The sequence below is a fragment of the Cryobacterium sp. AP27 genome, assembly GCF_056680495.1.
In genome coordinates this window covers 3,078,821-3,136,167 of sequence record NZ_CM155285.1, presented here as the reverse complement: position 1 = coordinate 3,136,167, position 57,347 = coordinate 3,078,821, and the positions used below count along the sequence as shown (strand labels likewise).

Here is a 57,347-nt window from a genome sequence, read left to right as displayed (position 1 = left end):
TCAAAGGGGAGACCACGTGAGGAAAACCATGGAACCGCGGAGCGTTACGGGTGCTCTCAGCGTCACGGTGAATGGGCACGTTCGGGACGTTGTCGGTGGCCGCGCGCACACCACTGCGCTGGAATGGCTGCGCGAAGGCGGCCTCTCCGGCAGCAAGGAGGGGTGTGCGGAAGGAGAATGCGGCGCCTGCGCGATCATGGTGGCGCAAGCGGACGGTGCCGGCGGCACCGCGTGGACGGCGGTCAATTCCTGCCTGCTCCCTCTGGCCGCCCTCGATGGACAGGAGATTGTGACGGCGGAAGGCCTGGCCGCGCCCGGCACCCTTCATCCGGTGCAGGTTGAACTCGCCGAGCGTGGGGGGTCACAATGCGGGTACTGCACGCCTGGTTTCGCCTGCAGCATGGCCGCCGAGTTCTATCGACGCGGCCGGGGAAGCGAGGCCCCCACCGACGCGACCGACCAGGGGGAGGCGTGCGGTGAACGTGGACCCAATGGCTTTGACCTGCACGCCCTGAGCGGCAATCTCTGCCGCTGCACCGGATACCGGCCCATCCGCGACGCCGCCTACGCACTCGGAGAACCGGAAGTCGGCGATGCCCTCGCCTCCCGCCGCGACCGGCCGTCGGCCGGCCCTGCCTCCACGGTCGTCAGGGCGCAAGATGGCACCTTCATCCGGCCGGCCACACTGACCGAGGCCGTTGACCTCCTCGCCGAGCACCCCGACGCCGTGATGGTCGCCGGGTCGACGGACTGGGGCGTCGACGTGAACCTGCGCGGGCTGCGCAGTCCCGTCGTCATCGCCATCGATGCCCTCACGGAACTGCGCGGGATCGACATCGGACCGGATTTCGTGCGGATCGGTGCTGCCGTACCCCTGTCGGAGGCGGAACGGACCCTGGCCGGCCGGGTGCCGCTGCTCGCCGGGATGTTCCCCCAATTCGCCTCTCGACTGATCCGCAACCGAGCAACGTTCGGTGGCAACCTCGGCACCGGCTCACCGATCGGCGACAGTCCCCCGGCGCTGCTCGCCCTGGACGCCCGTCTGGTGCTCGCGTCCAGCGCGGGTCAGCGCGAGGTCGCCCTGGAGGACTATTTCACCGGCTATCGCGAGACCGTGCTCCGGCCGGGCGAGCTCATCGTGGCGGTGCGCATCCCGCTGCCACTTGCCAGGCTGTGCGTCTTTCACAAGATCTCCAAGCGCCGCTTCGACGATATTTCGAGCGTTGCCGTTGCCGTCGCGATCGACGTGCAGAACGGCGTCGTTCGTGGCGCCCGCGTGGGCCTCGGTGGAGTGGCCGCCACCCCGCTGCGCGCGCGAAAGACGGAACGTGCCCTGATCGGCCGGCCGTGGATCAGCGAAACTGCGGCCGCGGCGGCCCGCGTTCTCGGCACGGAGGGCACGCCGATGGACGACCACCGGGCCACTGCCCGCTATCGCAGCGCCATGCTCGAGCAGGCCATGCTCAAGTTCTACTGCGATGTCGCTGAGGGCCAGGAGGTCGTCTCATGAGCAGTCTCTCTGCCCGCCCGGCGGCCGCGGCCGTCGGGCGCAGCATTGCGCACGAAAGTGCCGCGCAACACGCCACGGGCAAGGCCCTGTTCACCGATGATCTCACCGCGCACACGGTCGGCGTGCTGACCGCCTGGCCGGTGCAGGCGGGCCACGCGCACGCGCGCATCATCGGTGTGCGCACCGAGAATGCACTCCTGGTGCCGGGCGTCGTGCGGGTACTCACCGCGGCCGATGTGCCCGGAATCAACGATGCCGGCATCAAGTGCGACGAACCGCTGTTTCCGTCCGAGGTGATGTTCTTCGGGCAGGCCGTGTGTTGGGTTCTCGGTGAAACCGCGGAGGCCGCCCGGCTCGGCGCCGGCGCCGTCGAGGTCGACTACGCCGCACTGCCGTCCATCGTGACCGTGCCGGAGGCCATCCTGGCCGAATCCTTCCAGGGAATGAGCCGGACCGTGCACCGGGGTGACGCCGGTGCCGCCCTCGACGCCGCACCCCGGGTGTTCGAGGGCGTGACCGAGTTCGGCGGACAAGAACACTTCTACCTCGAGACACAGGCGTCCCTGGCCCAGATCGACGACGCCGGGCAGGTGTTCGTGCAGAGCAGCACGCAGCATCCGTCGGAAACCCAGGAGATCGTCGCGCACGTCCTGGGCCTGAGCAGCAACGCCGTGACGGTGCAGAACCTGCGCATGGGTGGGGCATTCGGCGGCAAGGAAATGCAGCCGCACGGCTTCGCCGCCGTCGCGGCCCTCGGCGCGCTCCTCACCGGCCGCCCCGTGCGCGTGCGCTTGAATCGCACGCAAGACCTGACCATGACCGGAAAGCGGCATCCGTTTCACGTCACGTGGCGGGTCGGCTTCAGCGACGACGGCCACATTCTGGGCCTGGAAGCGACCCTGACCGCAGATGGCGGCTGGAGCCTGGACCTGTCAGAACCTGTTCTCGGACGAGCGCTGTGCCATGTCGACAATGCCTATTGGATCCCCGACATTGACGTGCACGGCCGGATCGCGAAGACGAACAAGACCTCGCAGACCGCCTTTCGCGGCTTCGGGGGCCCGCAGGGCATGTTCGTGATCGAAGATATCCTGGGGCGCTGCGCCCCGGCCCTTGGCTTGCCCGCGGCGGTGCTGCGGCAGCGGAACTTCTACCGTCCCGGCCAGTCCACCCCCTACGGTCAGCCGGTTCGCCATGCGGAACGGCTGGAGACGGTGTGGGAGCAGGTGGCTACGACCAGCGATTTTGAGGCCCGCACCAACCAGATCGCGCTGTTCAACGCCGCGCACCCACATATGAAACGGGCGCTGGCCATGACCCCGGTCAAGTTTGGGATTTCCTTCAATTTTGCGGCGTTCAACCAGGCCGGCGCGCTCGTGCACGTCTACAAGGACGGGTCGGTGCTCATCAACCACGGCGGCACCGAAATGGGGCAGGGTCTGCACACCAAGATGCTCCAGGTCGCGGCGACCGCCCTCGGGATTCCCCTTGAGGCCGTTCGTCTGGCGCCCACCCGCACCGACAAGGTTCCCAACACGTCGGCGACTGCGGCGAGCTCCGGCACCGATCTCAACGGTGGCGCGGTGAAGGACGCGTGCGACCAGATTCGGTCACGCATGGCCGATGTCGCGGCCGGTCTGATCGGCGTGAACGCCCAGGACGTGCGTTTTGCACACGGTCAGGTCACGGGTCTGGGCAAACCGAACGCGGCGATTCTCAGCTTCGCCGAAGTGGCCGGCGCCGCCTACCTGCAGCGGGTGCAACTCTTCGCGGCCGGCTTCTACCGCACCGCCGGGCTGCACTGGGACCCGGAGTTGATGCAGGGTGAACCGTTCAAGTACTTCGCGTACGGCGCCGCCGCCACGGAGGTCGAGGTGGATGGCTTCACCGGGGCGTACACGATCCGTCGCGTCGACATCGTGCACGATGTGGGCGATTCCCTCTCGCCCATGATCGACATCGGCCAGATAGAAGGGGGCTTCGTGCAGGGAGCCGGGTGGCTCACGCTGGAAGACCTGCGGTGGGACGAAAGCGACGGCCCGGGCCGGGGGCGCCTCCTCACGCAGTCCGCCAGCACGTACAAACTGCCGAGCTTCTCGGAGATGCCGCAGGTCTTCAACGTCACCCTGCTGGAGCGTGCGACCGAGGACGGCGCGATCTACGGCTCGAAGGCGGTCGGCGAACCGCCGCTGATGCTCGCCTTCAGCGTGCGGGAAGCGCTCCGGCAGGCCGCAGCAAGCTTCGGGGCTCCCGGGCACAGCGTCGACCTGGCGTCACCAGCAACGCCGGAGGCCGTGTACTGGGCGCTGAACCGCGCACGTCAGGAGGCCGATCGCGACACCGTGCTCGCCCCGGCGCTGGCGGACGCCTGACATGGAGTGGCTGGACGCCCTCACGCGTCTGCGTGCGGCGCGCCAGGCCGGGGTGATTGTCACTGTCGCCGCGGTCCGCGGCCACGCTCCGCGCGCCGGCGGAGCGAAGATGGTGGTGTCGTCCGATGAGACCTGGGGCACCGTCGGCGGGGGCAACCTTGAGGTGACGGCCGTCGAACGCGCCCGCGACATGCTGGCGCGCAATGCTGACGAACCGGACATGCTGACCATGCAGCTCAGCGACAAGGCGCCGGCCATACACGGGGTTCAGTGCTGCGGCGGAGAGGTCACGATGTTGTTGGAGCCAGTCCCGGTGATGCCGGCCGTCGCGGTGTTCGGCCTCGGCCACGTCGGCCTCGAGCTCGCACGGATCCTCGCGCGTCACGACCTTGAGCTTTACCTCATTGACTCCCGGGCGAACATGGTCAGCGAGGACCGGTTGAGCGTTCTTCACGGCAACGTGGCCACGCTGCGCGTTCGCCACACCCCCGCTCCGGAGAGTGTGGTGAGCGAGCTGCCGCCCGGTACGCACGTGCTGATCATGACGCACGATCATGCCGAGGACATGATGCTGTGCGACACCGCCCTCCGCAGCCACATCCTGGGTTCGATCGGCCTGATCGGGTCGAGCGCGAAGTGGTCTCGGTTTGAGGTTCGCCTGCGGGCGGAGGGGCATACGGACACCGAACTGGGCCGCATCCACACGCCCATCGGGATGAGGGAGATCCAGTCGAAGGCGCCCGCAGCGATTGCCGTGAGCGTGGCGGCGGAGCTGCTGCGCCGATTCGAACGGCGCGAGGGGCCGACCGCTTCGGCGGGGTGAGGCCGGTGACGGCGCCTACGCCGTGCCGCGACGCAGCAGACTCCCTCGTGGTTCGCGCCCGTCGACGGCCACGCCGCGCAGGAAGGTGGTGCGCACGACGCCCGAGAGTGTCCGGCCGGCATATGGCGTGATCGGGTTGCGGTGATGCAGCCGACTCACGTCGACGACAAACGTGTCGTCGGGGGCGAAAACGACCAGATCGGCGTCGTACCCGACGGCGAGAGCCCCCTTGTGCGCGAGACCGGCGATTCGGGCCGGCGCCGCGGACATCCACCGCAGCACCTGTTCGAGGGCGATACCGCGCCGGCGCGCCTCGGTCCAGATCACGGGCAGCCCCAGCTGCAGTGACGAGACCCCGCCCCACGCCACAGCGAAGTCACCTCGGTCCGGGTTCTTCAACTCGACCGTGCTTGGGGAATGGTCCGAGACGATGCAGTCGATGGTCCCGTCGAGCAGTCCCTGCCAGAGCAGCTCGCGGTTCGCGGCTTCACGGATGGGCGGGCAGCACTTGAACACCGTGGCCCCGTTCGGAATCTCTTCCGCCGTGAGCGTCAGGTAGTGCGGACAGGTCTCCACGGTGAGTCGAACGTGGTCGCGCTTGGCAGCCGCGATACGCGGCAGAGCATCGGACGACGACACGTGCAGGATATGCGCCCGCGCCCCGGTCGTGCGGGCGTGTTCGATCACCTCGGCGATGGCCAGGTTCTCGGCGGCGCGGGGCCTCGACGCCAGGAATGTGTCGTAGTGGTCTCCTCGGGCCGGCGGCGCCTCGCTGATCGTGCCCGCATCCTCGGCGTGCACGATCAGCATCGAGTCGACGACTCCCAGCTCCATGAGTGCGGCATCCATCTCATCGACTGACAGGGGTGGAAACTCCTCCACGCCGGAATCCACCAGAAAGGCCTTGAACCCGAAGACTCCGGCATGGTGCAGCGGATGCAGGTCCGCGAGGTTGCCCGGCACTGCACCTCCCCAGAAACCCACGTCGCAGAACACCTGGCCGGCGGCGACGCCGCGCTTGAGCTCCAGCGCGTCCACGGTCACCGTCGGAGGAATGCTGTTGAGGGGCATGTCAATGATCGTCGTGATCCCGCCGGCACTGGCGGCGCGCGTGGCGGATGCGAATCCCTCCCACTCGGTTCGACCCGGTTCGTTGACGTGAACGTGGGTGTCGACGAGTCCCGGAATCAGGGTCTCGGCGTCGTCCAGCTCAATGACCGTGGTTGCGGTCAGGCCGACGCCGAGCGGTTCGACGGCCATGATCACGCCGCCGCGCACACCGACCTCATGCGGCCCGATGCCGGCCTCGGTCAGGATCCGCCGGCCACGCAGCACGAGGTCGTACCCGCCCGGGTGTGGGTGGAGGGTGTTCTCAGGGGTCATGGCCTTACTCTCGCAGGCTTGCGCCGGCCGGGCCACCCTCCGTCAGACGAGGGCGCCCGCAGCCGGTGCCTAACCGCCGGCGACCATGTCCGCGAACCGCGAGTAGTGGCCGTGGAAGGCCACGGTGACGGTGCGCGTCGGACCGTTGCGGTGCTTGGCGACGATGAGGTCGGCCTCGCCGGCGCGCGGGTTGTCTTTCTCGTAGGCGCTCTCGCGGTGCAGCAATATCACCATGTCGGCATCCTGCTCGAGCGAACCGGACTCGCGAAGGTCGGAGATGGCGGGCATCTTGTCGGCGCGCTGCTCAGGGCCACGGTTCAGCTGTGACAGCGCGATCACGGGAACCTGAAGTTCCTTGGCCATGAGCTTGAGCGCCCGCGAGAACTCGCTGACCTCCTGCTGGCGCGACTCGACCTTTTTACCGCTGGTCATCAGCTGGAGGTAGTCGATGACCACGAGCTTGAGTCCGATGCGCTGCTTGAGCCGGCGACATTTGGCCCGAATCTCGACGAGGGTCATGTTGGGGCTGTCGTCGATGTAGAGGGGCGCGTCGTTGATGCGGCCGCGCGTGGCGGCAATGGTGGTCCAGTCCCTGGCCTCCACGGTTCCCTTGCGCATGCTTTGCAGGGGCACGGATGCCTCGGCGGCGAGCAGACGCATCGCGATTTCGCTGCGACCCATTTCCAGGGAGAAGAAGATGCTGGGCATGTCGTGCTTGATCGATGCCGCGCGGGCGAAGTCGAGGGCGAGGGTGGACTTTCCCAGCGCGGGCCTCGCCGCCACAATGATCAGCTGACCCGGGTGGAAGCCGTTGGTGAGCTCATCCATGTCGGCGAAGCCGGTGGGAACACCGCTCATCTGACCGTCCTTGAGCTTGGCGGCCTCGATCTCTTCGATGGCGGCCGTGACGGCGTCGGTCAAGGGGACGTAGTCCTCGGTTTGAGTGCCGCCCGTCACGGCGTAGATCTCGGCCTGGGCGGTGTTGACGAGGTCGAGCACCTCGCCCTCGCCGGAGTAGCCCATTTGGGCGATGCGGGTACCGGCTTCGACCAGGCGGCGGAGCAGGGCGCGCTCGGCCACGATGGTGGAGTAGAAACCGGCGTTGGCTGCGGTGGGGACGAGGCTCGTAAGCGTATGCAGGTAGTCCGCGCCACCGGCCCGGGTCAGCTCGCCGAGCTTGGTGAGTTCGTCGGTGACCGTGATGACATCGGTCGGCTCCCCCTGCGCGTAGAGCGAGAGGATGGCGTCGAAGATAATCTCGTGCTTGGGAACGTAGAAGTCCCCGCCGCGCACGGTCTCGACAACGTCGGCCACGGCATCTTTGCTCAGCATCATGCCGCCGAGGGCGCTCTGCTCCGCCAGGAGGTCATGCGGCAGCATGCGTTCGGTCTGGCGTGGCTCCGCGGTCTTCGGCGTGGCCAGGCCCAACTGTGCAATTGACACTCGGCACCTCTCTCTTCGCTTATTTTCAGGTGTATCAGAAGCCAGTGACAGCGGGCCCCGACGCACCAACAACGTCAAGTTCGGCGCTCGCCCACACTAAATCTGTGCGGGACGGCAAACAAACGACCCTGTGGATAACTCTGTGAGTAATCTGGGCGAAACGCCGCGATACGTGTGCACAACCTGTGCACTCACTTGTGGATAAGTCTGGAAAACATTTCAGTAAACCGCTTTTGACCGGGCATTAACAGTTTCCACATGCTTGTGAGAAAAGTAGCCTCAACCATGACTTGAATGTTGGTGAAAAGCATGCTCACCTGTGCACAGAACAGCGGACTGGGTATGCATTCGGGTCCTTAACCACCGGTAGCGGAGAACCCCCACTGGGGGCGCTCCGCTACCGGGTGTGTCGTGCTACTTTGCGGCTACCACCACGAGGGTGATCGTCGCGCTCAGTTCGTCACGAAGGCGAACAGTCGCCTTGTGCTGTCCCGTGAGCTTGATCGAGGACAGCTCGATCTTGCGCTTGTCGACAACACCAAGTCCGGCTGCTGCAACGGCGTGCGCTACATCAGAGGTCTTGACGGAACCGAAGAGACGCCCACCGGCGCCGGCCTTGACGACCAGCGTGATTTTGGCGGCTTCAAGGGCAACCTTGAGAGCCTGTGCCTCTTCGAGGGTGGCGTGCTCGCGCGCTGCGCGGGCTGCCTTGATCTGCTCGATCTGCTTCTCGCCACCGCGGGTCCACGCAATTGCGAAGCCCTTCGGGACGAGGTAGTTGCGAGCAAACCCGTTTTTGACGTCTACGACGTCGCCGGGTGCACCGAGGCCAGAAACCTCATGCGTCAGAATCAATTTCGACATGTGTGGGCTCCCTACCGGCCTGAGCCGGCGTAGGGCAGCAAAGCCATTTCGCGGGCGTTCTTGACGGCACGCGCGATGAGGCGCTGTTCCTGGACGGAGACGCCGGTGATACGACGCGCGCGAATCTTTCCACGCTCGGAGATGAACTTACGCAGGGTGGGGACATCTTTGTAATCGATGACACCAACCCGGATCGACTTCGCGGGGGCAGCGTTCTTGCCACCCTTAGCACCGCGGAGCGGCTTGCGGCGGTCGCCGCTCGACTTTCCAGCCATGATTTCCTTTGCTTTCTTAAGAGTTTTTAGCCAGGCCCAAGGCTCGGCTTAGAAGGGTGTCTCGTCGCTGAAGTTGCCCGGGCTGTTCCAGACGTCCCCACCGGATGCGGCAGGTGCGCCGGATGCAGCGGGGGCGGTCGGAGCCCAGGGCTCGTCCTTGCCCTGCGCGACGGGAGTGCCGCCGCGAGGACCGGATGACTGCGCGCGAGTGAGCGAGGCGGTGGCGTAGCGCAGCGAAGGACCAATTTCGTCGATCTCGAGCTCCATGCTCGTGCGCTTTTCACCTTCCTTCGTCTCATACGAACGCTGCTTGAGACGCCCGGAGGCGATGACACGCGAGCCCTTGGTCAGTGAACCGGCCACGTGTTCGGCGTATTCACGCCAAACGCTCGCGCGCAGGAACAGCGCGTCGCCATCTTTCCACTCGTTTGCTGCGCGATCGAACGTGCGCGGAGTGGATGCGATGGTGAAGTTGGCAACCGCCAGCCCGTTCTGCGTGTAACGCAGTTCCGGATCGCTGGTGAGGTTGCCCACCACGGTGATTACGGTCTCGCCGGCCATGGTCTACTTGTCGCTTGCCTTGTCGGTCGCGTCGGCCGGAGCCTCGGTGACCTTGGCAGCAGGCTTCGCAGAAGCGGCAATCTTGGCGGCCAGTGCGGCGACGTTGGCGGCAACGTTAGCTGCCGTCTTCGTAGCAGCGGCTTCAGCCTTGGCTGCAGCAGCAGCGGCGACGTCAGCCTCGGTCTCGGCCGGGGCCGAGTCCTTGGCGGGAGCCTTCGCGGCGGGCGCTTCGACGACCGGCTTCGCAGCAGCGGCAACCTTGGCAGCCTGTGCGGCTACGGCGGCTTCAGCCTTGGCGGCGATTACCTTCGGGTTGGCTGCCTTGCGGGCGGCCTTCTCGGCGGCAAGCTGGCCGGCGACGATTACCTGGGCGATGCCCTCTTCGGCGCGGAGCACCTTGGTGCGCATGACGGCTTCCGACAGCTTCAGCTGACGGTCGAGCTCGACCGTTGCGTCGGCGTTCGCGGTGAAGTCGACAACGGCATAGATGCCTTCGGTCTTCTTGTTGATCTCGTAAGCGAGACGACGACGACCCCAGACATCAACCTTGTCAATGGTTCCGCCATCGTTGCGAACAACGTTGAGGAACTTGTCAAGGCTGGGAGCTACGGTGCGCTCATCGATCTCGGGATCGAGGATAACCATAAGTTCGTACTGATGCATGACTAACCCACCTCCTTCGGACTAAACGGCTGCAGACTTTCTGCAGCAGGAGGGTTCTGCATGTGTTAAACGTGGAGGCCGGGATTCCGGCGCACAGACAACCTGCCCAGACTACCGGAAGCCGGCAACTTTCGCCACCATCGACCCCTGTTGACCACGTTTCACCTGCGCGACCCGCCGCAGCCGAGTGTGACAGGGCCGCCGCGGACAGGGTGCGACGGGTGATGAGTCGGTGCGGAACATCCGTTCCCCGGCCGTGGGGAGGACTAGCCGGTCGGCGGGACCTGGCCGCGCGCCGACCACCAGGCCAACAGCCGGCGGGTGGCCTCATCGGCGCCGATGGGTCCGTCATCAAGACGCTGTTCGAGCAGATACCGGTACGCTTCGCCGACCTCAGGGCCCGGCTTCACCCCAAGGATGGCCATGATCTGCTCGCCGTCAAGGTCCGGGCGCACGGCGTCGATCTCTTCCCGCTCGGCGAGGTCGGCGATGCGCGCTTCAAGGTCGTCGTAGGCGAAGCCGAGCGCATCGGCCTTGCGGCGATTGCGCGTGGTCACATCGGCGCGGGTGAGGATATGCAGGCGTTCGAGTTGGTCACCCGCGTCGCGCACGTATCGCCGAACCGCGGAGTCGGTCCAGGCGCCCTCTGTGTAGCCGAAGAAGCGCAGGTGCAGTTCCACAAGGCGGGCGACCGCGCTGATGGTGTCGTTATCGAAGCGCAGGGCGCGCAGCCGCTTCTTGGCCAGCTTGGCTCCGACAACATCATGGTGGTAGAAGCTCACGACCCCGCCCGACTCCAGTTTGCGCGTGGCCGGCTTGCCGATGTCGTGCAGCAGTGCAGCGAGGCGCACGATGAGGTCTCCGGCCGGATCGAGCTTGCCGCGGGACTTCTCATAGCCGATGGCCTGCTCCAGCACCGTGAGCGTGTGCTGGTAGACGTCTTTGTGGTGGTGGTGCTCGTCGGTCTCGAGTTGGAGCCCCGGAATCTCGGGAAGCACGATCTGAGCCAGACCCGACTGCATGAGCACCTCGATGCCGGCCCTCGGATTCTCGGCGAGCAGAAGCTTGGAGATCTCCTCCCCCACGCGTTCCGCGGATATGATGCGGATGCTCTCGCTCATCTCATCCATGGCGTTCGCCGTGTCGAGATCGAGCCTGAAGCCGAGCTGGGCGGTGAACCGCGCCGCCCGGAGCATGCGCAACGGGTCGTCGCCGAACGAGACCTCCGGGGTGGACGGCGTCCGTAATACCCCGGCCAGCAGGTCGTCGATACCGCCGGACGGATCCACCAGCGTGACCGCCGGCAGCCGCAGGGCGAGTGAGTTGACCGTGAAATCCCGACGCAGCAGGTCGTCTTCCAGGCTCGTTCCGAACACAACGTCCGGCTTGCGTGTCTCACCGTCGTAGCTGTCGGCGCGATAGGTCGTGATTTCTACGGTCTCGCCGTTCATCTGTGCACCGATGGTGCCGAAGGCGCGACCGATGTCCCACTGGGCCTCGGAAATCGGTTTCACGAGTTTGAGAATCTGGTCCGGCGTGGCATCCGTGGTGAAGTCGAGATCGTGCGTCGGCCGGTCGAGGAAGGCATCGCGAACCGGGCCACCGACCAGGGCGAGCTCATGTCCGGCAACGGAAAACACGTTCGCCAAGCGAGAAATTGTGGGGGACGCAGCCAGGTCACCCAGCCGATCGAGGGCTGCCGCGACACTCTGCATGGCTCTATATTACCGTTGGGAATGTGCGCGGGGACCGACTGGCGGCGCCGGCGCAGCGTGCTCTCGGCATGCAAGCCGTAGAATCCGTTACATGATGGCCGATTGTGATCCTGCGCGCCGGCCAGTGCCCACGGCGAACCGACGCCGTTCGGTGCACCGCCCGGCCCGCTTGTGGCGGCTGTCGGCAGCCGTGCTCGTCACGGCCATGCTCGGTTTTCTCGGAGCACCGGCCCTCGCGGTGAGCGGAACGACCGCGCCCACGGAAACGAACGGGTCGGACGCTGTGTCGGTCACGGTTACCCCGACCGCGTCACCGTCACTGCACCCCGGCGAGGATCTGGCGTTGACCGTGACGGTACAGAACGGGACGAGTGCGGCGGTGGGGATCGGCACCGTCGATGTGTCGCTCGCGGAACGCGCCCTGACCAGTCGGGCAGCTTTGGAGAACTGGCTTCGTCCGGACCACGGCGCCAACAGCGGGGACCTGCTGTTGGCTACGCCGACAACCGCGCCGATTGCGGCGGGGGCTACCCTGACCCTGCCCATCGTTGTGCCGGCAGCCAACATCGGACTCGACGTCAGCAATGCGTGGGGCGCCCGCGGCGTGGCCGCCCAGTTCACCGTCGGTGACGCGACGGCTTGGGGGCGCGGCACCTTCGTGTGGGATCTCGGCGACATCGTGACACCGGTCGCCCTCGCCACGGTGGCTCGAATCACAACCCCGGAGACGTCATCCGGCCTGCTGCCCGCCGACGATTTGCAGGCGTTTACGGCTCCGTCCGGGATGCTCACGACCCAGCTTGATGCCGTTTTCGACCGGCCGGTCGCCCTCGCACTCGACCCGCGCATCATCGTGTCGATTCGTCTGCTCGGAAACGCCGCACCGCCGAGCGCCATCGCCTGGCTCGACCGACTTTCCACGGCCACAAACGATATATTCCCGTTACGGTATGCGAATTCCGATGCGTCGCTCGAGACGCAATCCGGCGCAGAAACACTTCTGGAACCGCTCTCCTTCGAGGCTCTCATCGATCCCGCCAACTTCACGTCGCCCCCTGAGTCCACGTCGCCCACAACGCGGGTGACAGACGAGCCGGTCGCCGGTCGGATCCCCACGAGTGCCGAACTGTTGGCCTGGAATTACACGGCGACCGACATCGTGTGGCCCCGCGAGAACAGCGTGGCGCGAGCGGACCTGGCCACCTTCACGGCGAACGGCCTCACCACCACCATTCTCTCGAGTGGAAACACTCGGCAGTCCGATTCCTTCACCCCCAACAGCGTCTTCGCTCACGATGACGGGCGCGGCCTCGTCGCCGACCAGGCCGTGAGCGATGCCATTAACGCGGCCGCCCAGGCGCCGACGGATGCCCGTTGGCGAGAGGCCGTCGCCGAGGCGCGGTCCCTGCTCGCCATCGTCTCCGCCGAGGACATCCGCAGCCCGCGCACCCTGCTCGCGACCCTCGATCATGGCGCCTCATCCGCCGACAGCCGGCTCGGCGCAACCCTCGACGCCCTCGCCGGCGTTCAGTGGGCAACACCGGCGACACTCGCCAACGCGCTCAGCGCGCCCGTCGCGGACACCATCTCATTCCGCGGCCAGACTGAATCCGCCGACCGCGTGGACCTGGTTCGCCAGCTCCGCGACGCCGAAGTGCAGGTGAGAGCGTTCGCGGCATCCGTGGAAGACGCACTCACGGTGACCGCCCCGCAGCGCCTCAACCTGCTCGCGCTACTGTCCCCCGGCTGGACCGCGCAGCCCGGCCTCTGGGTGGAGAACGTGCAGGCGAGCCTGACCAAATCGGCCGGAATTCTCACGTCCGTGGCTGTCACCACCCGCGGTCCCATCAATGTGGCCGCCGACAAGGTGGATTTTCCCATCACCCTGCGGAACGAGCTGAACCAGACCGTGACCGTACGCGTGCAAGTGGTCCCCTCGAATGGACGCCTGCTCGTCGAAAGCGACATTGACGCCACGATCAACGCGAATTCGGCGTTGACCATCACGGTCCCGGTCACCGCCGCCGTCGGAAATGGGGAAGTCGCCCTGCGCGTCACCATGTACTCACCAAACGGGGTCGCGATCGGAGAACCGGCTGTTATCGCCGTGAATGTGCATGCCGATTGGGAAGGGATCGGGGCGTGGGTCGTCGCATCCATCGCGTTCCTGTTCTTCGGATTCGGAATCTGGCGCAACATCGTGCGCCGCCGCAAGGAACGTCAAGGAGACCCAGTGCGCGCCGACACCGACCAGCTCGAGGAGACCCCCGCCGAGGCGTCCACCATTCGCGAGAACGAATGACTGACACGGCCACGTCCGGCGGCATCGGCCGGGCGAGCGCGTTCCTCGCCTCCGGCACGATCGTGTCCCGGATCCTCGGATTCATAAAGCTCATCGTGCTCGCGGGCATCATCGGACAGTTCGGGGCGAGCGCCAACACCTTTGCCATCGCCAACCAGCTGCCGAACACGGTGTACGTCATCGTTGCGGGCGGAATCCTCACCGCGGTGCTCGTGCCCCAGATTGTGCGGGCCAGCCTGCACACCGACGGTGGAACGGGCTACATCAACAAGCTCCTCACCCTGGCCCTGCTCGTACTGGCCGTGGCGACAATCGCAGCCACCCTGCTCGTGCCGTTCATCACCGGGATCATCGGCGTGAACCTGCCGCCCGACCAGCTGCAGCTCGCGATCGCCTTCGCGTACTGGTGCGTGCCGCAAATGTTCTTCTACGGCCTTTACACCCTGCTCGGCGAGGTGCTCAACGCACGTCGGTCCTTCGGCCCGTTCACCTGGGTTCCCGTGCTCAACAACGTGGTGGCCATCGCCGGCCTGCTCGTCTTCGGCGCGCTGTACGGCGCCGATCCGAACGGCCTCCGCTCGGCCGGTGAACTCACCGCCGCCATGATCGCCGTGCTCGCGGGCAGCGCCACGCTCGGGGTCGTCGCTCAGGCCGTGGTCTTGTTCTATTTCTGGCACCGCATCGGACTGCGCTTCCGACCGGATTTCCGCTTTCGCGGAGTGGGTCTCGGCGCGGCCGGCAAGATGGCGGGCTGGACCTTCGGGATGCTGTTGCTCACCACCACCGCCGGGATCATCGAGACGCAGGTCGTCACGCTCGCCGGTGACAAGGCATCCGTGGCCGTGCTCACCACGGCCTGGCTCATCTTCATGCTGCCGCATTCGGTCATCACCGTGTCTGTGGCTACGGCGTACTTCACGCGGATGAGCGAGCATGCCTCGCTCGGCAAGCTCGCCCTCGTGAAAACGGATGCCTCCAGCGCGATTCGCGGCACGGCCCTGTTGATCATGCTGGCCACCCTGGTGATCGGCGTGTGCGCCTACCCCTTCGCCCGGGTCTTCGTGCAGCCCTACGACCAGGTGCAGGGCATCGGCAACGTGATCATCGCCTTCATTTTGGGACTCGTCCCGTTCTGTGTGCTGTTCGTTCTGCAGCGCACGTTCTACGCGCTCGGGGACACGCGCACCCCCTTCTTCTTCACCCTGTTCCAGGTCACCATCCTCATCATCGGCGTCTTGGGATGCGCGTTCCTGCCCGATGAGTGGATCGCGGTCGGCATTGCGCTCGTGATTACGATCTCGGGCGCTCTGCAGGCGGCGCTGGCCGCCCTGCTGCTGCGGCGGCGACTCGGCGGAATCGACGGCCGCCGCATCACCCGCAGTCTGGTGAAGTACCTCGCCGCGGCCGTGCTCCCGGTGATTCTCGGCCTGACCCTGTTGTTCCTGCTGGGCGGCACGACGGAAGACGGATTCGCCGTTCTCAATCGCGGGACAGCCATCCTGACGATGCTCATTATCGGTACGGTGATGGCCGCGTCGTACCTGGGGATGCTGCTCCTGATGCGCAGCGCAGAGCTGAGTGCGTTCCTCACGCCGCTCCGGGCTCGCCTGCGCCGCTAGCGCGCGCCGACTCGCCCGGTGGCCCAGTAGCCGTCTGCGGCTCGCGAGCTAGACGGTCGGCCGGTTGCCGTGTGCTCGCCGTGCAGACGTAGCAGCACTCAGGTACTGGAATACCTGCCGATTAGGATGTGTTGTACCGGGCAATGGGCCAAGCGGGCCCACATTCCTTCAGATTTTTTCACCGACCGCTAGGAGAGTGCGCGTGCGCCAAATCATCATCATCGGTTCGGGGCCGGCCGGCTACACGGCCGCCATCTACGCCGCTCGAGCCAACCTGAAGCCGCTGCTCATCGCGAGCTCCGTGGAGGCCGGCGGCGAGCTGATGAACACGACCGAGGTCGAAAACTTCCCGGGTTTCCCGGATGGCGTGCAGGGGCCCGAACTCATGACCAAGATGCAGGAGCAGGCGGAGCGGTTTGGGACCGAGGTTGTCTACGACGACGTCGAATCCCTCGACCTCACCGGCGCGGTCAAGTCGATCACGCTCGGCTCCGGCGAGACCCATGAGGCACTGTCCGTGGTCTTCGCCACGGGTTCGGCGTACCGCAAGCTCGGCCTGACCGACGAAGAGCGCCTGTCGGGTCGTGGAGTGTCCTGGTGCGCCACGTGCGACGGATTCTTCTTCAAGGGCAAGACCATCGCCGTCGTCGGAGGCGGAGATTCCGCCATGGAGGAGGCCACGTTCCTCACCCGGTTCGCTGAGAAGGTGTACGTCATTCACCGCAAGAGTGAGCTGCGCGCATCCAAGATCATGCAGGAGCGCGCGTTCGCGAATGAGAAGATCGAATTCATCTGGAACTCGGAAGTCGTCGGCATCACCGGCGATGAGGCCGTCGATGGACTGACTCTTCGGGACACCGTCTCCGGATCCGAGACGAGCCTGCCGCTCGGCGGCGTGTTCATTGCGATCGGAAACGACCCGCGCACGCATCTGATCCACGGCCAGCTGGACCTCACCACGGAAGGCACCATCGCGGTCGCCGGCCGTTCGTCGAAAACGAGCCAGACCGGCGTCTTCGCCGCCGGCGACGTCATCGACTCCAGCTACCGTCAGGCCGTCACGGCTGCCGGATCAGGTTGTGCGGCCGCGCTCGACGCGGAACACTACCTGAGCACCCTCCCCCAAGACTTGCTGGCCACGGCCGGCGACACCGAACTCGCAACAGCTACCAACTAAGGAGAACCACATGACTGCACGCGCCGTAACCGAGGCCAACTTCGATCAGGAAGTCATCAACAACGAGAAGACCGTCCTGGTGGACTTCTGGGCCGAATGGTGTGGCCCCTGCCGCGCCGTCAGCCCGATCCTCGACCAGATCGCGTCGGAGAACTCCGACAAGCTCGACATCGTCAAGCTCAACGTGGACGACCACCCGGCACTCGCTGCCAAGTACCAGATCACGTCGATTCCTGCCATGAAGGTCTTCCAGAAGGGTGAGGTCGTCAAGACCGTCATCGGCGCCAAGCCGAAGCCTGCGCTCGAAGCAGACCTGGCCGACTACCTCGCGTAGTCACCCCGTCACCTGATTGACCCGCCCGGCTCACGCCGGGCGGGTTTTTTCATGCATGCAGCGTGTCCCCGGGACCCCTCTCGCACCCCATACGATTAAGGCTTGAACAGATCGGACGTGACGTGACTACACAAGGCCCTCTCCAAGCCGGCAACAATCTCGACCCGTGGTACCACCACTACGCCGAACGAGCCGCCGGGCTCAAGGCCTCCGAAGTGCGGGCACTCTTCGCCGTGGCCAGTCGTCCCGAGGTTGTTTCCCTCGCCGGCGGCATGCCGTACGTGGCCGCGCTGCCGAACGATCTCGTCACCGATGCCATGTCTCGCGTCATGACCAAGCAGGGTCCCACGGCCCTGCAATATGGCTCTGGTCAGGGAGTTCCCATTCTCCGGGAGCAGATCACCGAGGTCATGGCCCTCGAAGGCATCCGTGCGAACGCCGACGACGTCGTCGTGACGACCGGGTCTCAGCACGCCCTCGAACTGGTCAGCAAGCTCTTTCTGAATCCCGGTGACGTGGTTCTGTCCGAGGGTCCCAGCTACGTGACCGCCATGGTCATCTTTCGCTCGTATCAGGCCGATGTCGACCATATCCCCATGGACGCCGACGGCATGATCCCGGAAGCACTGCGGGAGCATATTGCGCGTTTGAAGGCCGCGGGCCGCACAATCAAGTTTTTGTATACGATTCCCAGCTTTCACAATCCTGCCGGAGTCACGCTCTCCTGGGCGCGACGTCTCGAGATTCTCGAAATCTGTCGCTCCAATAATATTCTGGTGCTCGAGGACAACCCGTATGGGCTGCTGTACTTTGACCGCCCGGCGCCGGATGCCATCCGCTCGGTCGAGCGCGACGGTGTCGTCTACCTGGGTACGTTCTCCAAGACCCTGGCCCCGGGGTTTCGTGTCGGCTGGGCCCTCGCCCCGCACGCCATCCGCGAGAAACTCGTTCTGGCCAACGAGGCCGCCGTGCTCTCCCCCAGTTCGTTTACCCAGCTCATCATCTCCGAGTACCTGTCGACCGCCGATTGGAAGGGTCAGATCAACACCTTCCGAGGCGTGTACCACGAACGCAAGAATGCGATGCTGGACGCCCTGCAGGAATATCTGCCCGAACTCACGTGGACGAACCCGAATGGTGGCTTCTACGTATGGGTCACTCTGCCGGACCGACTCGATTCCAAGGCCATGCTTCCCCGGGCGGTGAAGGAGCTCGTGGCCTACACACCCGGCACGGCGTTCTTCGCCGACGGGGCCGGGCGGCAGAACATGCGCCTGTCGTTCTGCTACCCGACCCCCGAAAACATTCGGATCGGAATTCGGCGCCTGGCCACGGTCATCCGAGGTGAGCTGGACCTGCTCGACACGTTCGCCGGCACCGGGTCCCTGAACCCGCAGCACGACGGGCAGCGCTTCGCCGCTGGCCCGCCGAACATTTCGTAATCCAGCGTCACTACCAGCTTCGCAACCCAGTTCCCGGGTCCTCAGTGACTACCGTGAACAACAACCGAGGGAAAAGGCCTGATCATGAGTGAAAAAACTGCATCGGACGCAACCGTCACCGAGACCGCCCCCACACTGGACATTGTTGTTCTCGCCGGCGGGATTTCGCATGAACGCGATGTGTCCATGCGCTCCGGACGGCGCGTGGCCGATGCGCTCACCGGAATGGGCCACCGCGTCACGGTCCTCGATCCGGGCGCCGGCCTGTTGGCTGAGTTGGCCGAGCGCCGCCCGGATGTGATCTGGCCGGCCCTGCACGGAGCCACGGGCGAAGACGGCGCCCTACGCTCGCTCCTCGGCACGACGGGGATTCCCTATGTGGGCTCACGCGGCGAGGCCTCGGCCCTGGCCTGGTCGAAGCCCGTCGCGAAGGAGCTTGTTCGTCGGGCCGGATACGACACCCCTTCGTCGATTGCTCTATCCAAGGAGACATTCCGGGATCTGGGTGCATCCAGCGTGCTCGAGCACCTGCTGGGCGCCCTCAACCCTCCGGTGGTCGTGAAGCCCGCTCAGGGCGGCTCCGCGCAGGGTGTCACCATCGTGGCCGCCGCAGGCGCCCTGCCGCGCGCAATGGTGGATGCCTACACCTACGCCGATGTCGCGCTCGTTGAGTCGCAGGTGGAGGGCACAGAGCTTGCTGTGGCCGTTGTGGACGGTATTCACGGCCCTGAGGCGCTTCCTGCGGTCGAAATTGTGCCGGTCAGTGGCGTCTACAGCTTCGAGGCGCGCTACAACGCCGGCGAAACGGACTTTTACACGCCTGCGCGCATCCCCGCCGATGTTGCGGAGCGTGTGAGCGCCACCGCCGTCGCCATTCACAAGCTCCTGGGTTTGCGTCATATCTCTCGCATTGACCTCATCGTGGATGCCGAGGGGACGCCCTGGTTCCTGGAAGCGAACGTCTGCCCCGGATTGACGGAGACGTCGCTGGTTCCCCAGGCGATTGAGGCGTCCGGACAGACACTCGGCGCCGTCTACACGGCCCTGGCGCGTGTCGCCATGGCTGACGCTTCCTAGCAGCACTCAACTCCGTCCTGTCGGCGGCCGTGAGCCCCGACAGTATGTTTCACGTGAAACCGGCTGATCGGGCCCCTTCACCCCTCCCCCGCGTCACCCCCGCGTCACCCCCACGTCACCCCCACGTCACCCCCACGTCACCCCCACGCTGATCGAGCCTGTCAAGATCACACCCACCTGTGTACCGCCGCCGCACCTCGATCTACTAGACGGTCTCGACAAGCTCGACCAACGCACGAGTCGCCTCCACGCAGGTCTGCCGAATACACCCGGTCACCGCGCACAGCGCAGGCGCCAAGCGCCCACACCCCCACGCTGATCGAGCCTGTCGAGATCACACCCAGTCGTGTGCCGGCGTCGCACGGCACACCAGCCTCTCTCTGCAGTGCATTCTCGACCGAACCGACCACCGCACCCATCAAGGCACCCTGGGCATCGACACAGCCGACGGCCGCACCGGCAGCCTCACTGGGCGTGGTCTTTACCACCCGGACGCACGCCCACGCTGTTCGGGCCCGCAGTCGCCGCGGCTTGCTGTGTACAGTTCTCGCCTCCCAACAGTCCGGAGGAGCGCTCCACGCAGGACGGTGGCTAAGGGGATCAGGGCGAAGCGACCAATGTTCCCGTGCCACTGTTTCACGTGAAACTCTCCCCCCGCTTCCCCGGACGGCTCGCCCCTCACTGAACCTCAGTCCTAGAGCGCAATCCCACCCTCATCGATCCCGTCTCTTTCCTCCGTGTCTGGGTCTCCACCACTACACAGCGACTGCGCGCTCCCCTTCATGGGTCCCGTACACCGCGAGTGATTCTCCCCGACCCCGACGTCCCCCGCCGGAAGTTTCACGTGAAACGACGGCGCCCACATACCTTCGATGTCGCAGCGCATTCGTCCCGGCCCGACCATCACTGCTAGCCCGTGGCCTCCCACGGGCATCAATCTCATTCCTCGGGCCTGCACTCCGCTGACGCCCTGCTGAGCCATGGTAAATCCTGCTGCCGGCCATGGCTCAATGCTTCTCGCTTCAACCTTCCCCAGTTCTGCACCTGCTTCTCCCGCCCATAGGCTTCCGAGACTCGTTCGTACTCTTCGTAATAGACCAGGACCACGGGCCGGCGATGCTCCGTGTATTGCGCTCCCCCACCGTTGTTGTGTTGCCAGACTCTGCGCAACAGCTGCCACGTGCTTCCTACGTAGTACGACCCATCGGAGCACTTGAGAATGTACATGAATGGCATGCCCACATTGTGGCCCCGGACTTCGAGAAGAGGAGTTATCCACAGAGTTGTACCCAGCCTTGTCGAACCCAATATTGACGTGTTTCACGTGAAACATGCCATTGCGAGTACGAAGTGTCGCGGTCTGCCCGCCAGGCATCCCAATGAATCATTGGGATCGCCAAAGTTAGCGCGAGGTTGGGTCGAAAATTGCAGATATTCATCTCTGCAAGCTCGGCCTCGACGTACGTGAGTTATCCACAGTCCGGACAATCGGTCACCGACACTCAAAAGGCCACACAGATGACCTTCGTCTTCACCTTCTGCGAGCCTGGCGAGACCGGGGAATGGGTGATCTCGACAAGCTCGATCAGCGCGTGCGGGCGATATCGGCAAGGTCGCGACTGGCCCCCCAGCAACCCAGCAACACCTCGGTCTGGCCTGTCGAGACCCGAAAATGGGTGATCTCGACAAGCTCGATCAGCGCGTGCGGGCGATAGTGTGGGATCGTCGCAGTCGACCCTCAGGAGGGCAATTCCGCGCTGGTCGAGCCTGTCGAGACCTGAGAATAGGGTATGTCGACAAGCTCGATCAGCGCGTGGACGCCACGGTGGGACCGTCGCAGCCGCCACTCAGGAGCGCAACTCCATGCGGGCGAGACGCTGTCGAGAGCTGGAGAGGGCGGTGTCTCGAGGTCGCATGGGCGTTGGCGAAGGGGAAAAAGGTCCGCCTGCGCGTGCAGGCGGACCATGTTTCACGTGAAACGTGGATTTAGGTCTCGCTGGGACCGTATCCAGGCTCTCCCAGAGAACCCAGAATGCGATTCAGGTCGCCGATTGTGGCGAAATCGACGGTAATCTGGCCTTTGCGGGCTCCCAGATTGATCCTAACGCGCGTGTCGAGCCGGTCGCCGAGGTGTTCCGCGATCTCATCGAGGTGTCCCTGGCGTCTTCCGGGCAACGGTTTGGCTTTTTCGACCTTGGGCCCGGACGCCGCAGCGGCCTCCGCCGCGCGAACGGAGAGGTCTTCGTTCACGATCTTGTCGGCCAGACTCAGCATGCCCTGGTACTCCCCCACCGACAAGATTGCTCTCGCATGCCCTGCGCTCAAGACACCGGCGGCGACGCGCACCTGAACGGGCTCAGGCAGTTTGAGCAGGCGGATTGTATTCGTGATCTGCGGACGGGACCGTCCGATACGGGACGCGAGTTCGTCCTGGGTGATGCCGAAATCCGCGAGAAGCTGCTGGTACGCGGATGCTTCCTCCAGCGGATTGAGCTGCGCCCGGTGCAGATTCTCCAACAGGGCATCGCGGAGCATATCCACATCAGCTGTCTCACGAACGACTGCCGGAATTGTGTCCCGACCAGCTTCTTTACTGGCTCGAAGGCGCCGCTCCCCCATGACCAGCTCGTACTTGCCTGCCGATTCGGGCAGAGGGCGCACCACGATCGGCTGCAGAACGCCAACCTCTCGGATGCTGTGCACCAGCTCAGCGAGGTCCCCCTCGTCGAAGGTTGTCCTCGGTTGCTGTGAGTTTGGTACGATGTCAGCGACGCTGAGATGTGCCAGGCGCGCTCCGGGCACGGCAACAAGCGCGGAGTTCTCCTCTTCTTCTTCCGGCACAGAACGGGGAAAGAACACGTCAACCGGGCGATCCGCGGTCGGATTCTCCAAAATCGGGATAAGCGCGCCGATTCCGCGGCCCAAACCCGTACGTTTTGCTGCCATTAGCGCTGTTCCCCTGTTTTAGGTGCCCCACGACGGGCAATCTCGGCCGCTGCTTCGAGGTAGGAGAGCGATCCTGCTGAGTTCAAGTCGTAACTGATCACACTCTGCCCGTAACTCGGCGCCTCAGAAACGCGCACAGACCGCGGAATAAGGGTTTCGAGAACCTGCTCCGGGAAGTGATCACGCACGTCCTGAGCGACCTGGTTCGCGAGGTTCGTGCGGCCGTCGTACATCGTCAGCAAAATTGTGGACACCGTGAGGTCAGGATTCAGATGCTTTTCAATCAGCTGGATATTCTTGAGGAGCTGACTCAGGCCCTCGAGTGCGTAGTACTCACACTGGATGGGTATCAGAACCTCGCGCGCGGCAACAAACGCGTTGATGGTCAGAAGCCCCAGGGAGGGCGGACAGTCGATGAAGACATAGTCGAAGGGATCGTCAAGGCCCTTGAGGTACAGATCCAATGCCCGGTGCAGGCGTTGCTCCCTAGCAACGAGGGAAACAAGCTCGATTTCAGCCCCGGCCAGGTGGATCGTGGCCGGCACACAGTACAGCGCCCCAAATTCAGGACTCTTTTGAACGACGTCCTGCATGGGAAGGTCACTGACAATGACGTCGTACACGCTGGGCATCTCGGCGTGATGCTCCACGCCGAGGGCCGTCGAGGCGTTCCCTTGCGGATCGAGGTCAATCACGAGAACGCGTGCCCCCTGTCGGGCCAGCGCAGCAGCGAGGTTGACGGCCGTTGTCGTTTTGCCGACTCCACCCTTCTGGTTGGAGATCGTCAGAACGCGAGTCTTGGCAGGCTTCGGCAGTGTGTCCGTCGCAATGACCTGACGACGTCGGGTCAGCTCGGCGATTTCGCGTGCGAGCGGCGGGAGCCCGTCATTATCCGGAGCCGTACTGCTAAGTTGCTGGTCTTCACCAGGATGTTTCACGTGAAACCTTTGCGCTTGTGATTCGTGGGAGAGGCCATCGAGGACTACTTCACTGTAGCCCTGATTACCCGGGTAACGTCGGGAAGCACGCCCTGTCCCAGGGTAAGAATTTCGACATCGTGTACACGGTATTTCTGGATGGCCTTGGCCGCACCCTCAACCTCGGCCGATGCGCGCTCCCCCTTCATCAGGAGCAGTTCGCCACCCGCACGGAGAAGAGGAGCGGTGAGCGGGATCAGTGTGCGAAAGGCGCTCACGGCCCGTGCCGTCACCTGGTCGAGCGGATGCTTGAGCTTGACGTCCTCGGCACGGGCTCGCGCGACCGTGACGTTGGCCAGCCCCAATGCGTTGACCTGATCGGTCAACCACGCCACGCGACGCTCCATCGGTTCGATGAGCACGAAGGTCACGTCGGGACGGGCGATGGCCAGAACAAGCCCGGGAAGACCCGCTCCCGAGCCGACATCGCCCACCAGGCCGGGTCGCAACAGAGGGGCCATCACGGCGCAGTTGAGCACATGACGGCTCCACAGGCGAGGCAACTCCAGGGGGCCGATCAGTCCCAATTCTTCCCCCTGACCAGCCAAATTGCTGGTAAAGGCACGAGCAACGGCAAGTTGCTCGCCGAACAACACGGCCGCGGCGGCCGGTTCTGTTTCGAGTGTCTCTGTCACAAGCTATGACTAGACGGGGGTGATGACCGTGTGGCGGTCACGACCCTCGCCGTGGGAGGCGGACATGTACCCGCGAGCAGCAACCAGATCATGTACGAGCTTGCGCTCGTACGACGACATGGCGGGCAATGCAGCCTCGGCGGCTCCGCCTTCAATGCGTTCCACGGCGCGAGCCACCAAGGCCGCCAGCTCGGCCTCGCGAGCGGCGCGTGAGCCCCCGATGTCCAGGATCAGGCGAGAGAATGAGCCGGTCTTGTTCTGCACCGCAAGTCGGGTGAGTTCCTGCAGGGCATTCACCGTGTCCGGCTTGCTCAGCACCCGCAGGTTGTCCTCGTCGGTCGTGTTGACCGACAGGTAGGCGCGGCCGTTCCGGGCATCAATGTCGATGTCTCCATCGAGGTCGCAGATGTCGAGAAATTCCTCGATGTAATCCGCGGCAATGTCGCCTTCCTGCTCCAACTGACTCTGCGTCGGGGCGTCGTCCTGAGACGACTCCACGGCAGGTCCCTCGGCGCCGTTCACGGGCGAATCCTGAGACGCGACGGGCGCGTCAGGGCCCGCCTCGGCCGACACCTCCGCCGTCGCGCCACTCGCTGCATTCGCGAGTGCGTCACCTTTGATCACATCAAGCTTCTCAGTCACGAGGTCTCGTCTCTCTACTGTTTGGGGCCGGTTTGCTTCTTGGCGCGGTTCTTGCTCACCGGCTGCTGACGCTGAATCGGCTTCTTGGGCTCCTCAACAACGATGATGTCACCATCCGTCGCCAAGAGTTTGCCCTTGCGTGCCATGCGCTCTTCGCGCGCCTTGGCTGCCTCACTACCGGGCGTCGGCATGTTGCGGATAACCAGGAACTGCTGAATCATCGTCCAGAAGTTGGAGGTCAGCCAGTAGAACATGACGCCGAGCGGGAAGGCGACACCGGAGAAGGCGAAAACGAGCGGCAGCAGGTACAGCATGATGCGCTGTTGCTTGAACATGGGGCTCGCCTTGGTCTCCGGCGACATGTTCTTCGAGACGATCTGCAACTGTGTGATGAACTGCGACGCCGTCATCAGCACAACCATCGTTGCGGCGATGATCATGACCGACAAGTTGAAGTCGGTTCCGGCGATCATCCGCGTCCACTGTGAGGCAAAGGAGTCGTGGAGGGGCGCATCGCCGAACAGCGTTGCGGACCCGAAGCTCTCGGCCAGGCCCTTGTTGAGCGGACCGACGCCGGGATCGGACTTCTGCGCGGCGTTGAGTACGGAGAACAGGGCGAAGAAGATAGGCATTTGCAAGAGCAGCGGCAGGCAGGAACTCAGTGGATTCGTGCCGGTCTTCTTGTACATGGCCATCGTCTCGCGAGACATGGCCTCACGAGAGAACTGGTCTTTCTTGCCCTTGTACTTGTCCTGGATCTTCTTCAGCTGCGGAGCGACCTCGAGCATCTTTCGCTGGCTCTTGATCTGCTTGACGAAGATCGGGATGAGCGCGGCTCGAACAACGAGAACCAGGCCCACGATCGACAACACCCAGGTGAAGCCTTCGTTGTACCCCATGCCCAGGGTGGAGAACAGGCCGTGGAAGGCGACGAGCAGGAGCTCGACGACCCACTTCAGTGGCCAGAGGATCGTATCTATGAAACCCATACTTCGGATCAGCCCTTTCCGTGGCTTGGTAAGAAGACAAAACCAAATGACGTCACGGAATAGCGACGTTTACGTTTGAGCGGAACATCATCTATTCCGCCTTCGGCCCACGGATGGCATCGAGCGAGCCGACGTGCGGCTAAGGCTGATCCAATCGTAAGGCCGTGTTCCTGAACTGCAGCCAAGGCATACGCCGAACAGGAGGGGTAGTACCGACAAACATCGCCATACAGCGGTGAAATCACGGCCCGGTACATCCGGAGTAGCAACACCCCGACATTCCGAGGTATCAGGACCACCGTCGCCGCGATCACCTTCATCGCTTCGACGTCCCCCTGCGACCCGTCACCGGTTGGTTCACGACCGCGCCGAGTTCGCTTTTCAGGGTCATCCATGTGGCAGCGCCGGCCGCAGGCAGTGCCCGCACCACAATGTCCGTGCTCGGTTCGACCTGGGACAACAGGTCGTAGCTGGCGGCTTTTAGGCGTCGCCGAACTCTATTGCGGCTCACAGCATTGCCGACGTTCTTGGCAACGATGAAACCAAAACGTGCGGGTGCACCCCCCGCGCCGTTGGGCACGTCTGGGTTCTTCCGCACGTAAATGACTGTGTGTGCGCCAACACGGCGCACACCACGCCGAACGACACCTTGATAATCGCTCCCGCTCGTAATGCGATTCACGTGAGCGAGCATCGGAGTGCTTAGGCGGAGAGTTCGGTGCGACCCTTGCGACGGCGGGCACCGAGGATTGCGCGCCCGGCACGGGTACGCATGCGCAGGCGGAATCCGTGCACCTTGGCGCGACGGCGGTTGTTCGGCTGGAACGTTCTCTTGCTCATTATTCAATCTCCACGTGATTGGATCTCCGCTGGCCAAAACAGCGGCTGCGAAAGAAGTCTGTAGCCCACGGGATGGGGTCAACTGATTAAAACTACGGCCTCCGCCAACTTTGGTCAAACCGGCGCCCGAAATCTCGTGAGTTTCCACAGTAATCTCCACAGGCAAGCCCGAGAACTCCACAGGTGAATTAGCCTCGATGAGCGGGATTAGCTACCGTGAAGAGAAGTTATCCACAGGTTGTGCACTATTCCTGAGAATTACGCCGCTTTTACCTACAGGCGGTGGATAACTCTGTGAAAAAAGACGCGAACGATAGAGATTGAAGGAACCATGGCGAACGGCGAACAGCCCATTGCCCAGACGTGGCAGTCGGTACTCACCACACTGGAGTCCGACGCGACCATCACGCCCATGCTCTATGGCTTCCTGAGCCTGGTTGAACCGAAGGGCATCGCTGCGGGGACGTTCTACCTCGAGGTTCCCAACGAATTCACGGCCAGCATGCTCAACCAGCGGATGCGCGTTCCCCTTCTGACCGCCATGGGCCAGCTCGACGAGGCCACTGCGGTCTCCACGTTCTATGTGGTCGTGAATCCGGAACTCGAACAGGAATCACTGCGCCCCCTGCACCAGGCATCGACGCCACCCGACACGATTGCTCCCGCGGCTTCACAATCGGTATTCGAGGGAACGGCCCCCACTCCCCCGCACGAAACCCGATTGAATCCGAAATACAGTTTCGACAATTTTGTCATCGGGCAGTCGAACCGATTCGCGCACGCCGCGGCGGTTGCCGTGGCCGAAGCGCCGGCGAAGGCCTATAACCCGCTCTTCGTCTACGGTTCCTCGGGATTGGGCAAGACTCACCTCCTGCACGCCATCGGGCACTACGCCATGAGCCTGTATCCGGGAATCCGCGTTCGGTACGTCAGTAGCGAGGAGTTCACCAACGACTTCATCAACTCGATCGCCAACAACCGCGGTTCGGCATTTCAGGCGCGGTATCGCAATATCGACATTCTGATGATTGACGACATCCAATTTCTGCAAGGGAAGGCGGAAACCCAGGAGGCGTTCTTCCACACCTTCAACACGCTGCACGATCACAACAAACAGGTCGTCATCACGAGCGACCTCCCGCCCAAGCACCTCACCGGGTTCGAAGATCGCATGCGGTCCCGTTTTGAGTGGGGCCTCATCACGGATGTCCAGGCCCCCGACCTCGAGACACGCATCGCCATCCTGCGCAAGAAGGCGCAGAGCGAAAAGTTGCAGGTCCCCCACGACATCCTCGAATTCATGGCCTCCAAGGTCTCGTCCAACATTCGCGAGCTGGAAGGAACCCTGATTCGCGTCACGGCGTTCGCAAGCCTGAACCGAACGCCCGTGGACATGGATCTGGTGCAGACGGTGTTGAAGGACCTCATCACGCTCGACGACGACAACGTCATCGCCCCCGTGGACATCATCACGAACACTGCAAACTACTTCAAGTTATCGGTCGACGACCTCTACGGATCTTCACGGAGCCAGGCGATTGCAACGGCGCGTCAGATCGCAATGTACCTCTGCCGGGAGCTCACCAATCTTTCATTGCCCAAGATCGGGCAGCTGTTCGGTAACCGCGATCACACCACGGTGATGTACGCGAACAAGAAGATCAGCGAATTGATGAAAGAGCGTCGTTCGATCTACAACCAGGTCACAGAACTGACAAACCGCATCAAACAGGACCATCGCTACAAGTAAATGACGATATTTCTGGGTTTTGCACCTGTGTATAACCCTGTGGAATTTAACTCTTAAACCGGTGAAAGCCTGTTGAAACACGACGTGCACCTGTGGAAACTCTTAAATAGTTAACTTCGTCCGTTCGCAGCAACAGTTAACTTCTCCACAGGCCGCCAACAAGTTACATATGTGTAGTTCCCAGTGCTTAACTAGGAATTTCGAAGTTATCCACAGATTCCACAGCGGTTAAGACCATTAACGTTTAACTTAAATCTCTCTCGATCCGACAACCTTTACGACGCCGTGCCCTCAACCGCATCCGATCCAGAACCCAGCTAGGGTTGAGGCCCACCCTCGCCAACATTCGCGCCATTCCTCGGCCTTCATCGAACAGGAGCCCCTTCGTGAGATTTCAGGCCAATCGTGACGTCTTCAGTGAAGCCGTTTCGTTCGCTGTCAAGCTTTTGCCCCAGCGCACGACGTTGCCCATTCTGAGCGGTGTCCTCATTGAAGCCACGGAGACGGGCCTGGTTCTCTCGTCATTCGACTACGAAGTTTCGGCCCAGACAGAAATTACGGCGGAGGTCGAAGAGACGGGCAAAGTCTTGGTCTCTGGCCGGCTTCTCGCGGAAATCGCCAGCAGGTTGCCGAACGCGCCGGTTCGGTTCAGCACGGAGAACTCACGCATCAAGGTGAGCTGTGGTTCAGCGAGCTTCACTCTTCTGTCTATGCCTGTGGAGGAATATCCAAGTATTCCCCAGATCAGCGCGGAATCTGGTCTGGTACCGGCGGAGGAATTTGCTGCCGCCGTCGCTCAGGTTGCTGTCGCAGCGTCACGAGATGATGTGACTCCGGTGATCACCGGCGTGCAGCTCGAAGTCACGGAGAACAGCCTGAGCCTCGTGGCGACCGACCGATATCGTGTCGCCGTGCGCAGCATTGACTGGGACCGTGGAAGCAACACCGGGCAGGAAACGATCACGGCCCTGGTGCCGGCGCGCACGCTGCAGGAGGTCGGGAAAACTTTCGGCCACAGCGGCACAATCTCGGTTTCGATCACGAACAGCGATGACCGCGAACTGATCGCGTTCACGGCCAACAAGAAGACCGTGACCTCGTTGTTGATCAAGGGGAATTTCCCCCCCGTTCGTCGCCTGTTCCCCACCGCCCCCGACAACTACGCGGTCATGAACACCGCGGAACTGATCGAGGCCACGCGTCGTGTGCAGCTCGTGCTCGAGCGCGAGGCAGCGCTCCGGTTCACCTTCAGCGCCGACGGGCTGACGCTTGAAGCCGTCGGTTCCGAACAGGCCCAGGCCTCGGAGTCCGTCGACGCCATCCTGTCCGGCAGCGACACTGTCGTGTCACTCAAGCCACAGTTCCTGCTGGACGGCCTCGGCGCGGTGCACTCCGAGTTTGTGCGGATTTCGTTCACGAAAACTGAGAACCCGAACAAGCCCGGCCCCGTGCTCATTACCAGCCAGACGTCGCGCGAACAATCCGGAGCGGACAGCTACAAGTACCTGTTGCAGCCCAACCTGCTGTTGCGCTAGTCATGGTCGGCACGGAGAACACGGTGCATGCCGGAATCATTGGTCGGGGCACACCAAGTCACGGCTCCCGCGCGATGATCACTGTCTCGTTGCTGCGCAACCACTGCGGCGACCGTGCCGTCAAGAAGGCCGATTGATCTGAGTGCGCGTCACTCACTTGTCGTTGACCGACTTCCGAAATTACGCACAGGCCGAGGTGCCCCTGCATGAGGGAGCCAACCTCTTCGTTGGGCGCAACGGGCAGGGTAAGACCAACCTCGTCGAGGCCCTGGGCTACCTCAGCACCCTGGGCTCCCATCGGGTGTCCGATGACAAGGCGATGATTCGGGCCGGTGAGGCTGCGGCCATCATCCGCGCCCGTCTCGAATACAACGGCCGCGTGATTCTGGCGGAGGTTCAGCTCAACCGCGCCGGCCTCAATCGCGCGCAGGTGAACCGCTCGGCGATTCGCACGAGGGACCTTCCCCGGTATTTTTCGAGCGTGGTCTTCGCTCCGGAAGACCTCGCCCTGGTTCGAGGGGATCCGTCGGGCCGGCGGCGCTTTCTCGACCAGCTTCTGGTTCTGCGCTCCCCACGGCTGTCGGGCGTGATCGCCGACTATGAGCGAGTATTGAAACAGCGCAATACCCTGCTGAAATCGGTCCGAGGATCTGCCGTGAAAGAAAGCCAGCTGAGCACCCTCGACATTTGGGACGAGCGGCTCGTGGGATTAGGATCCGAGATTATCGACGAACGCAGCGAACTGGTGCGTCTGCTGGGCGAGCCGTTGTGGGCCGCATATCGTGCGGTCGTCGACGAAGATCACGGACCGAAGCTGGTGGAATCGCTCAGCATTTTGGGGGCGGATGACGAGGTGGAGACTGCGCGCGAGGGTGACGCGAGGCGCTCCACCACCGATACGGCGGCTGTCTTTCGGGAGGCTCTGGCCGGCATCCGGCGGAAAGAACTTGAGCGGGGAATCACTCTGGTCGGGCCGCACCGCGACGACGTGGTGTTCATGCTCAATGACCTGCCCGCCAAGGGCTACGCGAGCCACGGTGAGTCGTGGTCTTTTGCGCTGGCGCTCAAGCTGGCATCCGCCGAATTGCTGCGCCGTGATTCCGCGAGCGGCGACCCCGTGTTGATCCTGGACGATGTGTTCGCCGAACTCGATCAGTCGCGTCGGCGCCGCCTGGCCGAGGCAATCGGCAACTATGAGCAGGTTCTGATCACGGCCGCCGTGCTGGATGACGTGCCGGAGGCCCTGACGGCGCATACGATTCACATTCGGGGCGGTGCCGTCGTCGATGCCTGATCCGATCGAACCACCCGAGCGCCACCTCAGCGAGGCCGCGCTGGTGTTCCTGCGTTTCAAGAGTGTGTTCGGTGATCCGAATGCGCGCCGGTCCCGGGGTAAGCGGCGCCCCCGAGATGAACAGGGCTCGAGCGTTCCCTTCGGACTGGGTCGCGACCCGCGTGGCATCGGGGACACCATCAATTCGCTGACCATGCAGCTCGGATGGAATTCGCCCCTGGCCCAATCGGAACTTCTCGCGTCGTGGGCCGAACTTGCCGGCGAAGAAACCGCCAAACACTCCAACCCCGCGGGTATCGACGAAGGCGTGCTGACCGTGCATTGCGAATCCACGGCGTGGGCGACGCAATTACGGCTCATGCGCAACGAAATCATGAATCACATCGCCGCCAAGTACCCGGACGCCGGCATCGAGTCGATCCGTTTCCAGGGGCCCAATGCGCCGTCGTGGAAAAAGGGTCCCAGATCAATTCCAGGGCGTGGTCCGCGCGATACCTACGGGTAACCTGGCAAATTAGGTCACCCGCCCGAAAAAAAGGCGTCAAACGGCGATTATGGCCCGTTCACGTCCCCCCGTTTGGTAAACTGAATGGTCGCCCGTGCGATGGTCAGGAGCCAAATTTCAGATGACAGTTGAACCGACGCCCGTGCCGGAGCACGAATACGGTGCAGACGATATCCAGGTTCTCGAAGGACTTGAAGCCGTTCGCAAACGACCTGGAATGTACATCGGTTCCACCGGTCCCCGTGGTCTGCATCACCTCGTATACGAAATCGTTGACAACTCCGTCGACGAAGCCCTTGCCGGGCACTGCGACCTGATTGATATTCGCATCCTGGCAGACGGCGCGGTACGCGTGGAAGACAACGGTCGCGGAATTCCCGTTGACATCCACCGCACGGAGGGCCGCTCGACCGTTGAGGTCGTGCTGACCGTTCTGCATGCCGGTGGAAAATTCGGCGGCGGCGGATACGCCGTCTCGGGTGGACTGCACGGCGTCGGTAGCTCCGTGGTGAATGCGCTGTCCTCACGCCTCGAGGTTGAGGTGCATCGTCAGGGTTACGTGTGGCGCCAGTCCTTTGCCAACGGCGTGCCCGATGCTCCCCTGGCCAAGGGCGAGGAATCGGCCGAAACCGGGACGACGATAACCTTCTGGCCGAGCGCCGAAACGTTTGAGACCGTCGAGTTCGACTACGAGACGCTGCGCGCACGGTTCCAGCAGATGGCGTTCCTCAACAAGGGCCTGCACCTCAAGCTCAGCGACGAACGACCGGATCACGCGGACGACAACGGTGACATCGTCACGAACGCCTTCATGTACGAGCAGGGTCTCGTCGACTACGTGCAGTACCTCAACCGTTCCAAGAAGGCTGACCTCGTCAATGACGACATCATCTCCTTCGAGTGGGAGGACAACGACAAGAAAATGGCACTCGAGGTCGCCATGCAGTGGACGACATCGTATACCGAGAGCGTGCACACCTACGCGAACACCATCAACACGCACGAGGGTGGAACGCACGAAGAAGGTTTCCGCGCCGCACTTACCTCGCTCGTCAACAGGTACGCGCGTGAAAAAGGCATCCTGAAAGAAAAGGATGACAACCTCACCGGTGATGACGTGCGTGAAGGCCTGACCGCCGTCGTGTCAATCAAACTCACCGAGCCGCAGTTCGAGGGCCAGACCAAGACCAAGCTCGGCAACACCGAGGCCAAGACCTTCGTTCAGCGCGTAGCCGGCGAACAGCTCTCGCACTGGTTCAACATGAACCCCAATCCCGCCCGCGAAATCATCCGCAAGGCGCTGCAGGCCAGCAACGCCCGGATGGCGGCTCGCAAGGCCCGCGAGACAGCACGTCGCAAGGGTCTGCTTGAGGGCGGCGGAATGCCGGGAAAGCTCAAGGACTGCCAAAGCAAGGACCCCTCGCTGTCCGAGATTTTCATCGTGGAGGGTGACTCCGCCGGCGGGTCCGCCGTGCAGGGGCGCAACCCGGAGACGCAGGCAATTCTGCCTCTCCGCGGCAAGATCCTCAACGTGGAGAAGGCTCGCCTCGATCGTGCCCTCGGCAACAACGAGGTGCAGGCCATGATCACGGCCTTCGGAGCCGGGATCGGCGAGGAATTCAACCCCGACAAGGTGCGATACCACAAGATCGTTTTGATGGCCGACGCGGACGTCGACGGGCAGCACATCACCACGCTGCTGCTCACCCTTCTCTTCCGTTACATGCGTCCGCTGATCGACCTGGGTTATGTGTATCTGGCCCAGCCGCCGCTGTACCGCCTCAAATGGACCAATTCACCCCACGAGTACGTGTATTCGGACCGTGAACGCGATGCGCTGCTCGCCGATGGCGCCGCCGCCGGCAAGCGCATCCCGAAAGACAACGGGATCCAGCGTTACAAGGGTCTCGGGGAGATGGACTACAAGGAGTTGTGGGAGACCACAATGGCCCCGGAGTCCCGCACCCTCCTGCAGGTGACGCTCGACGATGCTGCCGCCGCTGACGAAATTTTCACCACCCTGATGGGCGAAGACGTCGAATCCCGACGCAACTTCATCCAGAAGAACGCGAAGGACGTGCGTTTCCTTGACATCTGATGACACCAACCTCCCCGAGGGTGAGAACACCGAGACGGGTAACACCGTTGAGGCAGCCGATGCTGCGGCCGCGGCCGCTCACCTGACACGCCACGGCAAAATCGATCAGGTCGATCTCCAGCTGGAGATGCAGCGTTCCTACCTCGACTACGCCATGAGCGTGATCGTGGGCCGCGCCCTGCCCGACGTGCGCGACGGCATGAAGCCCGTGCACCGCCGCGTGATCTACGCCATGTTCGACGGCGGATACCGCCCGGACAAGGCCTTCTCCAAGTGCGCTCGCGTGGTCGGCGACGTGATGGGCCAGTTCCACCCGCACGGTGACTCGTCCATCTACGATGCTCTGGTTCGCCTCGTGCAGCCGTGGAGCCTGCGCTATCCCCTCGCTCTCGGCCAGGGCAACTTCGGCTCCCCCGGCAACGACGGCGCCGCGGCCCCTCGGTACACCGAAACGAAAATGGCGCCGCTCGCTCTCGAAATGGTTCGCGACATCGACGAGAACACCGTCGATTTCCAGGACAACTACGACGGCCGCACGCTTGAGCCTACGGTTCTCCCCGCACGATTCCCGAACCTGCTGGTGAACGGCTCGGTCGGCATCGCGGTCGGCATGGCCACGAACATTCCCCCGCACAACCTGCGTGAGGTCGCCTCCGGCGCCCAGTGGTTCCTCGATAACCCCGAGGCCAGCCGTGAGGAGCTTCTCGAGGCCCTCATTCAGCGCATCAAGGGTCCGGACTTCCCCACCGGCGCGCAGATTCTCGGCGTCAAGGGCATCCACGACGCCTACCGCACGGGGCGCGGCTCCATTACGATGCGGGCCGTCGTGAGCATCGAGGAACTCCAGGGCCGCACGTGCCTCGTCATCACCGAGCTCCCGTACCAGGTGAACCCGGACAACCTCGCCATCAAGATCGCCGACCTGGTGAAGGATGCCAAGATCACCGGCATTGCCGACATCCGGGACGAGACCAGCGGGCGCACCGGCCAACGTCTCGTGATCGTGCTGAAGCGCGATGCCGTGGCCAAGGTCGTGCTGAACAACCTCTATAAGCACACGCAGCTGCAGGAGAATTTCGGCGCGAACATGCTCGCCATCGTGGACGGTGTGCCCCGTACGCTCGCCATCGACGGCTTCATCTCCGCCTGGGTGGCGCACCAGATCGAGGTCATCGTTCGACGCACGCAGTTCCGCCTCAACAAGGCGGAGGCGGAGGCGCACATCCTGCGCGGCTATCTCAAGGCGTTGGACGCTCTCGACGAGGTCATCGCGCTCATCCGTCGCTCCAACACCGTCGATGACGCCCGCGAAGGCCTCATGGCCCTGCTCGACGTGGACAAACTGCAGGCTGACGCCATCCTCACGATGCAGTTGCGCCGTCTCGCCGCCCTGGAACGTCAGAAGATCATCGACCAGGCGGCCGAGCTTGAACTGCAGATCGCCGAGTTCAAGTCCATCCTGGCCAGCCCGGAACGCCAGCGCACCATCATCAAGGAAGAACTCGCCGCGATCACCGACAAGTTCGGTGATGATCGTCGCACGGAAATCATGTTCGGTTTCGACGGCGACATGTCGATCGAGGACCTCATCCCCGAAGAGGAGATGGTCGTCACGGTCACCCGCGGCGGCTATATCAAGCGCACACGCAGCGACAACTACCGCAACCAGCATCGAGGCGGAAAGGGCGTCAAGGGCGCGCAGCTGCGTGCCGACGACGTGGTCGAGCACTTCTTCGTGACCACCACACATCACTGGTTGTTGTTCTTCACGAACACCGGTCGTGTATACCGTGCCAAGGCCTACGAGGCGCAGGAATCGGGGCGTGACGCCAAGGGGCAGCACGTCGCCAACCTGCTCGCCCTGCAGCCCGGTGAGGAAATCGCGCAGATTCTCGATATCCGCGACTACGACGTAGCCCAGTACCTCACCCTCGCCACCCGCGACGGACTGATCAAGAAGACGGCGCTGCGCGAATACGACACCAACCGCACCGGTGGCATCATCGCGATCAAGCTTCGCGAGGGAGATGAGCTCGTCTCCGCCCTCCTGGTCGAAGATGATTCCGATCTGCTCCTCGTTTCCCGCAAGGGCATGTCCATTCGCTTCACCGCGACCGACGAGGCCCTGCGCCCGATGGGACGCAGCACGTCCGGCGTGATCGGCATGCACTTCCGCGGAGAAGACACGCTGCTTGACGCATCCGTTATCGATGAATTTGGATTCGTCTTCGTCGTGACCGAGGGCGGATACGCGAAACGCACTGCCGCCGACCAGTACCGGCTGCAGAATCGTGGCGGCCTTGGCATCAAAGTCGCCAAGCTGCACGAGGACCGTGGCGATCTGGTGGGCGCCCTGATCGTGAATGCCGAAGATGAAGTTCTTGTGGTTCTTACCAGTGGCAAGGTGGTACGCTCTGACGTCGCGGAGGTTCCGGCCAAGGGTCGGGACACCATGGGCGTCGTTTTCGCTAAGTTTGCGACGGAAGACAGAATCATTTCCATCGCCAAAAACAGCGAGCGCAATCTCGTGGTGGAGGAATCCGACGTCACAGCTGATGCTGCGACACCGAATGCTGATTCGGGGAAAGTAGAATCACCAGATGAGTAGCGTTGCGGAAAAACTGGCAAAAAAGTCGAACCGACGTCCGTCGACGAAGCAGGTGCGCCTGAAGTTGGTGTACGTCGACTTCTGGTCGGCCGTCAAGCTGTCGTTCCTGGTAGCCCTGTGCCTGGCCGTCGTCACGATTGTGGCATCGTTTCTGATCTACACGGTTCTCGCGCAGACGCAGATCCTCGACAAGGCCAACACGCTGTACACGGACATCTCGGGAGCGTCTGCCGACCTGCTGAGTGTTCTGTCGATCGGCAACGTCATGGGCTTCGCCGTGGTCGTCGCGATCCTCAACACCGTCGTGATCACCGCCCTCGGTGCCATATTCGCGGTACTGTATAACCTCAGCGTCAAAGTCACCGGCGGCTTGCTCGTCGGTTTCACCAACAACTAGGCCTCAAAATCTAGCTGCTGGGTTTCTGACACGCGCGGATATCCCGCTCGATTTCAGGAATGGGGCAGATTCCGATAGTCTCGAATCTGCCCAACAGGGGGATATAGCTCAGTTGGTTAGAGCGCTTCACTGATAATGAAGAGGTCCCAGGTTCAAATCCCGGTATCCCCACGCACGTCGTTTTTCCAGTTCGTCATCACCACATTCCCGAGTTTTCGGGGCCATAGCTCAATTGGTAGAGCGCCTGCTTTGCAAGCAGGAGGTCCGGGGTTCGATTCCCCGTGGCTCCACAATCCACAGAATGCCTGGCCACCCACGTGGCCAGGCATTCTTTCGTTAGTGCCCCGATGAACGTAGTGCTTCAACACGTAGTGCTTCAACGGGCACAGGAGGCGTTCTGAGGCCTTAACGCCGTAAGGCCCACCTCGGAGTCGGAGGCGGGCCTTAGGGAACGTGGTGGGTCGCTCAGTCCTCGCGGGTGCCGTTCGACTCGGTTTCCTCGTCGGAGACCCACAGCTCGTCATCTGCGCGGAACGTCTGCCACACGGCGTACGCGACTCCGGCTGCGGCGGCAATGGCCAACCCCATCGCGACGTAGGTCGCTGCCCCAGTGCTCTTCTGCTCCACCACAACGGGCTTCTGCAGGTGAATGCGGCTGAGGGCGGCCCGTACGCGGGCGTCGCGGGCGACGTCTCCCACGGACATGACTGTGCCGATGGCGGTGCCCAGTCCCGGAAGTACGTCGTGCACGACGGCACGTCGAACGCCCTGGGCCAGGTGCTGCGTGGCGTCCACGCGGGGGCGTACGTAGTGATCGTAACTTTCACGTACGCGCGGGACGACTTCTTCTCGTGTGAGCACTCCCGCCTGGTGGCCGGCCTCACGGGCGACGGCGTTGGCGCGTTCCAAGACTTCCGTCTGGTGGCTCCACAGTTCGTCTGCGCTTTTGCGCAGCCGAATGAGTTCCTTGCGGCGCTTGCGTGACAGGCTCATCTGGACCCTCCATTGTTGTCGTACGGCGAATACGTCCATCTTGCCACTGAATCGACTGGGAGCGGTCTGGGTATCAGAATCCGCCAATAGGCCTGTGCAAGAATTATCACCATGTCTAAGCACACGGCTGTAGCCACCCTAAACACCACCCTCGGACCGATCAAGGTCAACCTCTTCGGAAACCACGCGCCGAAGACGGTGCAGAACTTCGTGGGTCTCGCGACCGGCGAGACCGAGTGGAAGCACCCCGCCACGGGAGTGAAGTCCACCACGCCGCTCTACGATGGCACCATTTTCCACCGAATCATCAAAGACTTCATGATCCAGGCCGGCGACCCGCTGGGCCAGGGTACCGGCGGCCCCGGCTACCAGTTCGACGATGAGATCAGCCCCGACCTCGACTTCACGCAGCCGTACGTGCTGGCCATGGCGAACGCCGGCATTCAGGGCGGCCGCGGTACCAACGGCTCGCAGTTCTTCATCACCGTGGTGCCCACCACGTGGCTCCAGGGCAAGCACAGCATCTTCGGTGCTGTCGAGGACGAGGCGTCACGCGCCATCGTCGCAAAGCTGGCGACCGTCGCGACGGATGGCCGCGACCGTCCCCTTGAAGACGTTGTCATCGAGAGCGTCACCGTCGAGTCCGTCTAAGCTCGAGCAATTCCGCACAGATGAGCGATCTGCCTGCCTCGGCGGCGAATTTTTGTTACCGCCACCCGGGGCGGCAGAGCCTCATCCTGTGCCAGCGCTGTGGGCGTACGATCTGCCCGGAGTGCCAAACGCAGGCCGCCGTCGGCGTGGTCTGCCCGGAGTGCATGAAAGAGCAAGGTAAGAACGCACCCCGCATCAAGCCCGCCCTCCTTACGCGCCTCACCGGTGAGGGCAAGCCCACCGTGACATATGCGCTCATCGCCGTCACGGCATTCATCTTCGCGCTCCAGTGGATTCCCGGACTGGGCATCTACCAGAACTTTGCCTACATGCCCGCTCTGACCGTGATCGAGCCGTGGCGCATGCTCACGAGTGTGTTCCTGCATTCCCAGGGCTTCATCTTCCACATCCTGCTGAACATGTACATGCTGTGGATCTTCGGGCAGCTGCTCGAGGGTCTGCTCGGCCGCGGACGATTCCTGGCCCTGTATCTGGTCAGTGGATTTGCCGGTTCCGTCGGTGTTCTGGTCCTGTCATCCCCCAACACCGTTGTTGTGGGTGCGTCTGGTGCCATCTTCGGCCTCATGGGCGCATTCATGGTGATCCAACGGCGCCTGGGCGGCAACGCGACGCAGCTGTTGGTGCTGCTCGGCATCAACTTCGTCATTGGGTTCATTCCCGGCCTCAATATTGCCTGGCAAGCGCACCTCGGCGGACTCCTCGCGGGAGCCGTGATGGGGCTCGTCTTCATGCAGACTCGCCGACTCAAGCACCAGGGCATGCAGGTCGTCCTGATTGCGGGTCTGACGGTTGTGCTCGCTGCAGTGGCCGCCCTGAAGGTGTTCAGCTACCTAAACGGTTAGTTTTCACCGGACGGTTAAGTTATCCACAGGTTATCCACAATGGGGATAATTACACGGCTGTCATTACCTGTTCATCTCGTCGTCAGACGGTGGGCAGGCGAGGTTGCTAGCGCCACCGTGTCGTCATCAGGAAGCCGATGAAGGCGATCCCGAAGCCGACCATGATGTTCCAGGAGCCGAGGGCCGCGACGGGTAGCTGGCTTTGGCTCACGTAGAAGACAATGATCCAGGCGAGGCCGATCAGCATGAATCCGAACATGACTGGCTTGAACCAGACCGGGTTCGGTGCTTCCTCGCCGGAGCGGGCAACCTCTGTGCGGGCGGGCTTGGTGCGGGGATTCGTTCGTGCCATGCTGCGAGCTTACCGTCATCGCGTGTGGCGCGCCCCGGAACCCGCTCGAGCTGGCAATTCCGTGCGTTTGCGTCGGGTAACGAAGAGTCAGCCGGGCAACTTCAATAGACTCGAAGTGTGACCTTCATCGAACCCGACGCCCAGCCCGCCCGGAGGAACGCCAAAGGCGCGCGTCGCGGCGTGACCGGTCAAGTGCTGTTCACGGGTGGTGTGTTCGCCCTCTCGACGTGGGGTATTTCTTACTTCGACAAATTCGTCACCAACCAGGAAGCGACGGTGGGCGGTCAATGACCCGCATTCTTGTGATCGACAATTACGACAGCTTTGTGTACACGCTCAACGGGTACCTGATGGAGCTCGGCGCCGAGACGGTGGTCATGCGCAATGACGCCTTCGCCGCGAGCGAGGCGGCCGAGCGACTGGCCGGGTTCGACGGTGTGCTGCTGTCACCTGGGCCGGGAGCGCCGGCGGATGCCGGTGTGTCGATAGCCCTGGTCGGCGCGGCACTCGAATCCGGCGTACCGCTGTTCGGTGTCTGTCTGGGACACCAGGCGATTGCCGAGGCGTTCGGGGCGACGGTCACGAACGCAGAGGAACTCATGCACGGCAAAACGAGCCGCATCACCCATGACAACAGCGACTTCTACGATGGCGTGCCCCAGCCGTTCACGGCCACGAGATACCATTCTCTCGCCATCGTGGATTCAACGATGCCGGCTGAGCTTGTCGTCACTTCCCGGACGCAGGGAGGTGTGATCATGGGCCTGCGGCATGAGTCCGCACCCATCCTGGGGGTGCAGTTCCACCCCGAGTCGGTATTGACCGAGGGTGGCTACCGCATGATCGGCAACTGGCTGGCCCTCACCGGCCTCCCGGAGGCCAGGGAGACCGCCAAGGACCTCCACCCGCTGCTGCGCCTCGGCTGAGCCACCGAAGCGGCGCGTGGCTGCCGCGTGTCAGCCGGCGCAGTACGTGAGCGTGACCTCAGAGTTCTGGGGAACGTCGCCCGCGGCGAGAGACTGACTCGTCACGGGGGAGCCTCGCTCCTGGTCACAGGCGTAGTCGGGGCTTTGTTTAGCCACCAGTCGCAGGGTTTCGCCGGCCAGCAGGTCGGATGCAGCAGTGAGAGACTGGCCGGTCAGGTCCCCGAGCGTGACGAGTCCGCTCGACACGACGAAATTCACCGGCACCCCGGCGGCTTCGATGCTTTCGGGCTCCGGGTTGGTGCTCATCACCACGTCCGTGGCCACCGTGGGGGAGTTCTCCCTGGTGACCGAGCCGGACACGAGCCCGGTGGCCTCGATCGCGGCCTGGGCATCCGATATCGGCTGGTTAATCACATTGGGTACGGTCACCGGGACAGCGCCCGTGGACACGAAAACCTTGATCACCTCGGCAGGCTGAACCACGGTGCCCGCGGGGGGAACCGTGCGAGTCACTTCTCCGGCGGGTACGGTGGGGCTGCTCTCCTCGGCCCTGGTCGCGGCAAGGTCGAGGTCCAGCAGGCGATTCTGGGCCTCGTCGTAGGTCTGGCTCGTCAGCGTCGGTATACGGCGAGAATTGTCGGGGATCTCGGTGGACGGCTTGAGCGTGTACACCCAGAACATCACGGACACCACGATGACGATGACCGCGACGATGCCGGCCCAGACCCAGATGACCGGCGGACGCCGCTGGGTGCGCACCATCGTTTGGTCTTCACTGAGCTGCTTGATGGCCAGCACGGAACCGGACTCTGGGCTGGGAGCGGCGCCGAACAGGCCCCCGCCGGCCTCCTCGAGGGGCCGACCGGTGGGAATATGACCCTGACCGGCCGTCGACACATCAGCGCGGAATTCGACCGCACTCTGGTAGCGAGCAAAGCGGTCCTTCGCGAGGGCATGTGCCACGACGTGGTCGAGGGCCGGGGAAACATGGGGGTTGAGGGCAGACGGCTTGGCCGGCTCTTCGCTCACATGCTGGTACGCAACAGCGACCGGGGTGTCGCCGCGGAAGGGGGCGCGCCCGGTGAGCATCTCAAAGAGCACAACACCGGTCGAGTAGAGGTCGGTACGGGCGTCGACGGACTCGCCCTTTGCCTGCTCGGGCGAGAAATACGATGCGGTGCCGAGGATGGCGGTGGTCTGCGCCACAGTCGTGGAGGAGTCCGAGATGGCACGGGCGATACCGAAGTCCATGACCTTGACCTGGCCGGACTTGGTGATCATGATGTTGCCCGGCTTGATGTCGCGGTGCACCACACCCGCACGGTGTGAATACTCCAGTGCCGTGAGGACACCGTCGATGATGCGCACGGCCTCCACGGGATCAATTGGTCCCTCGCGAATGATGTCTTTGAGGAGACGTCCGTCGACGTGTTCCATCACGATGAAGGGAATCTGGGAGACCGAGCCGCGTTCGTCGGTGACTGTTTCTTCGCCGGCGTCGAAGACGCGCACGATCGTGGGGTGTGCCATCCGCGCCGCGGCCTGGGCCTCCTGGCGAAAACGGGTACGGAAGGCCGGGTCTGCGGCCAGCGACGACTTGAGCAGCTTGATGGCGACCGTGCGCCCCAGGCGGGAATCCGTGCCGATGTGCACGTCGGACATGCCGCCACGACCAAGAAGGGAACCCACGCGATAGCGACCAGCTAGCAAACGACCGTCATCACTCAATGCGTAAACTCCCGAGCTCGGTGGACACAACGATCATTATTTTACCGGGTCTGCGGCCGGCCGGTTGCTATCCGCCGCTGGCGCCCGTCACGACAACCGTCGCGGCCGGCGAGGCGTCCGACTCGACCTGGCCGCAGAAATAGGTGTACGAGACCTTGAACTGGGCAGCGCCGGTGGCCGGACCGGACATGACCTTGATGCTCGTGGCGTCGGCCGCGGTCGGATTCGCTCCGGTCACGGTCGCGCCACCGTCGACGATGACTCGGTAGCCGGACAACGTTTGGCCGCTCGGGCAGCTTTGGGCGGCCCAGGAGACGGTCACCTCGGTGGCGGGCGCCACAGGGTTGGGCGAGGCCGTCGGGGGGCTTGAGGGTGTCGTGGGGGTCGCCGCGGCCGCGTAGACCTTCACGAGAATCTCGGTTCCGGGCAGTACGGAACCGGTGGGGTTGACCGAGTACACGGTTCCCACGACCTGCTCCGGTGAGGTGGACGCGTTGCCGTCCTGCACATTGGCGACCAGCTCCATGCCGTCCAACTTCTGTCGGGCCTCGTCGCTCGTGAGTCCCTCGAAGTCGGCAAGATTCACGTTGACCCGGGTAGTCGTGGGTGTTTCGCTGGGCGTTGGTGTTGTCGTGGGAGTAGACGACGGCGTGGTCGGCGGTGTGGGTGTCTCCGACGTCGACGTCGGCGTCGGAGCCGGGGTGTTGTCCTGGGTCACAAGCGCGTACACGGCGCCGGCCAGGACGAGCGCGAGAACCACGATCAGGGCGATCAGAGACCATGACCAGGGGTTCTTCTTCTTCGGATCCGGGGCCGGCGCGACGGCACCGGCGCGGGTGCCCGGCGTTGCCGAAGGAAGCATTGTTGTGGCCTGGTCGTTGCCGCCGGGCATGAGCATCGTGGCGGCGGTCAGTGTTGCCTCGCCGAGCACTCCGGGCACGGCCACGGCTGCGGCGGCAACGTCTCCGCGACGCAGTGCGGAGGCCGCCCGAGCCAGGTGAGCGGCGGAAGCCGGACGCTCGGCCGGGTTCTTCGACAGGCACGCGAAAACGAGGTTGCGGATCGGCTCCGAAACCGTGGCCGGAAGATCCGGCGCGGTTTCATTGATCTGCGCCATGGCGATGGCGACCTGCGACTCACCGGTGAACGGGCGCCGACCGGCGAGCGATTCGTAGGCGACGATGCCGATCGAGTAGATGTCGGTCGTGGGGGAGGCGGGGTGACCGCTCGCCTGTTCGGGCGAGAGGTATTGCACCGTGCCCATCACCTGGCCGGTCGCCGTGAGGGGAACCTGATCGGCGATTCGGGCAATCCCGAAGTCGGTGATTTTGACGCGGCCCTCGGGCGTGATCAGCAGGTTTCCCGGCTTGATGTCGCGGTGAACGAGGCCGGCCGCGTGTGCTGCGTGCAGCGCGAGGGACGTTTGCGCCACGAAGTCGAGCACCTTGTCGGCAGGGAGCACGTGCTCTCGCTCGAGGATGGTGGACAGGGCCTCACCGGGGACGAGCTCCATGACGAGGAAGGCGCTGCCGTCTTCCTCGCCATAGTCAAAGACGTTCGCGATTCCTTCGTGATTGACGAGTGCGGCATGCCGTGCCTCGGCGCGGAAGCGCTCCAGAAACCCGGGGTCGCCGAGATACTCGTCTTTCAGAATCTTGATGGCGACCGTTCGACCGATCACCAGGTCGGTCGACTTCCAAACCTCGCCCATACCGCCGATGGCGATGCGCGACTGCAGCTCGTACCGACCACCGAAGGTGAGCCCTGCTGTGGGTCTCATTTGTTAAGCACCGCCCCTAGAACCTTTTGTGCGACCGGTGCGGCAAGAAGGTTGCCGAACCCTGTTTGACCCATGCCGCCACCGTCTTCAATCAACACGGTGATGGCGTGTGTCGCGTCGTTCGCGGGGGCAAACCCGGTGAACCACAGTGTGTACGGCTCTGTCGAACCGTTCTCCGCAGTGCCCGTTTTACCCGCCACTTTGACCCCGTCTATTCTTGCATTGCTCGCGGCGCCATCCTGGACGTTATTGACCATCATTGCGGTGAGGCTGGCCGCCGTCTCGGTGCTCATCACGCGTCTGAGGACCTCCGGTTCAAAGCTTTGCAGGGGACTGAGGTCCGGAGCCAGGATTTCTTCCACGAGATTGGGTTTCATGGCAACACCACCATTGGCGATGGCGGCCGAGACGACCGCCATTTGCAGCGGAGTGGCGCGCACGTCGGTCTGCCCGAAGGAGGACAGGGCGGTCTGGGCATCGTCAAGCGTCTGAGGGTAGTTGCTCTTCGAGGACTGGAGTGGCGTTGTGAACGTTGCGTTGAAACCGAACTTCTCTGCGGTTTCGCGGAGCGCCTCGTCGCCGAGCTGTAGGCCGAGCTCGGCCATCGGTATGTTGCAGGAGAGCCGGAGGGCATTGGCGATCGTGACGGTCTCACCTTCCCCACACGTGCCGCCACCGGAGTTGGTCACGACGGCACTCGACCCGGGCAGCTGGAACGTCCCCGGGTTGGGGAACGTGCTCTCCCCGGTGAATTTGCCCGACTCAAGAGCGGCCGTCACGACGACGAGCTTGAAGACCGACCCGGGAGGGTTCAGGCTCTTGATGGCCCGGTTGATCAGCGGGTCGCCCGCGTCGTCGAGCAGCGCCTGATAGGTATTGGTGACATCGGTGTTGTTGTGCACGCTGAGCAGGTTGGGGTCGAAGCTCGGCTTGGACACCATCGCCAGAATCCGGCCCGTATCCGGTTCCAGCACGACCACGGAGCCTGTTTTGTCGCCCAGGGCATCCCATGCGGCTTGCTGCGTGAGGGGGTCGATTGTGGTCTCGACGGCCGCACCCTTCGGGTCGTCTCCGGTAATGAGGGAGCTGACCTTATCGAAGAACTGGGCGTTCGACGTTCCGGTGAGTTCACCGTTGAGGGCATGCTCGAGGCCGGTCGGGGCGCCGTTGATGGGAATGAATCCCGTAATGGGCGCGTAGAGAGGTCCGTTGCTGTACGTACGCAAGAACTTGAAGTCGTCGTCGACGGGCATGGACTGCGCGATGGGCTCACCGTCGACAAGGATGGCGCCGCGTTCCACGGAATAGCTGTCGAGGAGCGTTCGGGTATTTCGGGCGTCCGCCGACAGATTGTCGGCCTGAAAGGCCTGGACAATCGAGGTCGAGGAGAGCAGGGCGACGAACATCAGCATCACCACAACGCTTACCCGCTTGAGTTCGCGATTCATTAGACCACCAGCCTGGGTTGGTTGCGCACCGTGTCAGACAGACGCAGCAGGAGCGCTGCGATGATCCAGTTGGCGACGAGGGAGGATCCGCCTGCCGCCAGGAACGGCGTTGTGAGGCCGGTGAGCGGGATGACGCGCGTGACCCCGCCGATCACAATGAAGCACTGCAGGGCAACCACGAAAGACAGGCCGACGGCGAGGAGCTTTCCGAAGTCGTCCTGACCGGCGAAGCCGATTCGGAACCCGCGGGCTACGAAAAGCAGGTACAGGGCCAGGATGGCGAAAATCCCCGCAAGGCCGAGCTCTTCGCCAAGACTGGCGATGATGTAGTCGCTCTGCGGAACGGGGGTGATATCCGGGCGGCCCTGGCCGAGGCCGGTGCCGAGCAAGCCGCCCTTGGCGAGGCCGAACAGGCCCTGCACCAACTGGAAGCTGCCGCCCGGCGCGTTGTACACATCCGGGTTCATGGCGTCGAGCCAGTTCGTGAAACGACCGTTGACGTAGGTCAGGGTCTGGCTGGCGAGGATGGCACCGCCGAGGAAGAGGGCCATGCCGAGCAGGACCCAGCTGAGACGGCCGGTGGCCAGGTAGAGCATCACCAGGAACAGGCCGAAATAGAGCAGTGCGGTTCCGAGGTCACGCTGGAAAATGATGACGGACATGGACAGCGCCCACACCACGAGGATGGGGCCGAGATCGCGCAGCCGGGGGAAGTGCATGCCCATGAAGCGCTTGCCGACCATGGAGAGGCTGTCCCGGTTGCGCACGAGGTAGCCGGCAAAGAAGACGGCGAGGGCGATTTTGGCGATTTCGCCGGGTTGGAACGTGGCGAATTGGCCAACGCCGATCCAGACCCGCGCGCCGCTCACTTCGCGTCCGAGACCGGGTACGAGGGGCAGAAGCAGCAGGATCACCGCGACGAAACCGGCTATATACGTGTAACGGAATAAGATCCGGTGGTTGCGAATGACGAGGATGACAGCAATCGCGCAGGCAATGGCGAGCCCGCTCCAGGCCGTCTGCCGCACGGCCGCGCTACTCCAGCCCTCGGCGCCGTCGGCGATGTCGATGCGGTAGATCATCGCGATACCGATGCCGTTAAGCAGCGTGGCGATCGGCAGAATGAACGGGTCGGCGTCGCGAGCCACGAAGCGCATCACAACGTGCAGTCCGAGCACCAGGATGCTCAGGCTCGCGCCGAGAAGTACGAGCGTGGTGTCTATATGGCCGAGCGCGCCCAGCTGCACGAGCACGACGGCGCCGGCGTTGATGCCGCATGCGATGACGATGAGGAAGAGCTCGAGATTGCGCAATTTCTGCGGCAGGTGAAGCCGCCGCACCTTGTCGGCTTTCGACGAGGTACGCTGCGGAGCCGCCGCGCTGCTACTGGGTGGCATTATATAACCGTTCGACTATGCGTTCTGCTTCCGCAATGGATGAGACACTGATGGTCTTCTCAACCTGCTGTCGGTCATAGACGCGCAGGATGGACAGTTCAAGGTCGGTGTCTTTGTACACGCTGGACAGTTTGATCGGACCGAGATCCTGCTGGATTCCCTGATAAATGGCTACTGTGCTGCCCTCGACACCAACGAAGTAGCGCGTCTGGGTCCACTGGTAGCCCAGCACGGCGGTGCTGGCGATGGCGAGCACGAGCAGGAGCACCGCGACCAGCCAGGTGACCTTGCGGCGTCGTGCGCGGCGGGCGTCTTCTTCAATGAGCTCTGACAGGTAGTCCTGCGAGTCCGGTTCGAAGTGTGTCTCGCGCACGGGGTGCAGGCGCAGGGCCGGAATGCGCAAGGGACGCTGCCGCGCCACTTCTTCGCCGAAGGCGAGGGGCGCGGCGGCAGAGCCCACGACGGTGGGCGTGTCGTCGCGCTCCGCGGCATCGCCGACATCGACAATGACGACCGTCACGTTGTCTGGCGCCCCGCCGTCGAGACTTTCCTTCACGAGGCGGTCGGCGACATCCGCTGCGCTCAACCCGCTCGTGAGGGCCGTGGCCATGGCCGAATGTGACACCACGCCGGTGAGTCCGTCGCTGCACAGCAGCCAGCGGTCGCCCGGAAGCGTCGCGAGGATCGACGTGTCAATTTCAGGGGAGGAGTCGACGTCGCCAAGCACGCGCATCAGCACGGACCGGCGGGGATGCACCATGGCCTCTTGTTCGGTGATGCGACCGCTGTCGACGAGTCGCTGCACGAACGTGTGGTCTATGGTGATCTGTGAGAGCTCGCCGTCACGCAGCAGGTAAATGCGCGAGTCGCCGATGTGGGCGATCGCGACCTCATCGTTGAGCACGAAGAGGGCGCTGACCGTGGTGCCCATTCCCGTAAGCTCGGCGTGCTCGAACACGGCCTCGGCAAGCTGGGCGTTGGCTCCAATGAGGGCGGCCTGCAGTGCGAACTCGGCGTCAGCGGCCGACGCGTAGTCCGTGTCGGCCGCGATGATGCGTTTCACGGCGATCGACGACGCGACGTCGCCGCCGGCGTGGCCGCCCATGCCGTCGGCGACCACAAACAGATTGCGCCCGGCATAGCCGGAGTCCTGATTGTTGGAGCGTACCCGGCCAACGTCGGACGCGGCTGCGCTATGGATAACTGTTGCCATGGAAGCTACCGCCGAAGCTCGAAGCTGGTTGCGCCGATTTTGACGGTGGTACCGAGCTCAACGGGTGTGGGCACCGTGACGCGGGTGCCGGCCAGGAATGTGCCGTTGGTGGAATCGAGGTCCTGGATCATCCACTCGTCGTTCCAGAGCATCAGGCGGGCGTGGTGAGTGGACGTGTAGTCGTCGCGGATGACGAGGCTCGAGTCGCTCGACCGACCGATGGTGATCGGGTCGGTTCCGAGGGGGAACTCGGTGCCTGCCTTCGGACCCGAGGTGATCACCAGACGCCCGGTGTTGTGCGCGGTGGCCCTGCCTGTGGCAGCGGGGGTGACGGGCGCCTTCGGCCGCGAGAGCTGCTCGGTGGGCGCGGCAGCGGCCGCAGCGGAGGGAACAGCCGCGGCGACCGGCGTCTGGAACGCGGGCGGTGTGGTGGGCGCGGCCGCGGCATCCGCACTCAGCTTGCGCACGCGCTGGCCGAAGAGGTCGCTGCGAAGCGCATAGACGATGCCGAAGATGAACAGCCACAGCAAGAGCAGAAAGCCGATGCGCAGCACGAACAGGGTCAGTTCACTGACGCTCATTTTGAGGGCCCCCAGAATCCGCCCATGTCCTGGCGTTCGTTTGTGTCTCCGGTGGATTTGCCTTGCGCAACCACTCGGAAGACGATGCGTGTGCGACCGATCGTGACGACCGAGTCCGGTTCCAGGATCGCCTTCGTGACCGGGGAACCATTGAGCTGCGAGCCGTTGGTGCTGCCGAGGTCTGTGACCTGTGCCCGGGCACCGTCCCAGGTTATTTCGACGTGGCGTCGCGAGGTGCCGGAGTCGTCGACGGTGATGTCGGCATCGCTGCCGCGGCCGATAACCGTGCGCGACTTGATCAGCGGGTAGCGTTTGCCGGAGATGTCCAGGACCGGGGTCCACGCGACGTCGCCCTTGAATGTACGTGAATCGATCTGAACCATGCCCTCGCTGAGGCTGCGGTCGTCGGAGAGGGTGATCGACACCCCTCCGGTGAACTGATACCGCTGTTCGGTTGCGTGCTTCTTGACCAGCTGTGTGAGTTCGTCAATCAGTGTGTCGCCGAGGGCGGTCATGCGAGCGTAGTCTGCGCGAGACATCCGCACGGTGAAGCGATTGGGCGCGAGGATGCGATCACGGGCAACGACCGCTGCTTTCGTGTCCAGCTCGCGACGCAGCGCCGAGGTGATCTCGACGGGCTGCAGTCCCGACTTGAAGGTCTTGGCGAAGGCGCCGTTTACGGCGCGCTCAAGACCTTTCTCAAAGTTATCCAGAATGCCCACAGGTCTCCCGATCCGGTCCGATTGGCTATGAGCATGTTACTTGTCTCGGGCGTGACCCGCCTGAAGGGCGCAGGGGGCACGAAACGTCATTCTACCCGCGTGACTTCCGGGGCCGTTAATTGGCGTCTTTCGAGGCGGCGCGCCGAGCCGGCGGGCTCGAATGGCGCCGGACCCCAATTCAGTGTTAGCATCTGTAAGTTCGCGCGAGTGGCGGAATTGGTAGACGCGCTGGCTTCAGGTGCCAGTGCCCGAAAGGGTGTGGGGGTTCAAGTCCCCCCTCGCGCACAATGGGTTTGATGTAAAATCCACGCGAATAGGAAAGGCCCCCGAGAAATCGGGGGCCTTTCGTTTTTAACATCCCCTGTCGTGGACCTGTGCTGTGGTGGAGCCTGTCGAGGTGCCCGCATAGAGTCGAATGCAGCATTCGTGTGTGGCCGTTCGCCACGCAGCAGCTCTACCGGAAGGCCCCGCCATGATCACCACTCTGCCCAAGGTTGAGCTGCACCTGCACATTGAGGGAACCCTCGAGCCGGAGCTCATCATGCAGCTGGCCGAGCGCAACGGCATCCGCTTGCCGTATATCGACGTCGAGGACCTGCGCCGTCGGTACGAGTTCACCGACCTGCAGTCCTTCCTCAACTTGTACTACGCCAATCTTGCTGTGCTGGTGACCGAGCAGGACTTCACCGACCTCACGCGCGCCTACCTGCGGCGCGCGCAGGCGGCCGGCGTTCGGCACGCGGAGATCTTCATGGACCCTCAGGCGCACACCTCGCGCGGTATCGCCCTTGCGACGTGCGTCAATGGAGTGTCACGCGCGCTGGCCGAGAGCGTGGCCGAATTCGGAATCTCCACTTCTCTGATCGTGGCGTTCCTGCGCGACCGACCGGCGGTTGAGGCCCTTGCCGTGCTCACCGAGCTGATCGCGCTGAAGGCGCCGATCATCGGGGTCGGCCTCGACTCGGCCGAGGTGGGATACCCGCCGATTGATTTCGTCAAGGTATTCGCGCTGGCACGGGCGCACGGACTCCAGTGCGTGGCGCACGCGGGCGAAGAGGGCCCGCCCGAGTACGTGTGGCAGGCCCTGGAGCTGTTGAAGGTATCGCGGGTCGACCACGGCATTCGCAGCCTCGAGGACGACGCGCTCGTGGACCATCTCGTTGAGAACAAGATACCCCTGACGGTCTGCCCGTTCTCCAACGTGCGCCTGCGCGTGGTCGATCGTCTGGAAGATCACCCGTTGCCGGCGATGCTGGCCCGTGGCCTGCTCGTGAACATCAACTCCGACGACCCGGCCTACTTCGGCGGCTACCTCGACGACAACTTCCGCGGGCTGCAGCAGACCTTCGGGCTGGATGCGCCCGCCATGGCCCTCCTGTCGACGAACGCCGTGCATGCGGCGTTCCTCACGGATGCTCAGCGCGCGCCGCTTCTCGACGAGATCTCGGTCTGGCTCGCGGCGCAGGGCTAAAGCTCGGCCGAGCGGGCTCGACCGCGGGTTTCCTCGCCTTCCATGGGGGAGGGACGGGCGCTGGTCCCTCCCCCGTTGTGTGTGGCCGCGAGTTGTTCAGGGGTGGGTGAGGTTTCGTCAGGATTGTCGGTGGGTGGTGGCAGCATGAGGGTATGGAAAGCCTCCGGGAAGCCGTCGATGGTCTCGATGAGCAGTTGCGTGCGGCCGCCGCGGCGGTCGCGGCGTACGGCTCTTCGAGTGCGGATTTCGCGGGGTTGTCCGACGAGCGGGTGTTGGAGGCGCGGGGGCCGATCGCTGACCTTCGCCGGCTGAGCGACACGTACTCGGCGTTTCTGTCCGGCACGATCAGCGCCCGGTCGAGACGCGAGTTCGGTGGCAACGGCCTGTCGGCGCGGCAAGGGTTCGTCACGCCGGAGGCGATGGTGCAGCACGCCACCGGCACCACGCGGGGTGACGCGGCCAAGCTCGTCGCCGCCGGAACCCTGATGGCCGACACCGCCACGGCCGAGAACGCCGCGCACGAGGCCGGGCGGCACCCGGACGCGCACCTGCCGGTCGTCCCGGTTCCGTGGCAGGCGCCCCTCGTGCACGCGGTCACCGCCGGCGTCCTGTCGGTCGATGCCGCGGATGCCGTCCGTCGCGGCCTCGGAGACACCGACGCGTCCGTCACGGCCGAGAAGCTCGCCACGGCCCTCACCCGGGTTTTGACGGAGGCGCCGAGCCTGACGACGGATCAACTGTTCAAGCGGGCCCGTCGGCTGCGCGACGAACTCGACGAGGCCGGCATCGCCGCCCACGAGAAGCAGGCTCGGGACGACACGAGATTCACGGTGTTCCGCCGCGCCGACGGCATGGTCGCCGTCAACGCGCTGCTGGCGCCGGAGCAGGGCGAATGGTGGATGTCCACCTTCGACTGCGTGACCAGCCCCCGGCGCGGCGGGGTGCGGTTCGTCGACCCGGAGAAGGCGGCGTGGGCCGCCCGGATCCGCACCGACCCGCGCACCCTGCACCAGATCGCCGCCGACGCGTTCACCGACCTGCTGCACCAGGCCGCCGAGGTCGACCCGGGCCGGGTGTTCGGCGGACGCCGCCCCGCCGTGCGGGTGATCGTGACGCAGAAGGCGCTCACCGAGCAGACCGGACACGCCCTCCTCGAAGGCAACCCCGCCCCGGTGTCCTGGCAAACCGTGCAACGCGAACTCTGCGACGCCGGCTGGGTCGACGTGACCGTCGACACCACCGGACGAGCCCTCGACGTCGGACGCACCCACCGATTCTTCACCCCGAAGCAACGCATCGCCCTCGGGGTGCGTGACGGCGGCTGCCTCTGGCCCGGCTGCGACCAACCCCCCTCATTCACCGAGGTGCATCACCTGAACGAATGGACCACCGACCACGGTGACACCGACATCGACCTCGGCTGCCTGCTCTGCCGACGCGACCACCTCCGCCTGCACAACGACGGCTGGCGCATCCGGCACGACAACGGCCGCTACTGGCTCAGACCACCACCCAGCATCGACCCACAACAGGCCCTCATCCCCCTGCCCAGCAAGAACCCGCTCATGCTCGCCCTCCACCACACCAACAACACCGCCTAGCCCGAAACGCGTCGCCCGAGCAGCCGAGAGGGGCTACAGGCCGACACTGCCCTGCATGATCCCGCCGTCGATGAACACCGTCGTGGCCGTCATATAGCCCGACTTGCCCGAGGCGAGGAAGACGACCATCTCGGCGACCTGGGATCGCTCGGCCATGCGGCCGAGCGGAATGGCGGCGTCGAGCTTCTGGAGCTTGTCCGCGTCGTTCATGGTATCGGTGTTGATGGGCGTCGCGACGGCGCCGGGAGCGACATTGACCACACGGATGCCGTGCTGCCCGAGTTCCACTCCGGCGGTGCGCGTGAGCATCCGGGTTCCGCCCTTGGAGACGCAATAGGCCACGATCGAATGCGTCGACGGCGGTAGCGATGAGTCGGCGCAGGTCGTCGACTTTGCTGACGTCGGCGTCGATACCCACGGCGCGGCCGCCGGCAGCCTCGATCCTGGCGATGATGCTGGTGGTCTCCTCGGCGTTCGTGATGTAGTCGATGACGATGTTCGCGCCCTCCGCGGCTGCAGCCAGCACGATCGCCTCACCGATACCGCTGTTCCCTCCCGTAACGATGACGGTCTTTCCCTTGAGCAGCATGCGTTCACCCTTGTGCCGAGGACGGCAAGAGAAGGAGAAGGAGAAGCCGAAGCTGTCGCACAGCCAGAACTCCGCGGCCCGTACCGGCTACGACGGCGTGTGCGGGCGGGGGCGGAAGTCGCGTGGCCAGTCCGCTGTGCGGATGCGCCGGATCTGCTTGATCTCGCCCATGGTGCCCCACTCGTCGAGGCCCAGCCGGGACAGCGGATCCAGCAGGTCGATGCGGGGGTGGTCGCCGTTGAGCACTCGGGTATTGACGGCCGCATGGGTCACCAGCCCGAAGACAAGTGTGCAATCGCCCATGCGGATCGTATCGTGCAGCCGGCATTCCAGAACCGAGGGGGATTCCTGCACCCGCGGGCTCGAGACGGTGAGGCTCGGCTCGCGGGTGAGACCCGCCTGATCGAACTCGCTCACGTCGGCGTCGAACGCGGTTGCGGTGGCGTTGATCTCCTCGAAGAGGCTGACCGGGCTGAAATTGACGACGAAATCGCCGGTGGCCTGAATATTGCGCAGCGTATCCTTCTCGCCTACCGAGGTGAACTGAATGATCGGCGGAGTCACCGAAGCCACGGTGAAGAAGGAATGCGGTGCAAGGTTGTGTACCCCGGTGACCGAGGTGCTCGAGACCCACGCGATGGGTCGTGGAACGACCACAGACGTCAACAGGCGGTAGAAGTCGCGCGGGGGCAGCTCGGCAGGGTCAAAGTGTGTGCGCACGGTGCTCAGGCTAGCGGCCTATGGGGGCGGCGTGACGGTCCCTAGTCCGTATCGGAGTCCCGGCCGACGGCGTCCACGGCCGCCGTCGCCTGGTCCACGAGCGCACCGACCTTGCTCTGCGCCGCGGCCGCCGCATCCTTCGCGCTCTGCTCCGTCTGCGAGATCACCTTCTGCAAGGTGGGGTCGGTCCAGGCCTCTTGTGCCTTCTCGGACAGAGCCGTGACAGCGCGTCGACCGCGCTTGGACGCGAGCACCAGGCCGGCGGCGACGCCGACCAGAAGGATCATTCTGAATTTCATGGGTGGACCTCCGGATCGTACTGAGTCGGGACCCTGCTAACGTACGGTCGTCGTCGAATCCGCTCAAGGGATTGACAAGCAGAACATAATCTAGAGGGACGCACCCCGTCACCGCACAGAATTCGGAGCCGAATTGACCCACGCGTACGAATTGCACGTCGATCTTCTGGCGCAATGCTTCTGTTGTCGGTCGCGGCAACCGTTCAACTTCACGTCGGCGAGCGACCAGGTGGTGTGCTCATTCTGTACCCGTCACGTGGGCTCCGACAAGGCGGAGCGCCGGGACGAAGACCATGTGCGACTCTGGGTCGACCTGTTCAGCGACGAGCAGTCGATGCACCGCGCCTACGTGGCGACCACCCAGCAGGGCCTCGCCGAGCGGGATGCGAGTATCGCTGACCTGTCCGCTCAGATCACCGAGCTTGCCCACCTCGTGGCCGAACAGTTTGACGACACCCCGAGCGACGGCGTGCGCGGGCTGCTACAGAACGACCTGGTCAAACGAGCGGAGCGGAAGACCGAGCTGGCCTCGCGCCAGATCGACTGGGCCATGGCGGTGATTTGGCGATTGGCCGTGTTGCACCACGACGACACCGACAAGCCGCTGTACTGCGTATGCGGGCGGCGCACCGTGAGCTGCGCGGAGGCGAAGGCCATCGACCCCGTGCGCACGGCGGTCGCCGACTGGGAGAAAAAGAACGAGCGCTTGCTGGGCGCGGGCAAGCGGCACGGCCTTCCCGATGACCACCCTGCCGTGATCACCGGCCGACGAGCCTAGCCCAGCGGCTGTGTGCTGAGTCGGGCGCGGCCCACGAGGAAGGCGAGGGGAATCGCGAACACGGAGATGACCGCGCCGTATACAAACGCCGCGTGAACGCCGGCCGCGGTGGACGTGGCCGCGGATGCGCCGTCGGCTATCAGGTCCGCGGATGACGCCGACAGGACGGCGATAAACAGCGCGGTTCCGATCGCGCCCGCGAGCTGCTGCACGGTTCCGACCACCGCGCTGCCGTGCGAGTACAGTTCAGGCGGGAGGGACCCGAGGCTCGCGGTGAACAGTGGCGTGAAGATGAGGGCAAGTCCGGCGCTGAGCGTGATGTGCGCCGCCATCAGCAGGGCGGGGGCGGTGAATGCTCCCATGAGCGTCATGGACCAGAGGGCGCCACTGACCAGGATTGATCCGGGAACCAGGAGTACCGTCGGGCCGAATCGGTCGTAGATCCGACCCACGAACGGCGCGAGAACTCCCATGGTGATTCCGCCGGGAAGAAGAAGCAGGCCGGTCGACAGGGCATCGAGGCCGAGAACGTTCTACATATAGATCGGCAGCAGGATCAGGGTGCCGAACAAGGCAATCATGCTCAGACCCAGCATGACAATAGCGATCGTGAACGTGGCCGAGCGGAAGGTGCGCAGGTCGAGCAGTGCGCGATCCGAACGTTGCAGGCTGACCTGGCGAAGCACGAAGGCGAGGAGGGCCAGCACACCGACGATCAGCGAGATGACGCCGATATTGACACCCGATTCGCCCGTGGAACGCAGGTTGCTGAGTCCGTAGATCAGCCCGCCGAACCCGAAGGCCGACAAGATGATGGACGGGGCGTCGATCGGTATCGTGCGCGGCGTTGTCACGTTCTGGATCCGGGCGGCACCGAGCAACAGCGCACCCAGGGCAATGGGGAGAACCAGAATGAACATCCACCGCCAGTCGAGCACGCTCAGGATGATGCCCGAGATGGTGGGGCCGATGGCCGGGGCGACCGAAATGACAATGGAAATGTTTCCCATCGTCTTGCCGCGCGAGGCGGGTGCGACGAGCGTCATGACGGTGGTCATCAGCAAGGGCAGCATGATCGCCGTGCCACTGGCTTGCACCACGCGGCCCACGAGCAGCACCTCAAAACCGGGGGCGATGGCCGCAATCAGGGTGCCGAGGCTGAAGAGCGACATGGCCGCGATGAAAACCGGCCGGGTGTTGAAGCGCTGCAGCAGGAAACCGGTGATCGGGATGACCACGGCCATGGTGAGCATGAATGCTGTCGTCAACCACTGGGCCGCGGACGCCGTGATGCCCAGGTCCGTCATGAGATGCGGGAGGGCGACGCCCATGATCGTCTCGTTCAGGATCACGACGAATGCCGAGGTCAGCAAGATTCCGATGACGAGGCGGTTGCGCCTTGAGTCATCGACGATCGGGGCCGCGTCGGCGGTCGCGGTCGGCTGGGAAAGAGTGCGTTCGGTCATTCAGGGTCCTGTCAATGGTGCGACGGCGATCGCGGTGGAGACGGCGCGCAGCACCGTCGCGTGCGCACGTCTATGCCAGCGTCGTGCGGGGTGTGCTTTATTCCTGCTGGGAGTGACTTAGCTGACCGAGATGGAGCGGAACTCAACCGGTGGGCCGGCGTCGTAGTTCTTGCAGAGCCAGAAGTATCGACCCCGGTAGGAGGTGTCCGGGCTGTCGAGAGCCCAGCCGGCGCCGTCGACTCGCCACACGCGGATGCCGGCGGCCGCCACGGTGACCTGCAGGCGCAGCCATTCCCCGGGTTGGACCGGTGCCGTTCGCAGGACGCCCAGGGAGACCCCTGACTCGGTCCGGGCCGGCCGGCTGAACAGCTCGACACGACCGTTCGCCTGCACCGTCACGTGGTACCCGGGCGTGTCGCCCGGCGTGCCCACGCGGTAGGGGCGGTCATCGGGCGTACCGAACGCTATCCCGGCGTCGTCGGAGGCGCCGGGAGGAAGGTCGGTCGGCCAGCGCATCTCCCACGTCAGGGTGTACGTATCGGCCGGTACCGGGCACAAGGAGCCCATCAGATAGCTTTGCGCCCCATGGGCGGAGAGCGCGATGGACGCCGTCTCCGCCGTGATCACCGGTTGCAGCTGTGTGTGCGCGGCCCACGGGAGGTCGCCCGGTGCGCGCAAGCCCGACGCAAAGGCATCCGTGGTGGCCGAGGGAACCGTCGTCGAGACGTACGGCACGTTGGAACACATCATGCCGGTCACCCCCAGGCTCACCATGCGGTCTCGGGTGGAACGGTAATGAATGGGCCAGGCGATCACCGGTTTGCCGAGCGCTACGACCTGCGCGATTTCGTCGTCGGTGGCCGAATGCTCGACGCCGAGGTAGTCGTGCTGCGCGCCGAGCTCCTCCGCCCGCGCGTAAAGGTTCTTGGTGAAGTACCCCCACGTCTTGTACCCGGCCGAGATTATGGCCGCGGGAGGCGCAAATTCCACGGA

The 57,347-nt window shown here is 63.9% G+C and carries 51 protein-coding genes, 3 tRNA genes and 3 pseudogenes (1 of these 57 cut by a window edge); 26 read left to right on the top strand and 31 right to left on the bottom strand.

Features of this window, described 5'->3' with window-relative positions:
• Positions 1–28: 28 nt before the first annotated feature.
• Genes AC1MB9_RS14865 through xdhC form a run of 3 tightly spaced genes read left to right on the top strand, consistent with a single transcriptional unit; the run spans position 29 to position 4,705 of the window.
• Positions 29–1,510 (top strand): xanthine dehydrogenase small subunit, encoded by a 1,482-nt coding sequence (locus AC1MB9_RS14865; protein WP_479962694.1) that lies wholly within the window; start codon positions 29–31, stop codon positions 1,508–1,510.
• Positions 1,507–3,882: a xanthine dehydrogenase molybdopterin binding subunit gene (xdhB, locus tag AC1MB9_RS14860; RefSeq protein WP_479962693.1), complete on the top strand. Its 2,376-nt coding sequence runs from the start codon at positions 1,507–1,509 to the stop codon at positions 3,880–3,882. The genes AC1MB9_RS14865 and xdhB overlap by 4 nt, the downstream gene beginning before the upstream one ends.
• A 1-nt stretch (position 3,883) precedes the next feature.
• Positions 3,884–4,705: a xanthine dehydrogenase accessory protein XdhC gene (gene xdhC / locus AC1MB9_RS14855; RefSeq protein ID WP_479962692.1), complete on the top strand. Its 822-nt coding sequence runs from the start codon at positions 3,884–3,886 to the stop codon at positions 4,703–4,705.
• A gap of 15 nt (positions 4,706–4,720) precedes the next feature.
• Here xdhC and allB read toward each other — a convergent pair whose 3' ends face one another.
• From allB to AC1MB9_RS14820, 7 genes and pseudogenes are all read right to left on the bottom strand, one after another.
• Complete coding sequence (gene allB, locus AC1MB9_RS14850; protein WP_479962691.1) at positions 4,721–6,088, bottom strand: allantoinase AllB; 1,368 nt, start codon at positions 6,086–6,088, stop codon at positions 4,721–4,723.
• Positions 6,089–6,157: 69 nt separating this feature from the next.
• Complete coding sequence (gene dnaB / locus AC1MB9_RS14845; RefSeq protein WP_479962690.1) at positions 6,158–7,531, bottom strand: replicative DNA helicase; 1,374 nt, start codon at positions 7,529–7,531, stop codon at positions 6,158–6,160.
• A gap of 414 nt (positions 7,532–7,945) precedes the next feature.
• A complete protein-coding gene (rplI, locus tag AC1MB9_RS14840) occupies positions 7,946–8,395 on the bottom strand; it encodes a 50S ribosomal protein L9 (RefSeq protein ID WP_479962689.1) in 450 nt (149 codons plus the stop codon).
• A gap of 11 nt (positions 8,396–8,406) precedes the next feature.
• The gene (gene rpsR, locus AC1MB9_RS14835) at positions 8,407–8,670 is read right to left on the bottom strand and encodes a 30S ribosomal protein S18 (protein ID WP_035835236.1); all 264 of its coding nucleotides are present in this window, start codon (positions 8,668–8,670) and stop codon (positions 8,407–8,409) included.
• 48 nt (positions 8,671–8,718) lie between these two features.
• A complete protein-coding gene (locus AC1MB9_RS14830) occupies positions 8,719–9,231 on the bottom strand; it encodes a single-stranded DNA-binding protein (protein ID WP_479962688.1) in 513 nt (170 codons plus the stop codon).
• A gap of 294 nt (positions 9,232–9,525) precedes the next feature.
• A pseudogene (rpsF, locus tag AC1MB9_RS14825) lies at positions 9,526–9,894 on the bottom strand (30S ribosomal protein S6); the annotation flags it as partial.
• A 266-nt stretch (positions 9,895–10,160) separates the two neighbouring features.
• Positions 10,161–11,609 (bottom strand): CCA tRNA nucleotidyltransferase, encoded by a 1,449-nt coding sequence (locus tag AC1MB9_RS14820; protein ID WP_479962687.1) that lies wholly within the window; start codon positions 11,607–11,609, stop codon positions 10,161–10,163.
• Between the two features lie 91 nt (positions 11,610–11,700).
• On the opposite strand from AC1MB9_RS14820, the gene AC1MB9_RS14815 reads away from it, so the two are divergent.
• The 6 genes from AC1MB9_RS14815 (at position 11,701) to AC1MB9_RS14790 (ending at position 19,560) form a co-directional block, all read left to right on the top strand.
• Entirely contained in the window at positions 11,701–13,911 is a 2,211-nt protein-coding gene (locus tag AC1MB9_RS14815; RefSeq protein ID WP_479962686.1) for a DUF6049 family protein, read from the top strand.
• The gene (murJ, locus tag AC1MB9_RS14810) at positions 13,908–15,530 is read left to right on the top strand and encodes a murein biosynthesis integral membrane protein MurJ (RefSeq protein ID WP_479962685.1); all 1,623 of its coding nucleotides are present in this window, start codon (positions 13,908–13,910) and stop codon (positions 15,528–15,530) included. The genes AC1MB9_RS14815 and murJ overlap by 4 nt, the downstream gene beginning before the upstream one ends.
• Before the next feature lie 202 nt (positions 15,531–15,732).
• Positions 15,733–16,707, top strand: coding sequence for a thioredoxin-disulfide reductase (trxB, locus tag AC1MB9_RS14805; protein ID WP_479962684.1), 975 nt, complete (start codon positions 15,733–15,735; stop codon positions 16,705–16,707).
• A 10-nt stretch (positions 16,708–16,717) separates the two neighbouring features.
• Positions 16,718–17,041 carry a thioredoxin gene (gene trxA, locus AC1MB9_RS14800; protein WP_479962683.1) on the top strand — a complete coding sequence of 108 codons (324 nt, stop codon included), beginning with the start codon at positions 16,718–16,720 and terminating at the stop codon, positions 17,039–17,041.
• A gap of 122 nt (positions 17,042–17,163) precedes the next feature.
• On the top strand, positions 17,164–18,483 hold the full coding sequence (locus AC1MB9_RS14795; protein ID WP_479962682.1) for an aminotransferase-like domain-containing protein: 1,320 nt from the start codon (positions 17,164–17,166) through the stop codon (positions 18,481–18,483).
• Positions 18,484–18,567: 84 nt separating this feature from the next.
• Complete coding sequence (locus AC1MB9_RS14790) at positions 18,568–19,560, top strand: D-alanine--D-alanine ligase family protein (protein WP_479962681.1); 993 nt, start codon at positions 18,568–18,570, stop codon at positions 19,558–19,560.
• Positions 19,561–20,499: 939 nt separating this feature from the next.
• Here AC1MB9_RS14790 and AC1MB9_RS14785 read toward each other — a convergent pair.
• The 9 genes from AC1MB9_RS14785 to rpmH form a co-directional block, all read right to left on the bottom strand.
• Positions 20,500–20,787 (bottom strand): GIY-YIG nuclease family protein, encoded by a 288-nt coding sequence (locus AC1MB9_RS14785; protein WP_479964664.1) that lies wholly within the window; start codon positions 20,785–20,787, stop codon positions 20,500–20,502.
• A 759-nt stretch (positions 20,788–21,546) separates the two neighbouring features.
• A complete protein-coding gene (locus tag AC1MB9_RS14780; protein WP_479962680.1) occupies positions 21,547–22,506 on the bottom strand; it encodes a ParB/RepB/Spo0J family partition protein in 960 nt (319 codons plus the stop codon).
• Entirely contained in the window at positions 22,506–23,444 is a 939-nt protein-coding gene (locus AC1MB9_RS14775) for a ParA family protein (protein WP_479962679.1), read from the bottom strand. Before AC1MB9_RS14775 ends, AC1MB9_RS14780 begins: the two co-directional genes overlap by 1 nt.
• A gap of 44 nt (positions 23,445–23,488) precedes the next feature.
• Positions 23,489–24,118, bottom strand: coding sequence for a 16S rRNA (guanine(527)-N(7))-methyltransferase RsmG (gene rsmG, locus AC1MB9_RS14770; RefSeq protein ID WP_479962678.1), 630 nt, complete (start codon positions 24,116–24,118; stop codon positions 23,489–23,491).
• 9 nt (positions 24,119–24,127) lie between these two features.
• On the bottom strand, positions 24,128–24,616 hold the full coding sequence (locus AC1MB9_RS14765; protein WP_479964663.1) for a Jag family protein: 489 nt from the start codon (positions 24,614–24,616) through the stop codon (positions 24,128–24,130).
• A gap of 158 nt (positions 24,617–24,774) precedes the next feature.
• Positions 24,775–25,749: a membrane protein insertase YidC gene (yidC, locus tag AC1MB9_RS14760; protein WP_479962677.1), complete on the bottom strand. Its 975-nt coding sequence runs from the start codon at positions 25,747–25,749 to the stop codon at positions 24,775–24,777.
• Between the two features lie 8 nt (positions 25,750–25,757).
• Positions 25,758–26,069 (bottom strand): membrane protein insertion efficiency factor YidD, encoded by a 312-nt coding sequence (gene yidD / locus AC1MB9_RS14755; RefSeq protein WP_479962676.1) that lies wholly within the window; start codon positions 26,067–26,069, stop codon positions 25,758–25,760.
• A complete protein-coding gene (gene rnpA / locus AC1MB9_RS14750) occupies positions 26,066–26,443 on the bottom strand; it encodes a ribonuclease P protein component (protein ID WP_479962675.1) in 378 nt (125 codons plus the stop codon). Before rnpA ends, yidD begins: the two co-directional genes overlap by 4 nt.
• A gap of 8 nt (positions 26,444–26,451) precedes the next feature.
• The gene (gene rpmH, locus AC1MB9_RS14745) at positions 26,452–26,589 is read right to left on the bottom strand and encodes a 50S ribosomal protein L34 (RefSeq protein ID WP_010204566.1); all 138 of its coding nucleotides are present in this window, start codon (positions 26,587–26,589) and stop codon (positions 26,452–26,454) included.
• Positions 26,590–26,920: 331 nt separating this feature from the next.
• Here rpmH and dnaA point away from each other — a divergent pair, with 331 nt between their 5' ends.
• The 9 genes from dnaA to AC1MB9_RS14700 all read left to right on the top strand — a co-directional run bounded on the left by dnaA (position 26,921) and on the right by AC1MB9_RS14700 (position 37,066).
• Entirely contained in the window at positions 26,921–28,339 is a 1,419-nt protein-coding gene (gene dnaA / locus AC1MB9_RS14740) for a chromosomal replication initiator protein DnaA (RefSeq protein ID WP_479962674.1), read from the top strand.
• A 386-nt stretch (positions 28,340–28,725) separates the two neighbouring features.
• Positions 28,726–29,874, top strand: a complete 1,149-nt coding sequence (gene dnaN, locus AC1MB9_RS14735; RefSeq protein WP_479962673.1) for a DNA polymerase III subunit beta — start codon at positions 28,726–28,728, stop codon at positions 29,872–29,874.
• A 142-nt stretch (positions 29,875–30,016) separates the two neighbouring features.
• A complete protein-coding gene (recF, locus tag AC1MB9_RS14730; protein WP_479962672.1) occupies positions 30,017–31,168 on the top strand; it encodes a DNA replication/repair protein RecF in 1,152 nt (383 codons plus the stop codon).
• The gene (locus AC1MB9_RS14725; RefSeq protein ID WP_479962671.1) at positions 31,161–31,673 is read left to right on the top strand and encodes a DciA family protein; all 513 of its coding nucleotides are present in this window, start codon (positions 31,161–31,163) and stop codon (positions 31,671–31,673) included. Before recF ends, AC1MB9_RS14725 begins: the two co-directional genes overlap by 8 nt.
• A gap of 121 nt (positions 31,674–31,794) precedes the next feature.
• A complete protein-coding gene (gene gyrB / locus AC1MB9_RS14720) occupies positions 31,795–33,771 on the top strand; it encodes a DNA topoisomerase (ATP-hydrolyzing) subunit B (protein WP_479962670.1) in 1,977 nt (658 codons plus the stop codon).
• Positions 33,772–33,853: 82 nt separating this feature from the next.
• A complete protein-coding gene (gyrA, locus tag AC1MB9_RS14715; protein WP_479964662.1) occupies positions 33,854–36,379 on the top strand; it encodes a DNA gyrase subunit A in 2,526 nt (841 codons plus the stop codon).
• Complete coding sequence (locus tag AC1MB9_RS14710) at positions 36,372–36,776, top strand: DUF3566 domain-containing protein (RefSeq protein ID WP_479962669.1); 405 nt, start codon at positions 36,372–36,374, stop codon at positions 36,774–36,776. The genes gyrA and AC1MB9_RS14710 overlap by 8 nt, the downstream gene beginning before the upstream one ends.
• 97 nt (positions 36,777–36,873) lie before the next feature.
• Positions 36,874–36,947, top strand: a tRNA-Ile gene (locus tag AC1MB9_RS14705).
• Positions 36,948–36,993: 46 nt separating this feature from the next.
• A tRNA-Ala gene (locus tag AC1MB9_RS14700) sits at positions 36,994–37,066 on the top strand.
• Positions 37,067–37,241: 175 nt separating this feature from the next.
• Here AC1MB9_RS14700 and AC1MB9_RS14695 read toward each other — a convergent pair.
• Positions 37,242–37,769: a hypothetical protein gene (locus tag AC1MB9_RS14695; RefSeq protein WP_479962668.1), complete on the bottom strand. Its 528-nt coding sequence runs from the start codon at positions 37,767–37,769 to the stop codon at positions 37,242–37,244.
• A 111-nt stretch (positions 37,770–37,880) separates the two neighbouring features.
• Between AC1MB9_RS14695 and AC1MB9_RS14690 the strand changes: the two genes are divergently transcribed.
• Both AC1MB9_RS14690 and AC1MB9_RS14685 read left to right on the top strand, forming a co-directional pair.
• The gene (locus tag AC1MB9_RS14690; protein ID WP_479962667.1) at positions 37,881–38,420 is read left to right on the top strand and encodes a peptidylprolyl isomerase; all 540 of its coding nucleotides are present in this window, start codon (positions 37,881–37,883) and stop codon (positions 38,418–38,420) included.
• 164 nt (positions 38,421–38,584) lie between these two features.
• Positions 38,585–39,283, top strand: coding sequence for a rhomboid family intramembrane serine protease (locus AC1MB9_RS14685; RefSeq protein WP_479962666.1), 699 nt, complete (start codon positions 38,585–38,587; stop codon positions 39,281–39,283).
• Between the two features lie 106 nt (positions 39,284–39,389).
• On the opposite strand, the gene AC1MB9_RS14680 is transcribed toward AC1MB9_RS14685, so the two are convergent.
• Complete coding sequence (locus tag AC1MB9_RS14680) at positions 39,390–39,635, bottom strand: cell division protein CrgA (RefSeq protein WP_134173063.1); 246 nt, start codon at positions 39,633–39,635, stop codon at positions 39,390–39,392.
• 117 nt (positions 39,636–39,752) lie between these two features.
• On the opposite strand from AC1MB9_RS14680, the gene AC1MB9_RS14675 reads away from it, so the two are divergent.
• Both AC1MB9_RS14675 and AC1MB9_RS14670 read left to right on the top strand, forming a co-directional pair.
• A complete protein-coding gene (locus AC1MB9_RS14675) occupies positions 39,753–39,926 on the top strand; it encodes a hypothetical protein (protein WP_479962665.1) in 174 nt (57 codons plus the stop codon).
• Positions 39,923–40,561 (top strand): anthranilate synthase component II, encoded by a 639-nt coding sequence (locus tag AC1MB9_RS14670; RefSeq protein ID WP_479962664.1) that lies wholly within the window; start codon positions 39,923–39,925, stop codon positions 40,559–40,561. The genes AC1MB9_RS14675 and AC1MB9_RS14670 overlap by 4 nt, the downstream gene beginning before the upstream one ends.
• A gap of 30 nt (positions 40,562–40,591) precedes the next feature.
• Here AC1MB9_RS14670 and pknB read toward each other — a convergent pair whose 3' ends face one another.
• The 7 genes from pknB to AC1MB9_RS14635 form a co-directional block, all read right to left on the bottom strand.
• Positions 40,592–42,289 (bottom strand): Stk1 family PASTA domain-containing Ser/Thr kinase, encoded by a 1,698-nt coding sequence (gene pknB, locus AC1MB9_RS14665; RefSeq protein WP_479962663.1) that lies wholly within the window; start codon positions 42,287–42,289, stop codon positions 40,592–40,594.
• A gap of 67 nt (positions 42,290–42,356) precedes the next feature.
• Entirely contained in the window at positions 42,357–44,069 is a 1,713-nt protein-coding gene (locus AC1MB9_RS14660) for a protein kinase domain-containing protein (protein ID WP_479962662.1), read from the bottom strand.
• The gene (locus AC1MB9_RS14655) at positions 44,066–45,517 is read right to left on the bottom strand and encodes a peptidoglycan D,D-transpeptidase FtsI family protein (protein ID WP_479962661.1); all 1,452 of its coding nucleotides are present in this window, start codon (positions 45,515–45,517) and stop codon (positions 44,066–44,068) included. Before AC1MB9_RS14655 ends, AC1MB9_RS14660 begins: the two co-directional genes overlap by 4 nt.
• Complete coding sequence (locus AC1MB9_RS14650; protein ID WP_479962660.1) at positions 45,517–46,914, bottom strand: FtsW/RodA/SpoVE family cell cycle protein; 1,398 nt, start codon at positions 46,912–46,914, stop codon at positions 45,517–45,519. The genes AC1MB9_RS14655 and AC1MB9_RS14650 overlap by 1 nt, the downstream gene beginning before the upstream one ends.
• The gene (locus AC1MB9_RS14645; protein ID WP_479962659.1) at positions 46,901–48,127 is read right to left on the bottom strand and encodes a PP2C family protein-serine/threonine phosphatase; all 1,227 of its coding nucleotides are present in this window, start codon (positions 48,125–48,127) and stop codon (positions 46,901–46,903) included. Before AC1MB9_RS14645 ends, AC1MB9_RS14650 begins: the two co-directional genes overlap by 14 nt.
• A 5-nt stretch (positions 48,128–48,132) precedes the next feature.
• Positions 48,133–48,708, bottom strand: a complete 576-nt coding sequence (locus AC1MB9_RS14640) for an FHA domain-containing protein FhaB/FipA (protein WP_479962658.1) — start codon at positions 48,706–48,708, stop codon at positions 48,133–48,135.
• Positions 48,705–49,430 (bottom strand): FhaA domain-containing protein, encoded by a 726-nt coding sequence (locus AC1MB9_RS14635; protein WP_479962657.1) that lies wholly within the window; start codon positions 49,428–49,430, stop codon positions 48,705–48,707. Before AC1MB9_RS14635 ends, AC1MB9_RS14640 begins: the two co-directional genes overlap by 4 nt.
• Before the next feature lie 201 nt (positions 49,431–49,631).
• Here AC1MB9_RS14635 and AC1MB9_RS14630 point away from each other — a divergent pair.
• The 3 genes from AC1MB9_RS14630 to AC1MB9_RS14620 all read left to right on the top strand — a co-directional run bounded on the left by AC1MB9_RS14630 (position 49,632) and on the right by AC1MB9_RS14620 (position 52,502).
• A tRNA-Leu gene (locus AC1MB9_RS14630) sits at positions 49,632–49,715 on the top strand.
• Between the two features lie 187 nt (positions 49,716–49,902).
• Positions 49,903–50,901, top strand: coding sequence for an adenosine deaminase (locus tag AC1MB9_RS14625; protein WP_479962656.1), 999 nt, complete (start codon positions 49,903–49,905; stop codon positions 50,899–50,901).
• 152 nt (positions 50,902–51,053) lie between these two features.
• On the top strand, positions 51,054–52,502 hold the full coding sequence (locus AC1MB9_RS14620; RefSeq protein ID WP_479962655.1) for an HNH endonuclease signature motif containing protein: 1,449 nt from the start codon (positions 51,054–51,056) through the stop codon (positions 52,500–52,502).
• A gap of 33 nt (positions 52,503–52,535) precedes the next feature.
• On the opposite strand, the gene AC1MB9_RS14615 is transcribed toward AC1MB9_RS14620, so the two are convergent.
• From AC1MB9_RS14615 to AC1MB9_RS14600, 4 genes and pseudogenes are all read right to left on the bottom strand, one after another.
• Complete coding sequence (locus tag AC1MB9_RS14615; protein ID WP_479962654.1) at positions 52,536–52,844, bottom strand: SDR family oxidoreductase; 309 nt, start codon at positions 52,842–52,844, stop codon at positions 52,536–52,538.
• A 12-nt stretch (positions 52,845–52,856) separates the two neighbouring features.
• Positions 52,857–53,091: pseudogene (locus tag AC1MB9_RS14610) on the bottom strand (SDR family NAD(P)-dependent oxidoreductase); the annotation flags it as partial.
• An 87-nt stretch (positions 53,092–53,178) separates the two neighbouring features.
• Positions 53,179–53,811 (bottom strand): flavin reductase family protein, encoded by a 633-nt coding sequence (locus AC1MB9_RS14605; RefSeq protein WP_479962653.1) that lies wholly within the window; start codon positions 53,809–53,811, stop codon positions 53,179–53,181.
• A 41-nt stretch (positions 53,812–53,852) separates the two neighbouring features.
• Positions 53,853–54,110, bottom strand: a complete 258-nt coding sequence (locus AC1MB9_RS14600; RefSeq protein WP_479962652.1) for a hypothetical protein — start codon at positions 54,108–54,110, stop codon at positions 53,853–53,855.
• Positions 54,111–54,243: 133 nt separating this feature from the next.
• On the opposite strand from AC1MB9_RS14600, the gene AC1MB9_RS14595 reads away from it, so the two are divergent.
• Positions 54,244–54,888, top strand: a complete 645-nt coding sequence (locus tag AC1MB9_RS14595) for a hypothetical protein (protein ID WP_479962651.1) — start codon at positions 54,244–54,246, stop codon at positions 54,886–54,888.
• Here the strand turns inward: AC1MB9_RS14595 and AC1MB9_RS14590 are convergent.
• Together AC1MB9_RS14590 and AC1MB9_RS14585 are read right to left on the bottom strand one after the other, a co-directional pair.
• Positions 54,885–56,354 (bottom strand): annotated as a pseudogene (locus AC1MB9_RS14590) (MDR family MFS transporter). The gene AC1MB9_RS14595 and the pseudogene AC1MB9_RS14590 overlap by 4 nt on opposite strands.
• Before the next feature lie 117 nt (positions 56,355–56,471).
• Positions 56,472–57,347: the 3' portion of a glycerophosphodiester phosphodiesterase gene (locus AC1MB9_RS14585; protein ID WP_479962650.1), read on the bottom strand. 564 nt of this gene lie beyond the right edge of the window; 876 of the gene's 1,440 nt are visible here — the last part of the coding sequence; its start codon lies off the right edge, out of view — the gene reads right to left on this strand; the stop codon is at positions 56,472–56,474.

What these genes read in the sequence shown, in the direction of transcription:
- AC1MB9_RS14725 (WP_479962671.1), top strand. Translation starts at nt 31,161, where the DNA reads ATGCCTGATCCGATCGAACCACCCGAGCGCCACCTCAGCGAGGCCGCG.
- rplI (WP_479962689.1), bottom strand. Translation starts at nt 8,395, where the DNA reads ATGTCGAAATTGATTCTGACGCATGAGGTTTCTGGCCTCGGTGCACCC.
- allB (WP_479962691.1), bottom strand. Translation starts at nt 6,088, where the DNA reads ATGACCCCTGAGAACACCCTCCACCCACACCCGGGCGGGTACGACCTC.
- yidC (WP_479962677.1), bottom strand. Translation starts at nt 25,749, where the DNA reads ATGGGTTTCATAGATACGATCCTCTGGCCACTGAAGTGGGTCGTCGAG.
- AC1MB9_RS14710 (WP_479962669.1), top strand. Translation starts at nt 36,372, where the DNA reads ATGAGTAGCGTTGCGGAAAAACTGGCAAAAAAGTCGAACCGACGTCCG.
- AC1MB9_RS14780 (WP_479962680.1), bottom strand. Translation starts at nt 22,506, where the DNA reads ATGGCAGCAAAACGTACGGGTTTGGGCCGCGGAATCGGCGCGCTTATC.
- rnpA (WP_479962675.1), bottom strand. Translation starts at nt 26,443, where the DNA reads ATGCTCGCTCACGTGAATCGCATTACGAGCGGGAGCGATTATCAAGGT.
- AC1MB9_RS14680 (WP_134173063.1), bottom strand. Translation starts at nt 39,635, where the DNA reads ATGGCACGAACGAATCCCCGCACCAAGCCCGCCCGCACAGAGGTTGCC.
- AC1MB9_RS14865 (WP_479962694.1), top strand. Translation starts at nt 29, where the DNA reads ATGGAACCGCGGAGCGTTACGGGTGCTCTCAGCGTCACGGTGAATGGG.
- AC1MB9_RS14640 (WP_479962658.1), bottom strand. Translation starts at nt 48,708, where the DNA reads ATGAGCGTCAGTGAACTGACCCTGTTCGTGCTGCGCATCGGCTTTCTG.
- AC1MB9_RS14660 (WP_479962662.1), bottom strand. Translation starts at nt 44,069, where the DNA reads ATGAGACCCACAGCAGGGCTCACCTTCGGTGGTCGGTACGAGCTGCAG.
- AC1MB9_RS14670 (WP_479962664.1), top strand. Translation starts at nt 39,923, where the DNA reads ATGACCCGCATTCTTGTGATCGACAATTACGACAGCTTTGTGTACACG.
- AC1MB9_RS14820 (WP_479962687.1), bottom strand. Translation starts at nt 11,609, where the DNA reads ATGCAGAGTGTCGCGGCAGCCCTCGATCGGCTGGGTGACCTGGCTGCG.
- AC1MB9_RS14830 (WP_479962688.1), bottom strand. Translation starts at nt 9,231, where the DNA reads ATGGCCGGCGAGACCGTAATCACCGTGGTGGGCAACCTCACCAGCGAT.
- AC1MB9_RS14790 (WP_479962681.1), top strand. Translation starts at nt 18,568, where the DNA reads ATGAGTGAAAAAACTGCATCGGACGCAACCGTCACCGAGACCGCCCCC.
- AC1MB9_RS14620 (WP_479962655.1), top strand. Translation starts at nt 51,054, where the DNA reads ATGGAAAGCCTCCGGGAAGCCGTCGATGGTCTCGATGAGCAGTTGCGT.
- gyrB (WP_479962670.1), top strand. Translation starts at nt 31,795, where the DNA reads ATGACAGTTGAACCGACGCCCGTGCCGGAGCACGAATACGGTGCAGAC.
- xdhB (WP_479962693.1), top strand. Translation starts at nt 1,507, where the DNA reads ATGAGCAGTCTCTCTGCCCGCCCGGCGGCCGCGGCCGTCGGGCGCAGC.
- AC1MB9_RS14645 (WP_479962659.1), bottom strand. Translation starts at nt 48,127, where the DNA reads ATGGCAACAGTTATCCATAGCGCAGCCGCGTCCGACGTTGGCCGGGTA.
- rpmH (WP_010204566.1), bottom strand. Translation starts at nt 26,589, where the DNA reads ATGAGCAAGAGAACGTTCCAGCCGAACAACCGCCGTCGCGCCAAGGTG.
- AC1MB9_RS14690 (WP_479962667.1), top strand. Translation starts at nt 37,881, where the DNA reads ATGTCTAAGCACACGGCTGTAGCCACCCTAAACACCACCCTCGGACCG.
- AC1MB9_RS14685 (WP_479962666.1), top strand. Translation starts at nt 38,585, where the DNA reads ATGAAAGAGCAAGGTAAGAACGCACCCCGCATCAAGCCCGCCCTCCTT.
- AC1MB9_RS14650 (WP_479962660.1), bottom strand. Translation starts at nt 46,914, where the DNA reads ATGCCACCCAGTAGCAGCGCGGCGGCTCCGCAGCGTACCTCGTCGAAA.
- rpsR (WP_035835236.1), bottom strand. Translation starts at nt 8,670, where the DNA reads ATGGCTGGAAAGTCGAGCGGCGACCGCCGCAAGCCGCTCCGCGGTGCT.
- AC1MB9_RS14600 (WP_479962652.1), bottom strand. Translation starts at nt 54,110, where the DNA reads ATGAAATTCAGAATGATCCTTCTGGTCGGCGTCGCCGCCGGCCTGGTG.
- AC1MB9_RS14815 (WP_479962686.1), top strand. Translation starts at nt 11,701, where the DNA reads ATGATGGCCGATTGTGATCCTGCGCGCCGGCCAGTGCCCACGGCGAAC.
- AC1MB9_RS14655 (WP_479962661.1), bottom strand. Translation starts at nt 45,517, where the DNA reads ATGAATCGCGAACTCAAGCGGGTAAGCGTTGTGGTGATGCTGATGTTC.
- yidD (WP_479962676.1), bottom strand. Translation starts at nt 26,069, where the DNA reads ATGAAGGTGATCGCGGCGACGGTGGTCCTGATACCTCGGAATGTCGGG.
- xdhC (WP_479962692.1), top strand. Translation starts at nt 3,884, where the DNA reads ATGGAGTGGCTGGACGCCCTCACGCGTCTGCGTGCGGCGCGCCAGGCC.
- dnaA (WP_479962674.1), top strand. Translation starts at nt 26,921, where the DNA reads ATGGCGAACGGCGAACAGCCCATTGCCCAGACGTGGCAGTCGGTACTC.
- AC1MB9_RS14695 (WP_479962668.1), bottom strand. Translation starts at nt 37,769, where the DNA reads ATGAGCCTGTCACGCAAGCGCCGCAAGGAACTCATTCGGCTGCGCAAA.
- murJ (WP_479962685.1), top strand. Translation starts at nt 13,908, where the DNA reads ATGACTGACACGGCCACGTCCGGCGGCATCGGCCGGGCGAGCGCGTTC.
- trxA (WP_479962683.1), top strand. Translation starts at nt 16,718, where the DNA reads ATGACTGCACGCGCCGTAACCGAGGCCAACTTCGATCAGGAAGTCATC.
- AC1MB9_RS14785 (WP_479964664.1), bottom strand. Translation starts at nt 20,787, where the DNA reads ATGTACATTCTCAAGTGCTCCGATGGGTCGTACTACGTAGGAAGCACG.
- AC1MB9_RS14625 (WP_479962656.1), top strand. Translation starts at nt 49,903, where the DNA reads ATGATCACCACTCTGCCCAAGGTTGAGCTGCACCTGCACATTGAGGGA.